The organism is Pseudomonas japonica (genome assembly GCF_900188455.1).
Classification (GTDB): domain Bacteria; phylum Pseudomonadota; class Gammaproteobacteria; order Pseudomonadales; family Pseudomonadaceae; genus Aquipseudomonas; species Aquipseudomonas japonica.
Genome location: NZ_FZOL01000002.1, coordinates 226,411 through 282,892 on the forward strand (window position 1 = coordinate 226,411; position 56,482 = coordinate 282,892).

Consider the following 56,482-nt stretch of genomic DNA (forward strand, 5'->3'; position numbering starts at 1 on the left):
TAGTGCGGAGTCATATCGCTGCCAGATGGCCAGACGCTCGTTGGTAATCCATTGAGCCTCCTGTAATTGCGCCCAGAGGAAAGCCGCCGTGATTTCGCCAGGCAGGAATGACGAACCCACTTCCTGCCACGTGTATTTGTCGACTTCGCCACGGAAGAAACGACTGCGGTCAGTCCCTTTCTCACGGATGATTTCCGCCTGCAACGCGCTTTCCGGTGAATTCACCAGCAAGGCGCCACCTTCACCACAAATCACGTTCTTGGTTTCATGAAAACTGAATGCACCATAGTCACCTATGGCTCCCAGCGCACGTCCCTTGTAACTGGCCATCACCCCCTGTGCCGCATCCTCGACCACCTTCAGGCCGTAACGACCAGCGATCTCCATGAGGCGGTCCATCTCGCAGGCCACACCGGCATAGTGCACAGGTACGATGGCGCGGGTCCTCGGCGTGATGGCTTCTTCCACCAAGGACTCGTCGAGATTGAGCGTATCCGCACGAATATCGACGAATACCGGGACTGCGCCGCGCAGCACGAAGGCATTGGCGGTCGAGACGAACGTGAACGAAGGCAGGATTACTTCATCCCCCGGTTGCAACTCCAGCAACAAGGCGGCCATCTCCAGAGCCGCTGTGCACGAATGCGTCAGCAGCGCCTTGCTGCTGCCCGTGCGCTCCTGCAGCCACTGATGACAACGTTTGGTGAAACCACCGTCCCCCGCCAACCTGTTCTGAAATTTCGCCTCGGCAATGTGGAACAACTCCTTGCCTGTCATGTAGGGACTATTGAAGGGGATAAGGTCAGCCATCGTTACCAGCCTCAGTTAGAGAATGAAGATCCGAGCTGTTCCATGATCTCGCGCATAAGCTGAACGTCATGGTCTCTTCCGTGATTGGGTCTTGCTGATTCGGCAGTCGATTATGGGTTGCATGCTCGCGGGGATGAAGCTCAAGAGCTTGTGCAAACGCACCTTCACCATCGCGGTGATCAGAGAACACACAAGAGGGGAACGGCGACGAGCGAACAGTGGGTCGCTCAATATGCGCTCAAAGGCGCAGACCAGCATGCTGCGGTCGAATCTCACCTGCATCCGTCCCGACCGACGGACAATACCGGCAACCTGCGGCACGGTGATCCAGTTCAGCGACCGCCACGTCCCAACGGGATCGGTAACCCTTCTACTGTTGAAAATCCTGGGTCCGAGCACTCTCTCGGTCAACCTCTTGGAAAACAGGGTGGGCAAGTTGAAGTGAGGCTCGTAGGGGAACAGATAGTTGGCGCATGTGAAACGATAAGTCGCGCCAGCCTTCAGACTATCCGCGACACGCTCCAGCGTAGCGCCGACATCATCCACGTGCTCCATTACGTTGACGGAGAATCCATAGTCGAAAGTGTCTGGCTGATCCAACTGCTCGGCGCGAATGGCACATAACGTTGGCTCGAAGCCCCCCTCGCCCGCACTCTCCAGCACAACCTGGCGCATGCGCTCGAAATGCGAGAAGCCACTTCCAGTAGGCTCCAGCGCCGTAACCTTGAAGCCTTCCCGGGTCAGTTGACTGCTAAGCAACATTGCGCCAGCACCTACTTCAAGGATGGCACTGCCGGCCGGCAGGTGCTCCAGGTCAGGCGCAATCAGACGCCGGCCGAACAAGGCCTCTTCCGCATACGTGTCGAACAGGGTCTGCGCCTCTGCATCGGGCATACGCGCACGCAAGTGCGCGAACCATTGCTGCATGCCTTCGAGGATCGACTCAAGCATCGGAGGACATCCCCAGAAGGATACCGCCCAGAATCAGCAACGCGGCCATAATCTTCGCCCAACCCAGTGCCTCACCAAGGATCATGTGGCTACCCACCAGCACCAGCAGGAAGGTAGTACCGATATAGACCGGAAAGGCGACAGCCAGCGGCATGCGGGCCACGACGAACAACCAGACGAAGGAGGCGATAAGGGCAGCGGCATAGCCCGACATCAGAACCGGATCTTTCAGGAACGCCATCAAGCGATCGATCACTTGATCGGAGGGCGCCGCCGGGGTGGCCTGGGCACGCCATTTCACAATCAGCTGGCTGTAGCTGACCAGTAAGGCGACGGGCAGGATGAGCAAGTAATATTTCATGGATAACTTTCCGCGTGTACGGTTTTCAATGCGCAGAACCGGGGTAATCGGCGATGCGTTGCCACATGGCTTGATCTAGAAGCCCGTGATCCAACGCGACGTCCGGATTGACGAAAACAGGGCGGCCACCCAGTTGGTGAGTACTGCACGGCAAGGCAGGAGAACCGCCATGCAGGAGAATCGCGTTGAGCAGACTCAGGCAGCCAGCGCGGAAAACGATATCCATCACCGAGGCAACAGCGTCGCCCGGTTGCAACGGAATAGCGCCCTGCACCAGGGGGCGACCGGTATCCACGCCGCTATCGACCAGATGGGCCGTCACCCCGGTAAATGGACTGCCCGCCTCGAGGGCTGCGGCGACCGGTGTGGTTCCGATCGTTGCGGCATAGGCCGGCAGCAGGGAATAGTGCAGATTCAGCAGGCGACCTGCGAAAGCCTCGACCACCTCCGGCACGATGATGCGATGCACATTGGTAATGACTACGTCAGGGCCTGCCGCATCCAGCATTCGCGCCAGACTCACCTGCCCGGGCTCGCTGAAATCGATGACCTCGCTGGGAATATGGTGTTCGAGTGCAAAGCGATTGGCCAGGCACTCCCGGTCGGTGATGACCGATACCAACTGTGCCGGTAGTACGCCAAGTCGGATGACCTCGGAGATGAAGCGCAGGTTGCCTCCGCCACCGGAGCAGAGAAAAGCAATCCGTATCATTTTTTATGCCCTTGATAAATCTGGCGAACGATGGAATACGGACGCTGCTTCACTTCGGAAAAGATCTTCGACAGATAGATACCGATGACCCCTACCGAAGATATCAACATCCCGCCGATCAGCCAGATGGACGCCATCAAGGATGTCCAGCCGCTGAGCGTACGGCTGAAGAAGAGCCAGTTCAGTACCAGATACACATTGGCCGCCAGCGCCAGCGCCGAAATGAATGCACCGATATAGAAGATCGCAGTCAATGGCTTGTTGGAAAATGAAGTGATGGAATTGACCAGCAGCGCGATCTTGTGTCGCAACGTATAGGTGGATGCTCCACGGCTGAGCTTATGGACCACGAAAGGTATCTGCTTGAAGCCAGTAATATGCCAGAGGCCGGCCATGAACACTTCGCGCTCCTCATGGCGCACCAGCGCGTCGACATAGCGGCGGGTCATCAGCCGTGCTGTAACGATGTTGGGCGTCAGGGACATATCGGTAAGCGCGTTGAACATGCTCCAGAACCAGCTCCCGCTCCAGCGCTCGAACAGACCGCCCTTGCGGGCCTCCTGGACGCCGTAGACCACATCGGCCTGCCCCTGTGCCAAGGCGTCAGCGAAGGGTGAAAGCCACTCGGGGTCTTCTTCCAGATCGCTGTCGATCAGGAAGACAAGGTCCGCAGTGCTGTGCGCCAGCCCGGTCATCATCGCCTTGTGATGTCCGAAGTTACGCGACAGGTCCACCACCACTACGCGGGGATCAGCGTCCGCCAGTGCCATCGCCAGCGCCAGCGAGTCATCGGGCGACCCATCGTTGACCAGAATGAGTTCATAGTCATCACCGGCATACGCAACCGCCGCCGCACTGGCACGACGGTGGAACTCGGCGAGAAAGGACGCGGACTTGTACAGGGTGGCTACGATGGAAAGTTTCATTTCTGCACGAACTTCATGTAGGTGGCAGCATTAGGGCCGCAGTTGAATAACAGATCGAGCACGCTGACCTCATGCACGAAGTCGCCCCACAACTGGGCGTAGTCGGGATAGCCAGAGTAATCGAAATAGGTCACCTTGATTCCTTCCCTGGCGAACAGCCCTTCTTCGAGGTAGGCGCGCGCCGCACCACCAGTGACATACTCCGTGGCCCCGGCTTGCTTGCACAGGTTGATCAGTCTTTCGGTCTTGTCCCCCTCGAGCACATAGTCGGTCGAACGGCTCAGTCGGGTAGAGATACCCAGATAATTGCAGATAGCCCCCAGAAGGGCTTGATTGATCTCGGACAGGTTGTCGAGACCAGAGGTATAGAGTGGGCGCAACCAGCCCGAGATCTCGTCGAAGAAGGGACTACGGCGATAGTTCGCTTCCAGAGTATTCCAGTGTCGTACTGCCCAGCGCGAATCGCTGACGGTCACATCGCAGATACGCCGATGGATAGCTCCACCCACGGGAACGCTCAACCATTGCAAACCCTGTGGCGTCTTGATCTTGTTGCGATTGCGCCAATCATTCTTGGTGTACTGCATCTCGTCGTAAAAGATGAACTCGTCCACGCACGCAATCATATCCACATAACCTTTCCAGGGAATGTAGTTCGATTGCAGAATCGCAATTGATTTCTCTCTGCCCATTTTTTATCCCGCCCGCGCGCCCAGCATGCCCCACGCAGGGAAATAACAATCCGTGCAATTCCCCGCCTGGGCAATTTTGGTCAGGTTGAACTGGATCAGAAACGCCAGGACAAACAGCCAAACCAGATAGTGACTGGAAAATGCTTCTCGAGTAGCGAAGTTGATCACTGCCCATGCCACCAAGGGCCCTACCAGCAGCGCGTCATATAGATACGGGTGAATCGAAACCGCCTGGGGCCAGAACAACAGCATCAGGAGGTAGACCGAGAACAGTTGCAATATGCCGTGCGTATCGCTCACCTGGTGCGATGCCAGAGCGCTCACAGCCGACTGCCAGCGGCAATAGGCGAACTGGACGCACAGCAGAAGTACAGGAATAGCGATCAGGTAAAAGGGACGATTGAATTGCGGTGCTACAACCGAATCGATGAAGTTCCCGTAGAAACGCATATCTCCATCAAGACCGGAACGGAACAGCCACGTGCTGTTTTCGCTGGAAAACCCCAGTGCTTTGGCCACCAGTACCGGTTGCAGATAAACCACGATTGAAACCGCCATCAGTATCAGGGAGGCCATTATCCTGCGCTTCTCGCCGCGATGAACCAGCAGCGCCATGCCCAGCATGAACACACTGAAGAGCGCCGAGGCCATCGGCATGACCAGGCACAGTGACAAGCTGCTGATCCAGAACGCTTTCCCTTTGGCACTGTCACGCTCCAGCAGAACGCTGGTCAGCATCAGCAAGGGAAAGACGAAGACGAAGCCATTATCGACATTGAATTTCCCCAGCGAAATCCAGAACCCCGGCAAAGTCAGGAAATACAGGAAGGCGGCCAGTACCAGCAGACCGCGACGCCAATCACTGATGGCCAAAAGCGGACGTCGCACCGAAAACCAGATAACGCCCAGCGAAGCCAGCATGGCCAGGGTGGCGCCGGTCATCCGCATGGTCAGCGCTGGCGCCCATTGCTGTAGCTGGAACAGGCCTCTCATGAACCATAGATAAACGGTCGAGTGGTTGGCGTAGGCCTCGTGCTTGGCATAGGCATCGGCGGTCAGGAAAGTCAGGAAACCGTGCTGGGCCAGCGACTCGCTGTGCCAAACAGGGAATGTGAAGTCCCGCAGCCTTTCAGGGGCTGCATCGGCACGCACTGCCATAGCGTGAAAGCCCAGGTGATAGACCAGCGAAAATCCGATAACTACGGTCAAGCAAAACGCAAACGTAAAGACTAGACGCTTCGACATTGGGAAGGGGCCGGCATGCTTCATGGAAAGATGAGGACTGGATTAATAAATTTTCACGATCATACACAGTTATTTCTGCATCGTTAAAGACAACGACTTTCACAGCGGCGAGGAGGCTACGCAGGGGATAGTTGTCGGCGTGCAGATGCGTCGCAAGGTGCCGTCGGTTGGAAATCACTGGAACTTAATGCATCTGACAACGGGCTAATCCATATGAATAGCGAAATCGCAAGACTGTGAGGTCGCCATCGTCTTCCAAACCCGAGCGAGCCCTTCCGTGAGCGACCCTCAAATCCTCCCCGCCGGCCTCCACTACGTCGACGACACCACCCGGGGCCTCTCCCGCCGCAAGCTCCGCGGCAAATTCGCCTACTTCAACACCCTGGGCCAACGCATCCGCGTCCCCGAAGAGATCCAGCGCATCAACGCCCTGGCCATTCCCCCCGCCTACACCGACGTGTGGATCTGCCCCGACCCCAACGGCCATCTCCAGGCCACCGGCCGCGATGCCCGGGGCCGCAAGCAGTACCGCTACCACCCACGCTGGCGCGAGATTCGCGACGAGGACAAGTACGCCAGCCTGCTGGCCTTCGGCAAGGCCCTGCCCAGCCTGCGCGAAACCCTGCAGCAACACCTGGCCCTGACCGAGCACAGTCGCGAAAAGGTTCTCGCCACGGTCATCCACCTGCTCGACGAAACCCTGATCCGCATCGGCAACACCCGCTACGCCGAGCAGAACCGCTCCTACGGCCTGACCACCCTGCGCAACCGTCATGTCGATGTCAGCGGCAGCACCATTCGCTTCCACTTCCGCGGCAAGAGCGGCATCGAGCATGAGGTCAGCGTCAACGACCGGCGACTGGCGCGCATCATCAAGCGCTGCCTGGAATTGCCCGGCCAACAGCTGTTCCAGTACCTGGACGAGAACGGCGAACGCCACAGCGTCACGTCCAGCGATATCAATCGCTATCTGCAGGAACTGACCGGCGCCGAATTCACCGCCAAGCACTACCGCACCTGGGCCGGCAGCGCGCTGGCCCTGACTCTGCTGCGTGAACTGGAATGGCAGCCGGAAACCACGGCGAAAAAACACGTGGTGGCAATCATCAAGGAAGTCGCCCGCGAGCTGCGCAATACGCCGGCCGTGTGCCGCAAGTGCTATATCCACCCGGCATTGATCGAGGCCTTCCACGCCGGAGAACTGGCCGGCCTGCGCATGGCCGCGGCGCGCAAGGGGCTGCGGGAAGAGGAGAGCCTGCTGATGCGCTTTCTCGAAAAACTGGCCCAGGCCTGACTCAAAAGGCCCACCTCGCGGTGAGCCTCCCCGCAACGAAGCGCTAGTTGCTCACACCCAGACGCCCCATCTCGATGCCGTCGAGCACCGCATCCACCAATCCCTTCGCCATTTCCGCCGAATACATCGACGAGAAGAGCATCCCGTTCCGGGGCACCTCTTCGGCGAATTCAGTGAGTTGCTGGAGGGTGTCGTGGATCCCTTTGATCAGCAGGGATGCCTGGACGAGCGCGTCTTCCGCCTCGATTCCCGCGCGGACGGTGAACATGGGATGGTGTCCGGCCTTGCAGTGGCCGAAGGCGACCATGGCCGTTTTGCCAAAGATGGCGGAGGGGGGATCTGGAACGATCTTGTTCATGGTGAATCTCCTTTTATGTCTTTAAGAAGAAGTCACCGCCTGCGACCAAACAGGTTGGTGACGACTGTGCGCAGGTTGGTCGACCGAGACAAAAAGGCAAAACCCGGCAGGCACGAATGCCTCCCACGCACAGCCGCCATAGCACGAACCTACAGACGTAGAACGCCCGTACACGTGGATGAACAGCGATAGCATTTTTGTCAGCCGGGCGACCAAACCCGATCGCCAAACCGCAGCGACCGCGAAAGCCTACCGTCCAACCCCGGATGAGGCAAGGAAACGCTGCCATCGGCATCGTTGAGGTATCGTTACCCATCAACCTGCGAAAAAAGCAGCCGCCCGAGGAGAACCTAATGCCGCAAGCCTCCATGACTCTGGATGCGCTGCTGAACCTGCTGCAGCTTGGCGAAGATCAGGAAGTCGAGTTCAAGTCCGCCAGCGGCGGCCTGCCCAAGTCGTTATGGGAAACGTTTTCGGCCATGGCCAATAGCGAAGGGGGTTGCATTGTCCTGGGCGTCGTAGAGCGCCGAGGCGCCTGCGTCCTGGAACCGCTGCGAGATACCAGTGCTTTGCGCAAGGCATTCTGGGACTTGCACAACAACCCGCAAAAGCTCAGCGCCCCATTGTGTCGAGACAGCGATCTGACCGTCCTGCCCAGCGGGGATGGTGAAGTGCTCATCATCCAGGTCCCCCGCGCAAAGCGGCAGCAACGTCCTGTGTACCTCAATGGCAATCCGCTGGTTGGCAGTTACAAGCGCAACCATGAAGGTGACTATCGGTGCTCTGAAGCCGAGGTCAAACAGATGTTGCGTGACGCCTCGGACGAAGCTCAGGACGCCAGGCTGCTGACTGGCTTCCAGCGCCAGGACCTGGACGATGCCACCTTGGCCGCGTTTCGCAATCGCTTTTCCGCTCGCGACCCAGACCATCCTTTCCTGGCTCAAGATGAAAAAACCTTTCTCGAAAGCCTGGGCGCCTGGCGCCGTGATCGGCAGAGCGGACAAGAGGGCGTGACACTTGCCGGGCTATTGATGTTCGGCAAGGAACGCAGCCTGCTGGATGCACTGCCGCATTATCAACTGGATTATCAGGAACAACTGACCAGCGACCCTGACGTACGCTGGACCTATCGACTGACACCTGACGGCAAATGGATACCTAATCTGTTCAACTTCTACTACGGCGTATTCCCGCGCCTCAGCAAAGAGTTGGACGTGCCCTTCAAGACTGATCGTCTCGGCACTCGTCAAGGCGAAACCCATGTTCATGAGGCATTGCGCGAAGCGCTGGTCAATAGCCTGGTCCACGCCGACCACCAATCCAGCCGCCCCATTACCGTCATTCGCCGATCAGACTCGTTCGTCTTCAGCAACCCCGGCTTGTTACGAGTTCCCCGTGATCAGCTCTACCAAGGAGGCGTGAGCGATCCACGCAACCCCGATCTGTTGAAAATGTTCCAGTTGCTGGGGCTTGGCGAACGTGCCGGATCAGGATTCCAACGCATCGTAAGGGCATGGCGCGAGCAGAACTGGTTGGTTCCACTGGTCTCCGAGCTGATTGGCCTGGAAATGACGGAAATCAATCTGCCGCTGGCAAGCATGATTCCAGAAGACGTCGAACGCGAATTACGGGCATTAGTCGGCGATGCGTATCCCGCGCTGGACGATTTGAGCCGAACCATCCTGATCATCGCGCACAGCTTCGGCGAAGTACGCAATCTCGACCTCCAGCCCCAACGCTCGGAACACCCTCGCGTCATCGGTGAGCATCTGAGCCAGTTGGCAAATGCGGGATGGCTGGTAAAGCAGGGCCATGGCAAAGGCACCCGCTATCGTTGGCCTGGCGAAACACCCGCAGATCTGCTGATGAATGCCGAGCGTTCAAGCCACTCTCCCCTTCCCACCGGGGAAGTCACTGGGGAAGTCACTGGGGAAGTCACCGGGGAAGTCACCGGGGAAGTCACCGGGGAAGTCGCGAGGCTCGTCCGGACTTTGCGCGGCGAGATGAAACGCTCGGATATGCAGGATGCCCTCGGTCTCAAACATGAGGACTACTTTCGGACTGCGTACTTGAAACCTGCTCTGACCAATGGCTTGATCGAAATGACAATACCCGACAGGCCCCGCAGTCGCCTGCAACGCTATCGCCTCACTGCCCAAGGCCGTTCGCTCCAGGAAGCACTCAGCCAGAATGGCTGATCGGAAGACGAATGGGCCGAGCATCCCTTGCCAACGCTCGTGAGCCGAATAAACTCCTTATTCGGCTCACGTAATGAGCCGAATAAGGAGTTTATTCGGCTCGGAGGTAGCGATGGTACCGTTCTGGATCTGGCAACAGCCGCACTGGCCAGCCTTTCACTGGCAGGTGGATCAACTTGCTGACCTTCTGCGTCAATGCATTCATCAACAAGGCCATCTGCTCGGCAAGATGGGCTCGGTCGGCGATGCACAATGCCGCCAGAGCATGCTCGATGCCCTGCTGCAGAACATCGTCACGTCCTCCGCCATCGAAGGCGAGACGCTCAATGCCAACTCGGTGCGCTCCTCTCTGGCCCGCCGGCTGGGTGTGGATGAACCCGACGTGAACCAGACCACCGCACGCAGCGAAGGCCTTGCCGAGCTGATGCTCAACGCCATCGCCCAACCCGACCAACCCCTGACGCTGGAACGTCTGCTGCACTGGCACGAGTTGCTGTTCCCGAATCAGGAGACGACCTTGGCGCACCGTCCCCTGCGTGTCGGCAGCCTGCGCGGCGACGAACCGATGCAGGTGGTTTCAGGCCGCCTGGACCGCCCGGTCGTGCATTTCGAGGCCCCGCCGCGCAAGGGCCTGGAGCAGCAGCTGAACACATTCATCCACTGGTTCAACGACGACTCACGAACGCTTGAGCCGCTGTTGCGCGCCGGCCTCGTCCACCTCTGGTTCGTCACCCTGCACCCCTTCGACGACGGCAACGGCCGCCTGACCCGCGCCCTCACCGATCTGGCTCTGGCCCAGGGCGAGCGCCAGGCGATTCGTTTCTATGCCATGTCGGCGAGCATTCTCGACAACCGCCAGGGCTACTACCGAATCCTCGAACAGGCCCAGAAAGGCACGCTGGATGTGACGCAGTGGCTGGTGTGGTTCCTGCAGACCCTGCTGGCGGCGATGGAACAGTCGCTGGCCACCATCGACCGAGTGCTGGACAAGGCGCGTTTCTGGCAGACGCATCGGCAGACGCCGTTGTCGGCAGAACAGTTGAAGGTGGTGAACCGCTTGCTCGATGGCGGCGCCAAAGGCTTCGAAGACGGGATCAGCGCCGCGCAGTACCAGGTCGTTGCCAAGGTGAGCAAGGCGACGGCAACACGGCATCTGGCGGATATGCTGGCGAAAGGTGTGCTGGAAAAGTTGCCGGGTGGGGGGCGTAGTACACGCTATCGGATCGTGAGCAGCAGTGCAGGTGCGGAGGGTGCCGCCCGAAGTAACGGATTGCCGTCATAAGAAGATCGGGTGCAGGTCGCGGCTGCGGTATTCGTCAGCCCGCACGGGCATCAGAGCGCTGTAACCGGCGATGACTCCAACCTCACCAAAGACCGGAAAAAAAGGGGCCGCATAAGCGGCCCCTCTTTGTACGACATCAGAATCAGAAGATGCTGATCGGGTACTCGACGAAGATACGGACTTCGTTGCCGTCGTCGTTGTAGCCGTTGACGCGGACGTTTTCCGAAGTACGCAGCCAGGAGCCACGCAGTTTCAGGCTCAGGTCCTTGGCAGGGCCTTCCTGAACGACGTATTTGACCTGGTTGAAGATTTCGCGCTCGGTGCCTTCACCCAGACCGTGGGTGTTGATGTTGTCACCACGCACGTAGGCGATGTTGTAGGTCAGGCCCGGTACGCCGAAGGCGCCGAAGTCCAGACCGTAGGCGATCTGCCAGGAACGCTCGTCTTCAGCGTTGAAGTCGGACCAGTAGGAGTTGGCCAGGTAGATGGTCGAACCACCGTCACCCACGCCGCCCTGGTTCTGGTACCAGCCGTACTGGTAGCCGGTGCTGCCGGTGCTGCGCTGGTGCGCCAGGGTCACCGAGTGAGGACCGAAGGCGTAGGTCGCCGCCAGGCTCCAGATGGTGTTGTCGTCGCCGGTCAGGCCTGCCTTCTGTACGTACTTCTTGTCGATGTCCGACTTGTAGCCGTTGAAGTCCAGGGTCAGGGACTGGTCCTTGGCGATGGCGTGGACGTAGTTCAGGCCCAGGTAGTGCTTCTTCAGCACGTCTTCGACATCGGAGGTGTACAGCGAGGCGGTCAGGTTCGGCATGAACTTGTAGCTACCGCCGAAGACGTTGATCGACTTCAGGCCGCTGTCACGCTGCTCGGTGGACTTGCGCGCTTCGCGGGTGTAACGACCGGCGTTCAGCTCCAGGCCTTCGATTTCCTTGGAGTTGATCGAAGTACCGGTGTAGCTCTCTGGCAGCAGACGGGCGTCGTCGTATTGCAGTACTGGCAGCGCAGGCATCTGGTCGCCGTACTTCAGTACGGTGTTGGAGACGCGGAACTTGACCGCTGCGCCACCACGGGAGATGTCGTGCTGGGCATTGCCGCTGTCGCCACGCTTGAAGAAGTCGATGCCGCCACCGGTGTTGTGACCGCTGCCGCCATCCAGACGCACGCCGTACAGGCCGAAAGCGTCAACGCCGACACCGACGGTGCCTTGGGTGAAGCCGGAGCTGAACTTGCCGATGAAGCCTTGGCCCCATTGCATCTGGTCAGGGTTGCCGTGCTTCTTGTCACGGTTCATGTAGGCATTGCGCAGCAGCAGAGTGGCGCTGCTGTCTTCGACGAAGCCCTTGGAGGCGGCCTGGTCGTTGGCCATTGCTTGAGTAGCGGCCATGAGCCCCAGTGCGAGCAGACTGATCCGGGTTTTCAACATCTTGTTTTCCTTATTACGTGATTTGATACGCGCTGTGGCCAAACGCCAGACCACGCCCCCTGCGTGGGTTGACGCTCACGGACTGCAAATGAAAAGCCCGCGTGCGAGCGATCGCAGCGGGCCTTTTATTTTTCGAGTCACGGCCGATGGGCCTACAGGCGTTGGACCGAATCCTAGCCGCGGGTGGAACGGCATGTCAAAAAATCGTGAACATATGGTGGCAAGTTTCATGTTTTTCGTGATTTACCTCATGAATTCCTACGAATACGACCGATTCGGCTGAGTGCGCCAAAAGCCAAAACCCACCCATACAGCGCAAATGCCTGCGATTTGTTCGGGTTTTCCCCGCAAGAATTCAAGAATCATTCTCGACACACTTAGAAACAAATATCCAAAGAGAGTACGACTAAAAGGTTAACGTTTGTAAATGCCAAGCATTATCATTCGCGCGCCTTGCATAACACTCAACACCATCTTCGGATATTCATTCAAATGCCTTCCCCCTGCCGCCTTTTCCCGTTGTCCCTGGGCCTTTCCCTGTTGTTCGGTTCCAGCCTGGCGATGGCCGCCAGCACCACCCTGCCGGAGCTGTCGGTCACCGCCGAAAGCGACAGCGAGCGCGATGATCCGCGGGTCAAGGAGGTCACCACCGCTACCCGTACCTCGACCCCGGTACGCTACGTGCCGCAGGCCGTCGACTCGATCAAGACCGAAAACGTGCTGGACTACGGCACCAACGAGCTGGGCAAGGCCCTGAGCGGCCTGCCCAACGTCAGCAGTGGTGCCGACACCCGTTTCGACAGCGTGCGCATTCGCGGCTTCGACGCCAGCAACGACTTCTATCTGGACGGCATCCGCGATGACAGCCAGTACGTGCGCGACCTGCACAACATCGAGCGGGTCGAGGTCCTCAAGGGCCCGGCGGCGGTGCTCTATGGCCGTGGCAGCCAGGGCGGGATCATCAACCGGGTGAGCAAGGCCCCGGAGGCCGGCCGCCGCTCCAGCATCGAAGCCCAGGGTGGCAGCGAAGACCTGCGCAGCCTGTACGCCGACCTCAGCACCGACCCCAGCGACACCATCAGCCTGCGCCTGAACATGGGCAATCGGGACAACAACAGCTTCCGCGACGGCATCGATGGCAGCCGCCAGCTGTTCGCCCCGTCGATGAGCTGGCAACTGACGCCGGACCTGAACTGGCTGGTGCAGTACGAGTACAGCCGCTTCAACCGCACCCCCGACCGCGGCATTCCCGGCAACCCGCTGACCGGCCGCCCGGTGGACGTCAGCCGCAGCACCACTTACGGCGACACCCACCGCGACTACATCGACGACAAGACCGAGTCGCTGCGCTCGCGCCTGAACTACCAGTTGAACGAGAACTGGCAACTGCGCCACACCCTCGGCCTGATCACCCTGGACAGCACCTTCGACAACACCTACCTGACCGGCTACGTCCCGGCCACCGGCCTGGTGACTCGGCAGCGCTGGCAGCAGGACCTGGAAACCCGCAACCTGTTCAACAACCTCGAAGCCGAAGGCCGCCTCGACACCTACGGTCTGGAACACACCCTGCTGGTCGGCCTGGAACTGGGCGAACAACGGCGCAACTCGCTGTTGCACAGCGGTGGCACCAGCGTGCCGTCGGTGAACGTCTACAACCCCAATCATCGTCTGCAGCACACCGGCCGCATGACCGTGTCCAGCAACAACCACACCGACGTCAGCAGCAGCGGCCTGTACCTGCAGGACCAGATTCGCCTGAACGATCAGTGGCAGCTCCTCGCCGGCGTGCGCTTCGACCGTTTCGAGGTGGAAACCAGCAGCCGCGTCAGCGGCAAGACCGAGAAGCAGGACAGCACCGGCACCAGCCCGCGCCTCGGCGTGGTCTATTCGCCGTGGAAGGAGCACTCCTTCTATGCCTCGTGGAGCAAGACCTTCTCGCCGCCAGGCGGTGGCCTGATCGGCATCACCCCGGGCGCGACCGGCAACACCAACGAGACCGATCCGGAAACCACCCGGCAGAAGGAAATCGGGGTCAAGAGCGACTGGCTGGATGAGCGCCTGAGCACCACCCTGGCGATCTACGAGCTGGAACTGTACAACCGCCGCAACCTCGATCCGCTGGACCGTACCCGGGTGATCCTCACCGGCCTGCAACGCTCGCGCGGCGTCGAGCTGACCGCGACCGGCAAACTGGGTGGCAACTGGTATGTCCGCGGTGGCATCGGCCTGCAGGACGCGACCATCGTCGACGATACCGAAGGCAATGCCGGCAACCGCGTGGCCGACGTGGCCAAGCGCAACGGCAGCGTGTTCCTGACCTGGAAACCGGAGATGGGCTGGTACGCCGAGACCGGCCTGACCTTCGTCGGCCAGCGCTACGCCGACACGAAGAACAGCATCGTCCTGCCGGGCTACGGCACCTGGGATGCCCTGGCCGGCTATCGGACCAAGGACTGGGACCTGCGCGCGGCGCTGAGCAACATCACCGACAAGACCTACTACGCCTCGGGCACCAGTGCCGCGCAGATCCAGTTCGGCGATCCACGCAGCCTGGTGGTGACGGGCACCTACAGCTTCTGACGGCATACCCGCCTGCGCTGTACCTGTAGGAGCGCGGCTTGCCCGCGAAAGGACCGCGCCAGCGGTCCCATTTTCCTATCCCCTGGGTGGGACCGCTACGCGGTCCTTTCGCGGGCAAGCCGCGCTCTTACGCAGGTCATGCACAAACCCAACGAAAAAGGGCGCCACCGTACTCGGTGGCGCCCTTCTTTCATTTCAACCGCTGTCCTTTCAGCCCTGCCAGATCCCCGCCAGAGCATCGAGCTCCGCCTCGGTGATCAGCCCTGCCGGATAACGCTCCGCCAGCAGACGCCGTGGATCGGTCTTCCTGACCCGGATTGGTCCATTGTGTTTCAACCATTGCGCCAACACTCGCAGCGCTTCATGGCTCATGACTGTCGGGTGCGAAGCCAACTCACGTGCAGCATTCATTTCACACGTACTCCCCCAGAAGCGTGAGCTGACAAAATTACTCAGGATTTGTGACAGAACCGTGGGCCACACGGTCTACCCATCCTTTCGCTAACCAACGAGTTAATACAAAAGATGTGCCACGCGGGGGAGCCGGCTGTCGTCCGGGCAAAAAAAGCCCGTCGCGAGACGGGCTGTTTTTTCACTGGCTGATCAACGTTTTACCGCTGCCGGCTGTTGCTGGGTCAGGCAGTGGATGTTGCCGCCACCGAGCAGCAGCTCGCGACCGGGCACCATGACGACCTGATGATTCGGGAACAGGCGCGCGAGGATCGCTCTGGCCTCGGCATCGGCGGGGTCGTCGAAGCTCGGCGCGATGATGCCGCCGTTGACGATCAGGAAGTTCACATAGGAGCCGGCCAGGCGCACCGACGGGTTGCGCTCCTGGCTGCCGGCGACCAGATCGACGCCGTCGCACTCGTCCTGGGTGGCGTACAACGGACCCGGAATCGGCATCTTGTGCACCACGAACGAACGTCCCTTGGCGTCACGCTGGCTTTCCAGCACCGCCAGGGCCGCGCGGCAACGGCTGTAGTTGGGGTCCTTGGAATCATCGGTCCAGGCCAGTAACACTTCGCCCGGGCTGACGTAACAGCAGAAGTTGTCGACGTGGCCATCGGTCTCGTCGTTGTACAGGCCGTCCGGCAGCCAGACGATGGTGTCGACGGCCAGGTTCTCGCGCAGGATCGCTTCGATCTGCTCGCGGTTCAGGTGCGGGTTGCGGTTGGCGTTGAGCAGGCATTCCTCGGTGGTGATCAGGGTGCCTTCGCCATCGACGTGGATCGAGCCGCCTTCGAGGACGAAATCCTCGGTGACGTAGCGTGCGCAGCGCTCCAGGCCGAGGATCTTGCCGGCGACCTGCTCGTCACGGTTCCACGGTGCGTACAGGCCGCCGTTGAAGCCGCCCCAGGCGTTGAAGCCCCAATTGACGCCGCGTACTTCGCCACTGTCATTGATGACGAAGGTCGGACCGGTGTCACGCACCCAGGCATCGTCGTTGCTCAGCTCGACCACGCGGATGTTCGGCTCGTCGGCCAGGCGCGATACGGCGTTCTCGTACTGGGCGGCGGACACCCCGACGGTCACCGGCTGGAAACGGGCGATGGCCCGGGCCACGGCGGTGTGCGCAGCCTGCGCCGGCTTGCCGCCCAGGCGCCAGTTGTCCGGACGCTCTGGCCAGATCATCCAGACCTGGGTCTGTGGCGCCCATTCGGCGGGCATGTGGAAACCATCGGCACGGGGAGTGGTGGTCAGAGTCTTCATGGTCGAACCTTGGTTGTGCCCGGCACAGGGCGGTGGTTGTACAGAATGTGATCGCTATGGCGAACTTTATAGCCGATAAATATCTGCATTAAAAGCGAAGCATCAATTTTTCAGGCAATAAAAAAGCCGGTTAAACCGATAAGAATCGATTTAACCGGCTACAACTCCCGGCGTTACAGGTCTTCCGACAACACTTGGGCGATGCTGTCGACGAAGAAATCGACGCTGGCCCGGGTGGTGCACATCGGCGGCTTGATCTTGAGGATGTTCAGGTAGTCGCCGGTGGGCTGCATGAAGATGCCCAGGTCACGCAGGCGGTTGCACAGGATCATGGTTTCCGCGGTGGCCGGCTCCAGGCTCCGCGAGTCGCGGACCAGCTCCAGGCCAAGGTAGAAGCCCGAGCCATGCACCGCCCCCGCCAGCGGATATTCATCGACCAATTGCTGCAGACGCGCCTTGAAGTAGCCGCCCACCTCGCGGGCGTTCTCCCACAGGCCCTCCTCGGCCATCACATCGAGCACCGCCATGCCGATCCGGCAACTCACCGGACTGCCGCCGGCGGAGGAGAAGAAATAGCCCTCGGCTTCCAGCGCCTCGGCAATCTCGCGACGGGTGATCACCGCGCCCAGGGGATGGCCGTTACCCATGCCCTTGGCCATGGTGATGATGTCCGGCACCACGCCCTGCTCCTCGAAGCCCCAGAAGTGCTCGCCCATGCGCCCGTAGCCGACCTGCACCTCGTCGGCGATGCACACGCCGCCGCGCTCGCGCACACGGCTGTAGACCTGCTCCAGATAGCCGGGTGGCAAGGGGATGCCCCCGGCATTGCCGTACACCGGCTCGCAGATGAAGCCGGCCAGCTGGCGACCGCTGGCGTCCACCTCGGCCAGGGTAGCGTCGACATCACGCACATAGTCGGCGGTGCTGGCGCTGCCGCGGTACTTGCCGCGGTAGGTGTTCGGCGCGGTCACCGGATGCACCCATTGCGGGCGGGTGGTCAGGGCCTGCGGGTTGTCGGCGATGGAGGTGGAAATCGCATCGGTGGCCACCGACCAGCCGTGGTACGCCTCCAGCACGCTGAGCATCTCGCGGCCGCCACTGGCGGCCCAGGCCAGGCGAATCGCCAGGTCGTTGGCCTCGGTGCCGCTGTTGACCAGGAACACCCGGTCCATGCCCTTGGGCGCCAGGGCCAGCAGGCGCTCGGAGAATTCGGCGATGGCCGCGTAGTGGAAACGCGAGTTGGTGTTGAGCAGCGACCACTGCCTGGCCGCCTCGCTGACCATGCGCGGATGACCGTGACCAAGCACCGCGACGTTGTTGAGCATGTCCAGATAGGAACGGCCCTGCAGGTCGATCAGGTAGTTGCGCCAGCCGCGCTCGATCTGCGGTGGCTGCTGGTAATAGTGCTTCTGCGAGCGGGCGAAACTGGCGTCGCGGCGCTCCAGCAGGGCCTGGGCATCGCCAAGCGGCTCGGCGTCGCAGTCGAAGCCGAGCAGCGCCGCCGGCGACGGCGACACCACCTGCCAGGCCGCGGCGCGGGAGGGCACGACAAAGGCGGGCGGGCGCAGGCCCGGCACCCGACACAACTGCACGGTGGCATTGCTGCCGCCATGCCCCAGCACCTGCCCCGCCTCGATCGCCTGGCCGTCGGCCAGGTCGCCGCCATGGCCCCAGAGCCACAGGCCGATCTGCTCGCCCTGCAGGCAGCCACTGTTGGGCCCGTCCACCTGCCAGACCCCGGCGAACGGCGCGCGCAGTTCGCTGCCCGGCACCAGGTGCAGTTCGACCTGCAAGGCGAAGGTTTCCGGCTCCCGCGGGTTATCGATATGGGTGCGCGACAGACGGTACTGGCCGTACAGCGACGACGCCGGCGCGGCATGCTGCAGCAGCAGTTGCTGGTCGATGCCGGGCGCCTCCCAGTTGCCGGCGCTGAAATGCTCGCTGAGCACGCCGAGGTCGACCCGGGTCACAGCCTGGCCGCTCAGGCCCGGCAGCAGCGGGCCGCAACCGGTCAGATCCAGAGGGGCCGGGGTCAGGCCCGCGGCCTGGAGGATCGCCGCTTCCATCAGGGCGAACGGCACGCTGTCGGCAACCTCGAAGATTTCCCACTCATGGGCCAGGTTGTCACGGCTGTACTGATTGTCCGGGTCGATGCTCAGTTGCTGCTCGCTGCTCAGCACCAGCACCGCGGCCCGGGCCACGATCAGCGGCCACAGGGCCTTGAGTTCGGCCTCGCCCAGCGGGTTGATGGCGTGGTAGGCGGACACCGCCGGGAGGATGCGCAGCGGATCGCCTTCGGCATGGTGCAGCAGCGCGGCGCAGGTCACCGACAGGTCGGCGATGCGCCAGGTGTGCAGCAGGTCGCCGAAGTCGATCACGCCCTGCAACTGCCACTGACGCTCGGCGTCACGCTGCCAGACCGCGTTGTCATCGGTGATATCGAGGTGCACCGCCTGCATCGGCAGGTGCTCCCGGAGTGCCGCCAGGGCCTGTTGCGCCTGGGTCGCGGCGGCCTCCACGCGCACCTTGCGCGGGCCGTCGGCGAGCACCGGCAACAGGTGGGCGATCAGCGCCTGGGCATGCCGCGGATCCCACTGCAGGGTGCGGGTCAGCCCCGGATGCGCGAAGTCGGCCAGGGCCTGGTCGACTCGGGCGCACAGCGCGCCCAGTTCGGCGATCAGGCGCGCGTCCATATGCTTGAGGCGGGTCAGGGTCTGGCCGTCGATGTAGTCCAGCACCCGCGCGCGCACCGCCTGGCCGTCGATATCCAGGGACAGCAGTTGCTCGCCGCCGAGGGCCGCGCGCACCGCCGGCACCGCCACCCCGCGTTCGCGCAGATAACCGAGGGCCGCGTGCTGGGCCTCCAGCTCCACGGCCGAATAGGCCCCATGACAGACCTTCAGCACATAGCGGCCCTGTTCGCTGTCGACGCGGAAATTCAGGTCCTGCTGGCTGCCCAGCGCCTGCAAGCCCCCGTCCAGGCCGTAATGCTGGTTGAGCAGGGCGCGCGCCTGCCGTTCGCTGAGGGTCGGACACGGTTGGCTGGCGCGGTGGATCAGGGTGCTGAGGGGCATGGTCGAGGCCTCGGTTTTTTTGCAGTTATATCGCCATCTGCTCTGCCATTACGCAAGGGCAGTGGTTAAAATTCCGCACAATTTTTCCAGGTTTCGTTGAGTAAAACAGGACAAGCCGGGCTATCCAGCGCAATCTGCTTGCACCACTGCGCGCCTGCACACAAGCTATGGTCCTTTTGCTCAATGTCAGTTATGCGAGATAGGCAACCCGACATGCGAATCCTCATCACAGGCGGAGCCGGCTTCATCGGCTCCGCGCTGGTGCGCCACCTGATCGACAACACCGACCACGACGTCCTCAACCTCGACAAGTTGACCTATGCGGGCAACCTGGAGTCGTTGCACCGCATCGCGACCAACACCCGCTACGAATTCGTCCAGGCCGACATCGTCGACCAGGCCACGGTCAGCGCGGTACTCGAGCGCTTCCAGCCCCAGGCGATCATGCACCTCGCGGCGGAGTCCCATGTCGACCGCTCCATCGATGGTCCGTCGGACTTCATCCAGACCAACATCGTCGGGACCTACAGCCTGCTGGAGGCCGCCCGCGGCTACTGGTCGAAACTGCCGGCCGGGGAGCGCGAAGCCTTCCGTTTCCACCACATCTCCACCGATGAGGTGTATGGCGACCTGCACGGCGTCGACGACCTGTTCACCGAGACCACCCCCTACGCGCCGAGTTCGCCGTATTCGGCGAGCAAGGCCGCGTCCGACCACCTGGTCCGTGCCTGGCACCGCACCTACGGCCTGCCGGTGCTGCTGACCAACTGCTCGAACAACTACGGTCCGTTCCACTTCCCGGAAAAACTCATTCCGCTGGTGATCCTCAACGCCCTGGCGGGCAAGCCGCTGCCGGTCTACGGCAACGGCCTGCAGGTGCGCGACTGGCTGTTCGTCGAGGACCACGCCCGCGCCCTGCTCAAGGTGGTGAGCGAGGGTGTGGTCGGCGAGACCTACAACATCGGCGGCCACAACGAGCAGAAGAACATCGACGTGGTGCGCGGCATCTGCGCCCTGCTCGAAGAGCTGGCACCGGGCAAACCGCAAGGCGTGGCCAGCTACGCCGAGCTGATCACCTACGTCCAGGACCGTCCCGGCCACGACCTGCGCTACGCCATCGACGCCAGCAAGATCGAACGCGAACTGGGCTGGGTTCCCGAGGAAACCTTCGAGAGCGGCCTGCGCAAGACGGTCCAGTGGTACCTGGACAACCTGGAGTGGTGCCGCCACGTACAGGACGGCAGCTATCAGGGACAGCGCCTGGGCAACTCCGATTTCAAGGACCTCATTGCATGACCAAAGGTATCGTCCTGGCGGGCGGCTCCGGCACCCGCCTGCACCCCATCACCCTCGGCGTCTCCAAGCAGCTGCTGCCGATCTACGACAAGCCGATGATCTACTACCCGATCTCGGTGCTGATGCTTGCCGGGATCCGCGAGATCCTGCTGATCTCCACCCCCCAGGACCTGCCGCAGTATCGTCAGTTGCTCGGTGACGGCAGCCAGTTCGGCATCGCCATCAGCTACGCCGAACAGCCGAGCCCCGATGGCCTGGCCCAGGCCTTCCTGATCGGCGAGGAGTTCATCGGCGACGACCCGGTATGCCTGGTCCTGGGCGACAACATCTTCCACGGCCAGGGCTTCACCGCGCAGTTGCTGCGGGCCGCCTCGCACAGCCACGGCGCCACGGTGTTCGGCTACTGGGTCAAGGGCCCCGAGCGCTTCGGCGTGGTCGAGTACGACAGTGACGGCCGCGTGCTGTCGATCGAGGAAAAGCCGGCGGTACCGAAATCCAACTACGCGGTCACCGGGCTGTATTTCTACGACAACGATGTGATCGAAATCGCCAGGTCGGTCAAACCGTCGGCCCGTGGCGAGCTGGAAATCACCGACGTCAACAATGCCTACCTCAAGCGTGGCGATCTGCGGGTCGAACGCTTCGGCCGCGGCTTCGCCTGGCTCGACACCGGCACCCACGACAGCCTGCTGGAAGCGTCGCAGTACGTGCAGACCATCGAGCATCGCCAGGGCCTGAAGGTCGCCTGCCTGGAAGAGATCGCCTTCCAGCAGGGCTGGATCGACGAAGCGCAACTCACCGCCCGGGCCGAGGCCCTGAGCAAAACCGGCTACGGTCAGTACCTGCTTGGATTGATGAGCAAATGAAGGTGATTGCCAGCACACTGCCCGAGGTCCTGATTGTCGAGCCACGGGTGTTCGGGGATGCCCGCGGCTTTTTCTACGAAAGCTTCAACGCCCGCGCCTTCGCCGAGCAGACCGGGGTGAACGCACAGTTCGTCCAGGACAACCACTCGCGCTCGCAGAAGGGCGTGCTGCGCGGTCTGCACTACCAGATCGAAAATGCCCAGGGCAAGCTGGTCCGGGTCGTGGCCGGCGAAGTCCTGGATGTCGCCGTCGACCTGCGCCGGAGTTCGCCGAACTTCGGACGCTGGACCAGCGTGCGCCTATCCGCCGAGAACAACCGCCAGCTGTGGATTCCGCCAGGCTTCGCTCACGGCTTCGTGGTCCTCAGCGACTACGCGGAATTCCTCTACAAGACCACCGACTACTACAACCCGGCCGCCGAGCGCTGCGTGCGCTGGGACGACCCGGACCTGGCCATCGACTGGCAGCTCGACGGCCAGCCGCTGCTCTCGGCCAAGGACCAGAACGGCAAACGGCTGAGCGAGGCGGACCTGTTCCCATGAAGATCCTCGTGAGCGGCCGCAACGGCCAGGTCGCCCAGGCCCTGCAAACGGCCCTGGGCGACCTCGGCGAACTGCACCTGCTGGGCCGCGACCAGCTCGACCTGGCCCATCCCGAACGCATCGCCGATCAGGTCCGCGCCCTCGCCCCCGACCTGATCATCAACGCCGCCGCGCACACCGCGGTGGACCAGGCCGAAAGCGAGCCGGAGCTGGCCTTCGCCATCAATGCCCGGGCGCCCGGAGTCTTCGCCGAAGAAGCCGCGCGCCTGGGCGTTCCGCTGATCCATTACTCCACCGACTATGTCTTCGACGGTGAAAAGGCCACGCCCTACCGCGAAGACGATGCGACCAACCCGCTGGGCGTCTATGGCCAGAGCAAGCTGGCCGGCGAACAGGCGATCGCCGCGGTAGGCGGCCAGCACCTGATCCTGCGCACCAGCTGGGTCTACTCGCAGCACGGCCGCAACTTCCTCCTGACCATGCAGCGCCTGCTGCAGGAAAAACCGGAACTGCGCGTGGTCGCCGACCAGATCGGCGCGCCGACCTGGGCCGGCACCATCGCCGCCAGCACCCGCCGCCTGATCGAGCGCTGGCAATCCGGCCAGGCCGGCGCCTGGGGCACCTACCACCTGACCGCGCAGGGCGAAACCTCCTGGTTCGGCTTCGCCCAGGCCATCGGCGAACAGCTCAAGGCGCGCGGCAAGCCCTGCGCCCACCTGCTGCCGATCCCGTCCAGCGAATACCCGACCCCGGCGCGCCGGCCGTTGAACTCGCGCCTCGACTGCAGCCGTCTGCAACGCGAGTGGCAGGTCAGCCAGCCGGACTGGCATCAGGCACTGATCGACTGCCTGAAGTAGCGCATAATGCGCCAGATCCTTCTGGCGCATTTTTCCGCGATGACCATGACCCCCAGCCTTCCCCGCCGCCCCCGCTGGCGCAGTCTCGCCCTGTTGGCCCTGTGCCTGGCGCCACTGCTGTGGCCGCTCAAGCACCTCGCCGAACACTACTACCAGGAAGAACTGGCCAACCAGAACCGCCAGACCCTCGACCTCTACGTCGCCAACCTGCTCGGCACCCTGCACCGCTACGAAGCCCTGCCGCAGATCCTCGGCGACCTGCCGACACTGCGCGCCGTGCTGGCCGACCCGCTGCGCCTGGAACACCAGACCAACGCCAACCGACGCCTCAAGGACATCAGCGCGCAGACCGGCGCCGAAGTCATCTACCTGATGGACGCCAAGGGCAACACCCTGGCCGCTTCCAACTGGGACAAGAAAGACAGCTTCATCGGGCGCAACTTCTCCTTCCGCCCGTATTTCAGCGACGCCATCGCCGGGCGCCTGGGCCGCTTCTTCGGCCAGGGCACCACCTCGGCCAAGCGCGGCTACTTCTTCGGCGCGCCGGTGTGGGACAACGGCACGGTGATCGGCGTGCTGGTGGTCAAGGTCGATCTCGACCATACCGAGACGCTCTGGGGCAAGAGCCCGGAACAACTGCTGCTGACCGACAGCAACGGCGTGGTGGTGCTGACCTCGCGCCAGGACTGGCGTTTCCGCGCCACCCGTCCGCTGAGCGCGGAAGAACGCCAGGCGATCACCGCGATCCAGCCCTACCCGACCCAGGAACCCCGGCCGCTCAACCTCAACCGCCAGGCCTGGCTGGTGCAGACCCGCTCGATCCCGGAGACCGGCTGGGAAGTGAATATCCTCGCCCCGCGGGTGCTGGTGGATCGCTCGGTCAGCACGGTCATGGCGGTGGGCGGCGCCACCCTGCTGGTGGTGATGCTGCTGGTCGGCCTGGTGATGCAGCGGCGTCGCCACTACATGGACCGTATCGACTTCGAAGCCCGCGCCCGTCACGACTCGGAAAAACGCGTGGCCGAGCGCACCGCCGACCTCGAAGGCCTCAACAGCCGCCTGAAAACCGAGGTGCTGGAACGCGAACAGGCCCAGCAGGAAGCCGCCCGCGCCCAGGACGAACTGGTCCAGGCCGGCAAGCTGTCGGTACTCGGCACCATGTCGGCGAGCATCAGCCACGAACTCAACCAGCCCCTGGCGGCGATCCGCAGCTACGCGGAAAACGCCGAGGTGCTGCTCGATCACCAGCGCATCGACGATGTCCGCGGCAACCTCAAGCTGATCAACGAGCTGACCGGGCGCATGGCCTCGATCATCGCCCACCTGCGCGCCTTCGCCCGCCGCGACCGCCACGCCCCGGAGAGCGTGGCCCTGCAGCCGGCACTGGATGACGCCCTGGCGCTGCTGGCCAAGCGACGCCGGGCGATGGCCGTGGAGCTGGTGCGCGACCTGCCGGAGGCCACGCTGTGGGTCCAGGCCGGGGAAACCCGTCTGCGCCAGGTGCTCGGCAACCTGCTGGCCAACGCCCTCGACGCCCTGACCGAAAAGGCCAACCCGCGCAAACTGTGGATAAGTGCCGAGCGCCGCGAGGATTGCGTCTACCTGACGATCCGCGACAACGGCCCCGGCTTCACCAGCCAGGCCCTGGCCCGCGCCCGCGAACCCTTCTTCACCACCAAGACCCGCACCCAGGGCCTTGGCCTGGGCCTGGCGATCTGTGACACGCTGATGCGCGCCCTGGGCGGCGAGCTGCTGCTGGCCAACCACCCGGAAGGCGGCGCACTGCTGACCCTGCAACTGCGCGTGGCCAAGCCCGGCGCCAATCTTCAGACTTCGGAGGACCTCTCGGCATGAGTGCAGAGCCCCTGATCGACAGCCGCACCCAGGTGATCCTGGTCGACGACGACCCGCACCTGCGCCAGGCCCTGAGCCAGACCCTCGACCTCGCCGGCTTGCGCGTGCTGCCGCTGAGCGACGCCCAGGGCCTGGCCCAGCGCATCGAGGCCGACTGGCCCGGGGTGGTGGTCAGCGATATCCGCATGCCCGGCATCGACGGCCTGCAACTGCTGGAACAACTGCACGGCCAGGACCCGGACCTGCCGGTGCTGCTGATCACCGGCCACGGCGACGTGCCGCTGGCGGTGCAGGCGATGCGCGCCGGGGCCTATGACTTCCTGGAAAAACCCTTCGCCAGCGATGCCCTGCTCGACAGCGTGCGCCGCGCCCTGGCCCTGCGCCGCCTGGTGCTGGACAACCGCAGCCTGCGCCTGGCGCTGAGCGATCGCCAGGAACTGAGCGGGCGCCTGGTCGGCCAATCGCCGGCGATCCTGCGTCTGCGCGAACAGATCGGCGCCCTCGCCGCGACCCGCGCCGACGTGCTGATCCTCGGCGAGACCGGTGCCGGCAAGGAAGTCGTGGCGCGTGCCCTGCACGACCTGTCGGGACGCCGCGACGGCCCGTTCGTGGCGATCAACGCCGGCGCCCTGGCCGAGTCGGTGGTGGAAAGCGAGCTGTTCGGTCACGAGCCCGGCGCCTTCACCGGTGCGCAGAAGCGCCGCATCGGCAAGTTCGAATTCGCCAACGGCGGCACGCTGTTCCTCGACGAGATCGAGAGCATGAGCCTGGACGTCCAGGTCAAGCTGCTGCGCATGCTCCAGGAGCGGGTGCTGGAGCGTCTGGGCGGCAACCAGCAGATTCCCCTGGATATCCGTGTGATCGCCGCGACCAAGGAAGACCTGCGCCAGGCCGCCGACCAGGGCCGCTTCCGCGCCGACCTGTATTACCGCCTGAATGTCGCGCCGCTGCGCATTCCACCGCTGCGCGAACGGGGCGACGACATTCTCGTGTTGTTCCAGCACTTCGCCGATGCCGCCAGCGAGCGCCACGGCCTGCCCGCGCACGCCTTGCAGCCGGCGCATCGCGCCATGCTGCTGCGCCACGCCTGGCCGGGCAACGTGCGCGAACTGCAGAACGCCGCGGAACGCTTCGCCCTCGGCCTGGAACTGGCCCTGGACGGCCAGGCGGACAGCCCCAGCGCGGCGCAGGAACTGCCGCCGGCCCACGGCAACCTCAGCGAGCAGGTCGAACACTTCGAGCGCTCGCTGATCGCGGCCGAACTGGCCCGCCCGCACGGCTCCATGCGCAGCCTCGCCGAAGCCCTCGGCATCCCGCGCAAGACCCTGCACGACAAGCTGCGCAAGCACGGCCTGAGCTTCGCCGACAGCAATGCCAGCGCCACCGATGACCTGGAGGAAAGCCGTTGATGAGCAGCGCCAGCCACTACCTGGAAAGCGTTCTGCATCGGGACATCCCGCTGACGCACGAGATGGGCCTGCAGGTGCTCGACTGGCAGGCGCAATGCCTGCGCCTGCGCCTGCCGCTGGAACCCAACGTCAACCACAAGAGCACCATGTTCGGCGGCAGCCTGTACTGCGGCGCGGTCCTGGTTGGCTGGGGCTGGCTGCACCTGCGCCTGCGCGAGGCCGGCATCGACGACGGGCACATCGTCATCCAGGAAGGCGCGATCAGTTATCCACTGCCGGTCACCGGCGCGGCCATCGCGGTGTGCGAGGCGCCGGAGGACAAGGTCTGGAAGCGTTTCGTCAGCACCTACCAGCGCTATGGCCGCGCACGCCTGAGCCTGCATACGCGGATCTTCAACGAAGACGCCGAGGCGCCCGCCGTCGAGTTCGACGGGCAGTACGTCCTACATCGCTGAGGCGAGGGCCAGCAGCTTGCCGCGCCACGGTGCGGCGGCAGGCAGGCCGAGGAAGAACGGATTGAGCAGGGACTCACGCGGCGGATAGACGAACACCTCGCCATCCAGCCCGAGGACTTCGCCGCCCGCCCCTTCCAGCACGCCCTGGGCCGCCGCGGTATCCCACTGCGAGGTCGGCGCCAGGCGCGGATAGCAATCGGCGGCGCCCTCGGCGAGCAGGCAGAACTTCAGCGAACTGCCGATATTGGCCAGTTCCAGTTCACCCAGCGCCTCCCCGAGACCGGCCAGCAGGCGCTCCTGCTGCGGGCTGGAATGACGGCGACTGGCGACCACGGTGAACGACTCATCCGCCGGTGGCGCCAGGCGCACGCGGATCGGCTCGACGCCGCCGTCGGCTTCGGCACGCCAGGCCCCGATATCCTGCCCACCGTAGTAGCAGCGACCGTTGACCGGCATCGCCACCACGCCGAAGACCACCCGGCCCTGCTCGATCAGGGCAATGTTCACGGTGAACTCGTCGGTACCGGCGATGAACTCCTTGGTCCCGTCCAGCGGGTCCACCAGCCACCAGCGCTGCCAGGCCTGGCGCTGTTCCAGGGGGATATCGCAGTCTTCCTCGGACAGCACCGGAATCTCCGGCGCCAGGGCCTTCAGGCCGTCGGCGATGACCCGGTGCGCGGCGAGGTCGGCGGCGGTGACCGGCGAGGCGTCGGCCTTGGCCACCACCTCCACGTCGGCGCGCCAGAACGGCAGGATCGCCGCGCCGGCGCGACGGGCCAGCGCCACCACGTGAGGCATCAGGTCGACGTCGTTCATACCGTGAACACTCCACGCTGGGTCAGCAGGTCGCGCACCAGGTACAGCGCCGCCAGCGCCCGCCCTTCGGAGAACTGCGGGTGCTGGGCCAGGGCCGACAGCTCGCGCAGGCTGACGCGGTCGACGCGCATCGGTTCCGGCTCGTCGCCCGGCAGGTGTTCTTCATACAGGTCGGTGGCCAGCACCACCTGGATCTTCTGGCTCATGTAGCCAGGCGACAGCGACAGCTCGGTGATGTGCTCCAGCTGGTTGGCGCCGAAGCCGGCCTCTTCCTTCAACTCGCGGTTGGCCGCCGCCAGCACGTCCTCGCCCGGTTCGATCAGGCCCTTGGGCAGGGACAGCTCGTATTCGTCGGTACCGCCGCAGTATTCCTCGACCAGCACGGCATGCTCGCTGTCGAGCATCGCCACGATCATCACCGCCCCGTAGCCGTTGCCGCGCCCGACCAGGCGTTCGTAGGTGCGCTCGGTGCCGTTGGAAAAGCGCAACTGCACGGCTTCGACACGGAACAGGCGGCTGCTGGCGACGATTTCGCTGGAGAGGACGGTGGGTTTCTGGCGCATGAGGGGGCGGCTCCTTGGCGGTAACGGGGTACTATACCGCCCACCGCAGCCTGACCGAACGAGAATCTTGCACATGCCTGCCCTTGCCTGGCGCGACATCGATACCGTCCTGCTGGACATGGACGGCACCCTGCTCGACCTGCACTACGACAACCACTTCTGGCTCGAACACCTGCCGCAGCGCTACGCCGAACACCACGGCATCAGCCGGGCCATGGCCGAGCTGGAACTGCAGCCGCTGTTCGAACGCAACGCCGGCTCGCTGAACTGGTACTGCCTGGACTTCTGGAGCGCCGAACTGAAGTTGCCGGTGCGCGAACTGAAGCTGGAAACCGCCAATCTGATCGCCCTGCGCCCGGACGCCGACACCTTTCTCGGCGCCGTGCGCGCCGCCGGCAAGCGGGTGATCCTGATCACCAACGCGCACCGTGATTCGCTGTCGCTGAAACTGGAGCGGGTGGCCCTGGCGCCGTATTTCGAGCGCATGATCAGCTCTCACGACTACGGTTTTCCCAAGGAGAACCAGCAGTTCTGGAGCGCGTTGCAGGCCGATACCGGTTTCGACCCGGCGCGCAGCCTGTTCATCGACGATACCCTGGCGATCCTGCGCAGTGCCCGCGCGTTCGGCGTCGCCCACCTGCTCGCGGTGCGCCAGCCGGACAGCCGCAAACCTGCGCGCGATACCGAAGAATTCGCGGCGCAGGAAGACTACCGGGTGCTTCTCGAAGGACTGGACGCAAGACTCCCGTAGGAGCGTGGCTTGCCCGCGAAGGACCGCGCAGCGGTCCCGGACCTCACTGCTATCTGGGCCCGCTGCGCGGTCCTTCGCGGTGGTTCGTCACACGACAAGCCACGCTCCTACGGAATCCGCAGCGACTGCCCCGGATAGATCTTGTCCGGGTGGCTCAGCATCGGCTTGTTCGCTTCGAAGATCTTGTTGTACAGATTGGCATTGCCATAGACCTCCAACGAGATGGCGCTGAGGGTGTCGCCCTTCTTCACCACCACGAACCGCGCCGCGGCGGCGATCGGGCCGGTCACGACGATCTGGTCGTCCACCGAGGCCACGCCGGCGATATTGCCCAGGGCCAGAAGAATCTTCTCCTTCTCTTCCTGACTGCTCACCTCGCCCGTCACCGTGACCGTGTCGCCATTGACCGTGGTCTGGATGTTGGGGTTGCCCAAGCCCACCTTCGCTACGTGATCCTTGAGCTGATCGGCGGCATTGGCATTGCCCGGCGTCAGCAGATCGATGAGTTTTTCTCCTGCTTCTTTCACGAAACTGAACAGACTCATGTCGCTCTCCCTTTCAAAGGAATCTCGGAGCCCAAAGTCTAGGACAGGTTAGAATGCCCCGCCCGCCCGCCCCGAGACGACGATGGACATCAAACAGCTGAAATTCCTCATCGCCCTGGACGAAACCCGCCACTTCGGCCAGGCCGCCGCGCTGTGCCACGTGACCCAGCCGACCCTGTCGATGCGCCTGCGCAACCTGGAGCGCGAACTGGGGCTGGAGCTGGTCAACCGCGGCCAGCGCTTCGAAGGCTTCACCGCCCAGGGCGAACGGGTGCTGGCCTGGGCCCGCGCGGTCCTCGCCGCCTACGACGGCCTGCAGGCCGAGGCCGCCGCCTGTCGCGGGCACCTGGCCGGAACCCTGCGCCTGGGCATGGTGCCGCTGTCCAGCTTCGATCCGCTGCCGCTGCTGCAACGCCTGCACCGCCAGCACCCGGACCTGGCGTTCGAACTCAGCGCGCTCAGCTCGGAGCAGATCCTCGAACAGCTCACCAGCAACCGCCTCGACCTCGGCCTGTCCTACCTCGAACGCCTCGATCAGGAGCGCTTCGAAGCCCTGCCCCTGGGCGAATCGCGCATGGGCCTGCTGTACGACCCGGCGCACTTTCAGTTCGCCGACGCCCCGCTGCACTGGCAAGCCCTCGCCGAACTGCCGCTGGGCCTGCTCACCGCCGGCATGCACTTTCGCCAGTCGGTGGACCACAACTTCCACAGCCGCGGCCTGGTCCCGCGCCTGCTGCTGCAGACCGATGCCGTCCATCAGTTGGTCCAGGCGGTACATGGCGGCCTGTGCTGCGCGGTGATGCCGCTGGGCAACGGACTCGAAGCGGTCACCGGCGGGCTGCGCCTGCACCCCATCGAACAGGCCACCACCCTGGCCCCGCTGGGCCTGATCATGCGCCGTACCGCGCCACGTTCGGCACTGGCCGAAGCCTGCCTGGCCGAATACCGGAAACTGCGCGACGAAGCATGATCGACGGGGTCTATCAAGACATCGGTACAAGCGATTAGACGATACCCGAGCACAGGCCTAGGCTAAGGACTGATCAGCCCCTCGGGTACCCATGAATGAGCAGCAAACCACCGGTTTGCGCGGCTTCCACGACCCTGGAAGCCCCTGCCGCCAGCGTGCGATACGAATACAGCCAGCTAGAAGATTGCTCCCCCGCCAGCGCCGACCTCGCCGAGGAAGTGGCCCTGGCCATCGCCTACAACGGCATCAGCCAGGCGGTGATGCTGGTCAGTCCCACCGACCTCGACGACTTCGTGGTCGGCTTCAGCATTGGCAGCGGCATCGTCGACAGCGCCGACGACATCTATGACATCAAGCTGGCCGGCAGCGGTTCGGCCCTGCACGCCCAGGTGGAAATCGCCAGCCGCGCGTTCTGGAACCTCAAGACCCAGCGTCGCCAACTGGCCGGCACCAGCGGTTGCGGGCTGTGCGGCGTCGAAGCCGTGGAGCAGGCCCTGCCCGACCTGAAGGCGCTGCCCGGCGCACCGCTGCCTCCCGCCGAATGGCTGGTGGGCCTGCGCCAGCGCATCAGCGCCTTCCAGCCCCTCGGCCAGCATTGCGGCGCGGTCCACGCGGCCCTGTTCATGGACGCGACCGGCGAACTGTTGCTCGGCCGTGAAGACATCGGCCGGCACAACGCCCTCGACAAGCTGATCGGCGCCCTGATCCGCCAGCGCATCGACACCCATGGCGGCCTGGCCATCGTCACCAGCCGCTGCAGCCTGGAACTGATCCAGAAAGTCCTGCGCGCCGGCATCCAGACCCTGGTCAGCCTGTCGTCGCCCACCGGTCTGGCCCTGCAGTGGGCCCGGCGGCACAACCTGAACCTCATCCACCTGCCGCAACACAGTGCGCCACGGGTCTACAGCCCGGCGCGGGAGAAGCGATCGTGAGCCTGCATCATCAAGCCGACCAGAAACCCGTTCCGCGCTACAAGCCCTACCACGGCGCCGCCGGCGGCTGGGGCGCGCTGCGCAGCGTCGCGCAGGCCTGGATCGGCAGCGACAATGCCCTGAAGAACATCCGCGCCCTGCTCAAGACCAACCAGAACGGCGGCTTCGACTGCCCCGGCTGCGCCTGGGGCGACTCGCCGGAACACGGCATGGTCAAGTTCTGCGAGAACGGCGCCAAGGCGGTGAACTGGGAAGCGACCAAGCGCCGTGTCGACCCGGCCTTCTTCGCCCGTCACAGCGTCACCTCGCTGCTTGGCCAGAGCGACTACTGGCTCGAATACCAGGGCCGCCTGACCGAACCGATGGTCTACGACCCGGCCAGCGACCGCTACAAGCCGATCGGCTGGGACGAGGCCTTCGCCGTCATCGCCCGTCACCTCAAGGGCCTGTCCAGCCCCGACCAGGCCGAGTTCTACACCTCGGGCCGGGCCAGCAACGAGGCGGCCTATCTGTACCAGCTGTTCGTCCGCGCCTACGGCACCAACAACTTCCCGGACTGCTCGAACATGTGCCACGAGGCCAGCGGCGTGGCCCTCGGGCAGAGCGTCGGGGTCGGCAAGGGCACGGTGACCTTCGATGACTTCGAGCACGCCGACGCCCTGTTCGTCTGGGGCCAGAACCCCGGCACCAACCACCCGCGCATGCTCGAACCGCTGCGCGAGGCGGTGAAGCGCGGTGCCCAGGTGGTGTGCATCAACCCGCTGAAGGAGCGCGGCCTGGAACGCTTCCAGCACCCGCAGCACCCGATCGAGATGCTGACCAACGGCGACCGTCCGACCAACACTGCGTTCTTCCGTCCGGCCCTCGGGGGCGACATGGCGATGATGCGCGGCATGGCCAAGTTCCTCCTGCAGTGGGAACGCGAGGCCCAGGCCAACGGCAGCGAGCCGGTGTTCGACCACGCCTTCATCGCCGAACACACCGCCACCGTCGACGAGTACCTGGCGGTGGTCGATGCCACCCCGTGGGCGCAGATCGAAGCGCAATCCGGCCTGCCCCGCGGCGAGATCGAACTGGCCGCGCGGATGTACGTGAAGGCGAAGAAAGTCATCATGTGCTGGGCCATGGGCATCACCCAGCACCGCCATTCGGTGCCGACCATCCAGGAAATCGCCAACCTCATGCTGCTGCGCGGCAACCTCGGCCAGCCGGGTGCCGGCCTGTGCCCGGTGCGCGGCCACAGCAACGTGCAGGGCGACCGCACCATGGGCATCAACGAGCGTCCGCCGGTGGCGCTGCTCGACTCGCTGGAGCGGCATTTCGGTTTCCCGGTGCCGCGTCATAACGGCCACAACACCGTCGAGGCGATCCACGCCATGCTCGAAGGCAGGGCCAGGGTGTTCATCGGCCTGGGCGGCAACTTCGCCCAGGCGACTCCGGATACCGACCGCACCGCGCAGGCCCTGCGCAACTGCGAACTGACCGTGCACATCAGCACCAAGCTCAACCGCAGCCACCTGATCCACGGCAAGGAGGCGCTGATCCTGCCGTGCCTGGGCCGCACCGACATCGACCAGCAGGGCGAAGGCCCGCAGGCGGTGACCGTGGAAGACTCGTTCAGCATGGTCCACGCCTCCAACGGCCAGCTGAAACCGCTGTCGCGGCACATGCGCTCGGAGCCGGCGGTGATCGCCGGGATCGCCGCGGCGACCCTGGGCAAGCATCCGGTGGACTGGAATTGGCTGATCGCCGACTACGGGCGGATCCGCGACCTGATCATGCACACCATTCCGGGCTTCGAGCAGTTCAATGAACGGCTGCAGCATCCGGGGGGCTTCTACCTGGGCAACAACGCCGGCAAGCGCATCTGGAAAACCGCCAGCGGCAAGGCCAACTTCAAGGCCAACCGCCTGCCGGACGACCTGCTCCACGAAAGCGTGCGCGCCAGCGGCCAGTTGCCGGACCTGATCATGCAGTCGATGCGCTCGCACGATCAGTACAACACCACCATCTACGGCCTGGATGACCGTTACCGCGGGGTGAAGGGGCAGCGTAACGTGCTGTTCGCCAACGAGGCCGACATCATCCGCCTGGGCTTCAACCCGGGCGACAAGGCCGACCTCGTCTCGCTGTGGGGGGATGGTCTGGAGCGGCGGGTGAAGGGCTTTACCCTGCTGGCCTTCGATATCCCGGCGGGGCAGGCGGCGGCCTACTATCCGGAGGTGAACCCGCTGGTGCCGCTGGAGAGTGTCGGCGATGGCAGCCATACGCCGACGTCGAAGTTCGTGGCGATCCAGTTGAAGCCGGCCAGCGCTGAAGCCCGGATCATCTAAAGCCGTGCGCGAACCAACCGTACATAGGAGCTGCCCGCGAAGAACCTGTAGGAGCTGGCTTGCCTGCGAAGGACCGCAAAGCGGTCCCCGATAGCGGTGAGGTCCGGGACCGCTGCGCGGTCCTTCGCGGGCAAGCCACGCTCCTACAGAGGAACGCGCATCCCCTTTAAAACGGCACATCCCCCAGAATCGTCGCCCGATGCATCACCCGCCGCTGCGGCCGGTAGTCATCCACCGCGTAATGCTGGGTCACCCGGTTATCCCAGAACGCCACATCGTTCTCCTGCCAGCGCCAGCGAATGGTGAATTCCGGCCGGGTCGCATGGGCGAACAGCAACTTCAAAATCGCCTCGCTCTCCAGCTCGCTCAACTCATTGATCCGCGTCGTGAACCCATCACTGACGAACAACGACTTGCGCCCACTCACCGGGTGCGTGCGAATCACCGGATGGGAAATCGGCGGGTTGGCCTTGCGCGCCGCTTCCCAACGCGCCAGGTCCTCCGGGGTGCTGCCGAAGCGCGCCAGGGGGAAGGACTTGGTGAAGTCATGGGTCGCGGTGAGCCCATCCAGCAACTGCCGCAACGGTGCCGACAAGGCCTCATAGGCCGCGATGCCGCTGGCCCACAGGGTGTCGCCGCCATACGCGGGAAGCTGCTTGGCTGCCAGCACCGCGCCCAGCGCCGGGGTCGGCAGGAAGGTCACGTCGGTGTGCCAGATGGCGTTGTCGCGCACGTCGGTGACGGCGGTATCCAGCACCAGCACCTGCGGGGTTTCCGGCACGTTCGGGTAGATCGGATGGATATGCAGGTCGCCGAAGCGCGCGGCGAAATCGGCCTGCTGCCGCGGGGTGATCGCCTGCTCGCGGAAGAACAGCACCTGGTGCGCGAGCAGGGCCTGCTCGATGGCATCGCGGGTATCGGCGTCGAGCGCGCGGCTCAGGTCCACGCCACTGATATGGGCACCGAGCGCGGGGCTCAGCGGGGTAATGATCAGGCTCATGTCTGTCTCACTCGTGAATTCGTTTCAGTGGCTCTGGCCGTGCCACGGCACCAGCTTGCGCTGCAGGGCGCGCAGGCCCATTTCCAGGGCGAAGGCGATCAGGGCGATGACCAGGATGCCCAGCACCACCACATCGGTGACCAGGAACTGCGCCGCCGACTGGACCATGAAGCCGAGGCCGCTGGTGGCGGCGATCAGCTCGGCGGCGACCAGGGTCGACCAGCCCACGCCGAGGCCGATACGCACGCCGGTGAGGATGTCCGGCAAGGCGCTGGGCAGGATCACATGGCGAATCAGCTGCACCCTGCTCGCCCCCAGCGACTGCGCGGCGCGCAGCTTGGCCGGGTCGACGGTGCGCACGCCGGTGGCGGTGGCAATGGCGATCGGGGCGAAGATCGCCAGGTAGATCAGCAGCACCTTGGACAGCTCGCCGATGCCGCACCAGATCACGATCAGCGGCAGGTAGGCCAGCGGCGGGATCGGCCGGTAGAACTCGATCAGCGGATCGAGAATGCCGCGGGCGATGCGGTTGTGGCCGATGGCGATGCCGATCGGGATCGCGGTGAGAATCGCCGCACCCAGGGCCAGGCCGATACGGCCGAGACTGGCTGCGAGATGCTGCCACAGGGTCGACTCCATGTAGCCCTCGGTCAGCAGCAGCCAGGCCTTGCCCAGCACCGCCTCCGGAGAGGGCAGGAACAGCGGCTCGATCCACTCCGCCGCGGTCACCAGCCACCACAGGGCGAGCAGGCCGCCGAGGGTCAGGCCGCTGATCCAGCGGGTGCTCAAGGTGCGTCGGGCGCGAGGCGCGGCGACGGTCGGTTTGGCCGTTACCGGCAGTTCGAGGCTGCTCATGCGGACTCCCTGCGTTGCGAAAAGACCCGCGCCAGCACGTGCTCGCGGGTTTCGATGAAACGGGGATCGGACTTGATCGAACGCGCCGACTCGCCGGCCGCGTAGCGCTGGCCGAAGTCCAGCTGCAGGCGCTCCACCACCCGCCCGGGATTGGGCGCGAGGAGGACCAGATCGGTGGCGAGGAACACCGCTTCCTCGATGTCATGGGTGATCAGGAACACCGGCTTGGCGGTGCGCTGCCAGACCTGCAGCAGCAGCTCCTGCATCTGTTCGCGGGTGAAGGCATCGAGGGCGCCGAACGGCTCGTCCATCAGCAGCACCCGCGGATCGGCGGCCAGCGCCCGGGCCAGGCCGACGCGCTGTTTCTGCCCGCCGGAAAGTTGCCAGACACGCCGTTCGGCGAAATCGACGAGGTCCACCAGGGCGAGCATTTCCCGCGCCTTGCGCTCGCGCTGGGCCCGCGGCACGCCGGCCAGTTCGAGGCCGAAGGCGACGTTGGCCAGCACGTCCTGCCAGGGCAGCAGGGCATCGTCCTGGAACACCACGCCGCGCTCGGCGCCCGGCCCTTGCACCGGCACCCCGTCGAGGGTGATGCGCCCGGCGCTGGGGCTGACGAAGCCGGCGATCAGGTTGAGCAGCGACGTCTTGCCGCTGCCGGAAGGGCCGAGGGCCACCAGCAATTGCTGCGGGCCCAGGCTCAGTGAGATGTCGGCGAGCACCGGGGTGGCGGCGCCGGGGTACTGTGCGCTGATGCGCTCCAGCTGTAACAGGGCCATGACGACTCCGGGGGGCTCAGTTGGTGATGAACTTGGCGCTGACGTACGGCGAGTAGTCCGGCAGCACCGCCTCGACCTTGCCCTGCTCCTTGAGGAACTTCGCGGTCTCGGTGATCGCCTGGGTGGTCGGCGCGCCAAGGGCGGCGACCTGGTCGGCGGCCAGCGGGAACACGTTGCCCTGCAGCAGGCCGGGGATGTCGCCGGTCTTGGCGCCGGACAGCTTGGCCAGCTTGTCGACGTTGGCCTTGTCCGCCAGCCAGGCTTGCGGGTCCTTGCGGTAGTCGGCGTAGGCGTCGAGGGTCACCTTGGCGAAGGCCTTGACCACCTCCGGGTGCTTGGCGGCGAAGTCCTTGCGCACGATCCAGGCGTCGAAGGTCGGCGCGCCTTTCTGCGCCAGCTCGCCGGAGGTGATCAGCACCTTGCCGTTTTCCTTGGCCACGCCCAGGGCCGGGTCCCAGACGTAGGTGGCGTCGATGTCGCCACGCTTCCAGGCGGCGGTGATCGCCGGTGGCGCGAGGTTGAGGATCTGCACCTTGGCCGGGTCGATGTTCCACTGCTTCAGCGCGGCCAGCAGGCTGTAGTGGCCGGTGGAGACGAAGGGCACGGCGACTTTCTTGCCGATCAGGTCCTGCGGCGAAGCGATGCCGGCGCCGTCGCGGGCGACCAGGGCTTCGGCGGCGCCGATCTGGGTGGCGATGAGGAAGGTTTCCACCGGCAGCTTGCGGCTGGCGGCGGCGGCCAGCGGGCTGGAGCCGAGGTAGCCGATCTGCACGTCGCCGGAGGCGACGGCGGTGATCACATCGGCGCCGTTGTCGAATTTGCGCCAGTCGATGCTGGCCTTGCTGGCCTGCTCGTAGCGGCCATCGACCTGGGCCACCTTGGCCGGGTCGACGGTGGTCTGGTAGGCCACGGTGAGGTCGGCGGCCTGCACGAACATGGCGGCACCGGCCAGGGCCAGAGCGGAAAACAGGCGCAACGGGGCGAAGAAGGTCATGGGTGGACTCCTGGCGGGCGGGTTCGGTAGTGAGTGGTTGAAAGACTAATTGATCTAATAAATCAAAAATAAATAACTTTTTCGAATTAGGTTAGGTCCACAAATTTTGCGGCCGCTTTGGCGATGCCGCGTCAACCGCTGTAGGAGCGTGGCTTGCCCGCGAAAGGACCGCGCAGCGGTCCAAAAATGGTGTTGCCAGAGCGAGTTTAGGACCGCTGCGCGGTCCTTTCGCGGGCAAGCCACGCTCCTACGAGTTCTCATCAGACCCCGAACCCGCTGTTGATTCTGTGTTGCCCAGCCAACAACCCGATTTCTATCCATATTCCTAATCGTTAGTTCAAATAATTTTTATACACGATTACGGTATATGAACCGGACCACCGGACCCCATTGCACCACCGCCATCCAACAATGAGGTCAGGTATGTCCACTCTCGCCACCACCACCGTCCACAGCGATCTGGACACTGCGCCACTGCTGCTTCCCGCCAAGGTCCTGCGCAACGATGCCGAAGCCATCGCCGCCGCCCACGAACTGGCCGCCAGCGCCCGCCTGCAGGCCGGCAAGCGCGACCAGCAACGCAAGCTGCCGTGGGCCGAAGTCGAGCAGTTCACCCGCAGCGGCCTGGGCAGCATCAGCATTCCCCGCGAATACGGCGGCCCCGAGGTGTCCTTCGTCACCCTCGCCGAGGTCTTTCGCATCATCAGCGCCGCCGACCCGGCGCTGGGCCAGATTCCGCAAAACCAGTTCGGCCTCCTGCAGATGCTCCGCGGCGCCGCCAGCGAGCGGCAGAAACAGGTGCTGTTCAAGTCCGTGCTGGACGGCTGGCGCATCGGCAATGCCGGGCCCGAGCGCGGCACGAAGAACACCCTGGAACTCAAGGCGCGCATCGTCCGCGAGGGCGACACCCATGTCATCAGCGGCCAGAAGTTCTACTCCACCGGCGCGCTGTTCGCCCATTGGGTCGCGGCCAAGGCGCTGAACGAGGAAGGCCGCCAGGTCATGGCCTTCATTCGCCGCGCCAGCCCGGGGCTGCGCATCGTCGACGACTGGTCCGGCTTCGGCCAGCGCACCACCGCCAGCGGCACCGTGCTGCTCAATGAAGTGCCGGTGGACGCCGAGCTGGTGGTGGAGAACTGGCGCCTCGGCGAAACCCCGAACATTCAAGGTTCGGTGTCGCAGTTGATCCAGGCCGCCATCGATGCCGGAATCGCCGAAAACGCCATCGCCGACGCCATCGCCTTCATCCGCGAACGCGCCCGGCCCTGGGTCGATGCCGGCGTCGAGAAAGCCGGTGACGATCCCTACGTGATCGCCGATATCGGTCGCCTGCAACTCGAACTGCACGCCGCCCAGGCCCTGCTGGTCAGGGCCGGCAAGGTGCTCGACGAAGTCAACGCCGCGCCGGTGGATGCCGCCTCCGCCGCCCGCGCCTCGATCGCCGTGGCCGAAGCCAAGGTGCTGACCACGGAAATTTCCCTGCTTGCCAGCGAGAAGCTGCTGGAGCTGTCCGGCAGCCGCGCGACCCTCGCCGAATTCAACCTCGACCGCCACTGGCGCAACGCCCGGGTGCACACCCTGCACGACCCGGTGCGCTGGAAGTACCACGCGGTGGGCGCGTACCACCTCAACGGCACCCTGCCCGCCCGGCATTCCTGGATTTGACCAGACCACTGGAGCCCGTCTCATGAGTCATGTTTCCCTTCCGCACTACAACGTGCCGGTGATCGCCGACGACGCCCAGGCCCTGGCCGTCGCCGAACGGATCGCCGGGCAACTGCAGCAGGACAGCATCCTGCGCGACCGCGAACGGCGCCTGCCGCATGCCGAACTGGAGCTGTTCTCGCGCTCCGGGCTGTGGGGCATCAGCGTGCCGAAAGCCTATGGCGGCGCCGGCGTGTCCAACGTCACCCTGGCCAGGGTGATCGCCCGTATCGCCCGGGCCGACAGCTCCCTGGGGCAGATTCCGCAGAACCATTTCTATGCCCTCGAAGTGCTGCGGGTGAACGGCACCGAGGCGCAGAAACAGCGCCTGTATGCCGAGGTCCTGGCCGGTGTGCGCTTCGGCAATGCCCTCGCCGAGCTGGGCACCAGGACCGCCAACGAGCGCACCACCGCCCTGACCCGCGACGGCGACGGTCTGCGCATCAACGGCCGCAAGTTCTACGCCACCGGCGCCCTCTACGCCCAGCGCATCCCGACCTCGGTGGTGGATGAAAACGGCGTGCAGCAACTGGCCTTCGTGCCTGCCGACAGCCATGGCCTGAAGGTCATCGACGACTGGAGCGGCTTCGGCCAGCGCACCACCGGCAGCGGCTCGGTGCTGTTCGACAACGTGCGGGTCACGGACGACGACGTGGTGCCGTTCCAGAGCGCCTTCGAACGGCCGACGCCGGTCGGCCCGCTGGCCCAGATCCTCCACGCCGCCATCGACACCGGCATCGCCCGCGCCGCCTACGAGGATGCCCTGCACTTCGTGCGCACCCGCACCCGGCCATGGATCGACGCCGGCAACGACAAGGCCAGCGAAGACCCGCTGACCCTGAAATCCTTCGGCCACCTGGCGATCCGTCTGCACGCCTGCGAAGCCTTGCTGGAGCGCGCCGGCGAATTCCTCGACCGCGCCCAGGCCGACGCCAACGCCGACACCGTGGCCGCCGCCTCCATCGCCGTGGCCGAAGCCCGTGCGATCAGCACCGAGATTTCCCTGGCCGCCGGCAGCACCCTGTTCGAACTGGCCGGCAGCCAGGCCACCCTCGCCGAGCACGGCCTCGACCGTCACTGGCGCAACGCCCGCACCCACACCCTGCACGACCCGGTGCGCTGGAAGTACCACGCCATCGGCAACTACTACCTGAACGAGCAGAACCCTCCATTGCGGGGGACCATCTGATGGCGAAGAAGAAGATCCTCCTCAACGCCTTCAACATGAATTGCGTCGGGCATATCAACCATGGCCTGTGGACCCATCCACGGGACACGTCGAGCCAGTACAAGACCCTGGAATACTGGACCGACCTGGCGAAACTGCTGGAGCGCGGGCTGTTCGACGGCCTGTTCCTGGCCGATATCGTCGGCGTCTACGACGTCTACCAGCAGTCGGTGGACGTGCCGCTGAAGGAGTCGATCCAGCTGCCGGTGAACGACCCGCTGCTGCTCGTCTCGGCGATGGCCGCGGTAACGCAACATCTGGGTTTCGGCCTTACCGCCAACCTCACCTACGAGCCGCCGTACCTGTTCGCCCGACGCCTTTCCACCCTCGACCACCTGAGCCGTGGCCGGGTCGGCTGGAACATCGTCACCGGCTACCTGGACAGCGCGGCCAAGGCCATGGGTCTCGACGAACAACCCGAGCACGACCGCCGCTACGACCAGGCCGACGAGTACCTGGAAGTGCTCTACAAGCTGTGGGAAGGCAGCTGGGAAAACGACGCGGTGATCGAGGATCGCCAGCAACGCATCTATGCGCGGCCGGACAAGGTGCACAAGGTTCGCCATCACGGCGAGTTCTACAAGGTCGAGGGCTACCACCTCTGCGAGCCGTCGCCGCAGCGTACCCCGGTGCTGTTCCAGGCCGGGGCCTCGGAACGCGGCCTGGGCTTCGCCGGGCAGCATGCCGAATGCGTGTTCATCAGTGGCCAGACCAAGGCCGCGACCCGCGCCCAGGTCGACAAGGTGCGCGCCGCCGCCGTGGCGGCCGGCCGTGATCCGGAGGCGATCAAGGTGTTCATGGGCATCACGGTGATCGTCGCCGCCAGCGAAGAAGAAGCCCGGGCCAAGCATGCCGAATACCTGCGCCACGCCAGCGCCGAAGCCGGGGTGGCGCACTTCTCCAGCTCCACCGGCATCGATTTTTCCGCCTACGCGCTGGACGAGCCGATCCAGTACGTGAAGAGCAATGCCATCCAGTCGGCCACCAAGCATTTGCAGAACAACGACTGGACCCGTCGCCGCCTGCTGGAGCAGCACGCCCTTGGCGGGCGTTACATCACCCTGATCGGTGCGCCACAGCAGATCGCCGACGAGCTGGAAAGCTGGATCGCCGAGACCGGCCTGGACGGTTTCAACCTGGCCCGCACCGTGACCCCGGAAAGCTACGAAGACTTCATCGACCTGGTCATCCCCGAGCTGCAGCGACGCGGCTCGTACAAGACCGCCTACGACCACGGCAGCCTGCGCCAGAAGCTGTTCCCCGCCGGCACCGCCCACCTGCCCGCCGACCATCCCGGCGCCAGTTATCGCCACTCAACGCAAGACACCCAACCGACCGGAGCGCTCCAGCATGCTTAAGACCCTCTTTGCCCGCCCCGTGGCGGCCCTTGCCCTGACCCTCGGCCTGGCGGGCGCCAGCCATGCCACCGAGGCGCTGAAAGTCGGCACCACCGCCGCCTTCGCCGCGCCGCTGGAAGCCGCCGTTTCCGAAGCGAAGAAACAGGGCCTGCAGGTCGAACTGATCGAGTTCAGCGACTGGATCGCACCCAACGTCAGCCTGAATGCCGGCGACATCGATGTGAACTTCTTCCAGCACATCCCCTTCCTGGAAAACGCCAAGGCCGCCGGCGGCTTCGACCTGGTGCCCTACGCGCCGGGGATCATCAACAACGTCGGGCTGTATTCGAAAAAGTACAAATCCCTGGACGAACTGCCCAAGGGCGCCACCGTGGCCATCGCCAACGACCCGATCAACAGCGGTCGCGGCCTGCAGCTGCTGGCCAAGGCCGGACTGATCACGCTCAAGCCGGGGGTCGGCTACAAGGCCACCGAGGAGGATATCGTCGCCAATCCGAAGGGGATCAGGATCCTCCAGGTCGAGGCCGTGCAACTGGTGCGCGCCTACGACGACGCCGACCTGGTGCAGGGTTATCCCCACTACATCCGCCTGGCCAAGACCTTCGATGCCGAGTCGGCACTGCTGTTCGACGGCATCGACCACAAGGAATACGTGATCCAGTTCGTCATCAAACCGAAGAGCAAGGACGATCCGCGCCTGGCGAAGTTCATCGATATCTACCAGCACTCGCCGGTGGTCCGCGCCGCCCTCGACAAGACCTACGGCAAGCTCTACCAGCCGGGCTGGGAGAGTTGAGATGAGTACCGCCAACGCCCGCGTGGCGCTGGATGCGCCACCTGTTGCCGAGTTGCGAACGACCCGGCAACGGGCCCTGCATCCCGAGCTGAACAACGCCCATGTGCGCTTCGTCGGCCTGCACAAGACCTACCCGGGGCAGGACACCCCGGCCCTGGCCGATATCGACCTGAACATCCAGCCCGGCGAGATCTTCGGCATCATCGGTCGCAGCGGCGCCGGCAAGTCGTCGCTGATCCGCACCATCAACCGCCTGGAACAACCCAGCGGCGGGCGGGTGCTGATCGACCAGGTGGATATCGCCGAGTACGACGAGGACAAACTGGTCGGCCTGCGCCGGCGCATCGGCATGATCTTCCAGCACTTCAACCTGATGTCGGCCAAGACCGTGTGGCAGAACGTCGAGCTGCCGCTGAAGGTGGCCGGGGTGGCGAAGGCCGAGCGGCGGCGCAAGGTGGAGGCACTGCTGGAGCTGGTGGGGTTGCAGGAGAAGCACCACGTCTATCCGGCGCAGTTGTCCGGCGGGCAGAAACAGCGTGTCGGCATCGCCCGGGCGCTGGTGCATGACCCGGCGATCCTGCTCTGCGACGAAGCCACCTCGGCGCTCGACCCGGAAACCACGGCGTCGATTCTCGACCTGCTGCGCGATATCAACCGGCGCCTGGGGCTGACCATCATCCTGATCACCCACGAGATGGCGGTGATCCGCGATATCTGCCACCGCGTGGTGGTGCTGGAGCGTGGACGCATCGTCGAGCAGGGCGAGGTCTGGCGGGTGTTCGGCAATCCTCGGCATGAGGTGAGCAAGACCCTGCTGGCACCGTTGCAGCCGGCGCTGCCGCCAGCGCTGCTGGCGCGTCTGTTGCCGAGCGCGGCGGATGCACGGTCGGCGCTGGTGCTGCGCTTGCGCATCAGCGGGGAGGATAGCGAGGCGCCGGACCTGGCGGCGCTGTTCGCCGCGCTGGGTGGTCGGGTCAGCCTGTTGCAGGGCGGCATCGAGACGATCCAGGAGCGGGCGCTGGGGCAACTGGTGATTTCCGTGGCCGGCTCGCCCCATTCGCATGATGAAATCGTCCAGCGCGCCCGGCACTGGGCGGCGCAGGTGGAGGTGCTTGGCCATGTGGTTTGATCGTTTGTTGCAGGGGGTGATCGACACCCTGCTGATGGTCGGCGTGTCGTCGCTGATCGCCTTGCTGGTGGGGATTCCGCTGGCGGTGATCCTGGTCACCAGCGGCAAGGGCGGGATCTTCGAAGCGCCTGGCGTGAACCGGGTGCTGGGGGCGTTCGTCAATCTGTTCCGTTCGATTCCGTTCCTGATCCTGATGGTGGCGCTGATTCCGTTTACCCGCCTGATCGTGGGGACCACCTATGGCGTGTGGGCGGCGGTGGTGCCGCTGACCATCGCGGCGACGCCGTTCTTCGCGCGGATTGCCGAGGTGAGCCTGCGCGAGGTGGATCATGGCTTGATCGAAGCGGCGCAGGCGATGGGGTGCCGGCGTTGGCATATCGTCTGGCATGTGTTGCTGGCGGAGGCGCTGCCGGGGATCGTCGGCGGGTTCACCATCACCCTGGTGACCATGATCAACTCGTCGGCCATGGCGGGGGCGATTGGCGCGGGTGGGTTGGGGGATATTGCCTATCGGTATGGGTATCAGCGTTTCGACAGCCAGATCATGCTGACGGTGATCGTCATGCTGGTGGTGCTGGTGGCGTTGATCCAGGTGAGTGGGGACCGGTTGGCTCGGCGGTTGAACAAGCGATAGGCCTGTCGAAACCCACCCCCGTAGGAGCGTGGCTTGCCCGCGAAGGACCGCGCTAGCGGTCCCTGATCACGGTGAGGTCCCTGATCACGGTGAGGTCCCTGATCACGGTGAGGTCCGGGACCGCGTTGCGGTCCTTCGCGGGCAAGCCTCGCTCCTACGAGTTCTCTGGCTCCCGAATCCGGTACCACGCCACATACAACGCCGGCAAAAACAGCAACGTCAGCAAGGTCGCGACAACGATCCCGCCGATCATCGCGTAGGCCATCGGCCCCCAGAACACCTCGCGGGCAATCGGGATCATGCCCAGGCTCGCCGCCGCCGCCGTCAGCAGGATCGGCCGGCGCCGGTGGTTGGTCGCCTCCACCACCGCATCCCACGGCGCATAACCCTGCGCTTCGTACTCGTCGATCTGGGTCACCAGAATCACCGAGTTGCGGATGATGATGCCGATCAGCGCCAGAATCCCGAGGATCGCCACGAAGCCCATCGGCGTGCCCGTCGGCACCAGGGCGATGACCACGCCGATCAGCCCCAGCGGCGCCACGCTGGCCACCAGGAACAGCTTCTGCACGCTGTGCAGCTGGATCATCAGGAACGTCGCCATGAGGAACAGCATCAACGGAATCACCTTGGCGATCGGCCCCTGGGCCTTGGCGCTCTCCTCCACCGTACCGCCGGTCGCCACTTCGTAGCCGATCGGCAACTTGCTGGCGAACGCGTCGATCTGCGGCTGCAGTTGCTTGACCAGGTTCGTGGGCTGGATCTCGTCGCGCACCGACGCCTTGATGGTGATGGTCGGCTTGCGGTCACGCCGCCACACCAGCGGCTGCTCCAGCTCGTAACGCACCGTGGCGAAGGCCAGCAACGGGATCGAGGTCCCGCTGGGGGTGACGATCTGCAGGTTCTGCAAGGTCTGCGGCGATCCCCGCTCGCTGTCCTCGGCCCGCGCCACCACGTTGATCAGGTAGATGTTGTCGTTCACCTCGGTCACCGGCGCGCCACTGACGATGGCCTGCATCACATTGGCCACATCCTCCGACGACAGCCCGAGCTGACGCGCCTTGTCCTGGGCGATCTCGATCCGCAGGACCTTGCCCGGCTCGTTCCAGTCGTAAATCATCTCGCCGATATGCGGGTTGCTGTCGAGCAGAGTGGCCAGGTCGATGGCATGCTTGCGCACCAGGTCGATGTCCTTGCCACTGACCCGGTACTGGATCGGCCGCCCGACCGGCGGGCCCATCTCCAGCGACTGCACGTTGCTGCCGATACCGACGAAGTCATCCCGCAGACGCTTCTCCAGCCGCGCCTTGAGCACTTCCCGCGATTCGAAGTCCTTGCTCACCACCACCAGCTGGGCGTAGTAGGGGTTCTGCAACTGCTGGTCCAGCGGCAGGTAGAAACGCACCGCGCCCTGGCCGATATAGGTGCTCCAGTGGACGATGTCCGGGTCGTCCTTGAAGGTCGCCTCGAAACGGTCGACCACCTTGCGCGTCTCTTCGATCGACGCGTTCTGCGGCAGGTTGAGGTCCACCAGCAGCTCGGGGCGGTCAGACGCCGGGAAGAACTGGTTCTGCACGAAGCGCATGCAGAAGATCGCCAGGGCGAACAGCAGCACGGTGCCGACGATGGTCAGCCAGCGATGGCGCATGCACCACACCAGGCCGCCATGGAACGCCTTGCCGATCCGTCCCGGTTCGGCCTCATGCTTCTTGATCTGGGCGCTGAGCAGGTGCACGCCCAGCACCGGGGCGAACAGCACCGCGACGATCCACGACACCAGCAACGCCACGGCGATCACCGCGAACAGGGTGAAGGTGTACTCCCCCGCCGAACTGGCATTGAGGCCGATGGGCACGAAGCCGGCCACGGTCACCAGGGTCCCGGTGAGCATCGGGAAGGCCGTCGAGGTGTAGGCGAACGTCGCCGCCTGCTCCTTGGTCTCGCCCATTTCCAGGCGGGTGACCATCACCTCCACGGTGATCATCGCATCGTCCACCAGCAGGCCCAGGGCGATGATCAGCGCACCGAGGGAAATCCGCTGCATGGTGATGCCGCTGTACTCCATGAACACGAAGACCATCGCCAGCACCAGCGGGATCGAGCAGGCCACCACCAGCCCGGCGCGCATGCCAAGGCTGACGAAGCTCACCACCAGCACGATCACCACCGCTTCGAACAGCGCACTGGTGAACCCGCCAACGGCCTGCTTCACCACCACCGCCTGGTCGGACACCGTGTACACGCCGATACCCACCGGCAGGTCGGTGATGATCTGGTCCATCCGCTCGCGCAGCAGTTGCCCGAACACCTGCATGTTGCCGCCGGACTTCATGCCGATCGCCAGGCCGATGGCGTTCTGGCCGTTGTAGCGGAACTGCACCGTGGGCGGGTCGGCATAGCCGCGGCGGATCTCGGCGATATCGGCGAGGCGATAGAAGCGGTCTTCCAGGCGCAGGTTGACTTCGGCCAGGTCCTTTTCCGAGGCGAACTGGCCGCTGGTACGCACGGAAATCCGCTCCGGCCCCGCCTCGATCACCCCCGCCGGGGTCACCGCGTTCTGCGCCTGCAGGGCCTGCACCACCTGGCGCTGGTCGATGCCCAGCGAGGCCAGCTTGCGCGTGGAGAAGTTCAGGTACAGCACCTCGTCCTGGGCACCGATGATCTCGACCTTGCCCAGGTTCGGCACCTCGCGGATTTCCGCGCGCACCTGCTCCACGTAGTCGCGCAGCTCGCGCATGCTCAGGCCGTCGGCGGTGAAGGCGTAGATCGAGCCGAACACATCACCGAACTCGTCGTTGAAACCGGGCCCCTGGATGCCCTTGGGAAACTCGCCGCGAATGTCCTCGACCTTCTTGCGCACCTGGTACCAGATCTGCGGGATGTCCGCGGCCTTGGTGGTGTCGCGCAGGTTGACATAGACCGTGGACTCGCCGGGCCGGGTGTAGCTCTTCACGTAGTCGAGGGAGTCCAGCTCCTCCAGTTTCTTCTCGATGCGGTCGGTGACCTGCAACAGGGTTTCTTCCTGGGTCGCGCCCGGCCAGCGGGTCTGGATCACCATGGTCTTGATGGTGAAGGCCGGGTCTTCCTCACGCCCGAGGTTGAGGTAGGAGAACACCCCCATGAGCAGGGCGACGAACATCAGGTACCAGACGAACGACTGGTGGCGCAGGGCCCATTCGGAGAGGTTGAAGCTTCCTTTCATCGAGTTTCGCCCTCATCGACCATGACCTTCTGCCCCGGCGTGAGGCTGTTCACGCCAGCGGTGACCACCCGTTCGCCGGGCTGCACCCCCGACGCCAGCACCACCACATCCGGCCCTCGTTGCAGCACCTGCACATCCCGCGGGTTGACCACTTTCTGCTGGGTATCGACGATCCACACCCGGGTCTTGCCCTCCACCTCCTGCAACGCACTGGGAGGAATCTCGCTGCGCGGCGTCACCGCGGAGCTCAGGGCGACGCTGATCGAGGTGCCGAGGCGAAAGCCCACCGGGGTGTCCATCAGGGTCAGGCGGGTGCGCCGGGTGCGCGTGCTGGCGTCGGCCTGGGGCTCGACCTCGCGGACCACGGCGCGGGTCCTGATGCTGTTGTCCAGTTGCGCCATCACGGTGAATTCCACGCCCTGGGTCAGGGCATCGGCGAGGGAGGTCGGCAGGTCGATCACCGCCTCCTTGACGTCCGGCCGCGCCAGGGTCACCACCGCCTGGCCAGCCGTCACGGTCTGCCCGGCCTCGGCCTTCCAGTCGGTGACCACCGCTCCATGGTCGGTGTGCAATTCGGCATAGCCGAGCTGGTCCCGGGCCTGCTGCAGCGCGGCCTTGGCCTGTTCGAGGGTGGCGCCGGTGGTCTTCAGGTCGGTCTGGGCGATATCCAGTTGCGCCTGGGCGCCGACGCCACGGTCGTACAGCTGTTGCTGGCGGCGGGCATTGGCCTGGGCGTTGATCCACTGCGCCTCGACCCTCGCCAGGTCGCCCTCGGCGGCGCGCAACTGGTTGCGCTGGTCGGTGGGGTCGAGGCTGGCGAGGATATCCCCCGGCTTCACCGTGGCGCCCACATCCACCCAGCGCCGGGCGATACGTCCGCCGACACGAAAGCCCAGGGTGCTTTCGTAGCGGGCCTGGATGGTCCCGGCGAAGCGCCCGAGGTCGAGGGCGTCGCGGGTCTGCACCTGCATCGACAGCACCGGGCGGATCACCTCCGGCGCCGGTTTTTCCCCGCCGCAGGCGACCAGCAACAGGCACCCCGCCAACACCCCGGCCCCCTTCATGGCTTCGCTCCCGCGTTATCGACGATTTCCACCTGCATGCCGGGGTGCATCAACTGGCCGCCGAGCACCACCACCGACTGGCCGCTGTGCAGCCCTTCGCTGACCACCACCTTGCCCGTCAGGTAACGCGTGACCGTGACCGGCTGCAGGCTGACCACGTTGCCCTCGCCCACCACCCAGACCGCCGGCTCGCGCAGCGCCTTGGTCAGCGCCGACCACGGCAGCTCGATCCCCGGCTTGCCCTGGGGCTCGCCGCTGGCGCTGACCGCCGAGCCCAGTTGCATGCCGTCCGGAACCTTGTCGAGGGCGATCTTGATCTGCACCGTGCCACTCTGCGCCGACACCGTCGGGGTGATTTCCCGGACATGGCCAACAGCCTGGACCTTCGGGTCGTCGAGCAGGCTGACGGTGATCGCCTTGGCCTTGTCCGGCGTCAGCAACAGTGCTTCATAGACGTTGAACACCGCATCGCGGTCGCCATCGCGGGCCAGGCCGAAGATCGGCATCGTGGCCTGGACCACCTGGCCGACTTCGGCCTGGCGCTCGGTGATGACCCCGGCGGCATCGGCCACCAGTTCGGTGTAGCTGAGTTGTTCCCTGGCGTTGGCCAACTGCGCCTCGGCCGCCTTCAGCGCGCTCTGGCTGCTGCGCAGCGCGGCCTGGGCCGAGTCGTATTCGCTCTGGCTGGTGTAGCCCTTGGGCAGCAGCTTCTGCTGGCGGACGAAGGCCGCCGCGCTCTGCGTCACCCGCGCCCGTGCCGCCAGCACCTCGGCGTTGGCCGAGTCGACGTTGGTCTGCAGGTCCTTGGGATCGAGGCGCGCCAGCACCTGGTTGGCCTTTACGTGATCGCCCACGTCCACGCTGCGCGACACGATCTTGCCGCCCACGCGAAACGACAGGTCGCTGTGCACCCGGGCCTGCACATCGCCCGTGAGGGTCACCCGCGCGGCGAAGTCCACTGCCTCGACCTTCTGCACCGCCACCCGCGGCCGTTGCGGCTCCTGCGCCGGCTTCTCGCGACAACCCGCAAGCACCAGCGCCAGGCCCAGGCACACGAATGAACAAGAACGCGACAGCTTCATGCGGGCTCCTTTGCATGCGCCGGTTGCACAGGGGAATGTGATTTATGCGTTTGTTAGCGTAGATCAGGGTTTGGATACTGCCCACGCCATGACGAGAACTCTCTTACAACGGAGTCGATATAAATCGATGCTGCCCGCAGGTCGTTGGTTCACTTCGGTTTTCTCTCCGGGGCGCTTTGCGATGACTATAGCGAGCGCCGTCGGAGCGCCTGCCCCGACTTCCTCTCCGACGCATCTATCCCGCCAGAGACGACGGTTGCCACCAGGTTGAATGCGCCGCCAACGGCACCACTGGTACCGGGGGTTTTCATCCACAGAACAGCCGATCGCCAATGCGCCGAGGTATTCGAGAGCGTTCCGGCCTCCACCTCCCGTGCAGTTCCCACATATCGGTGGGCATGAGCCACGGTGAGATCCGTGTTGTTGTGACTGCCCAGGTTGCGGTTGGTCAAGATCAGTGCCTTGGTGAACGATGAAGGATTCTGGGTGGCTGCAAGGCCGTTCTCGATGATGGCTCGGCTTGCCGGCAGTTGGTTCACGCCCGGGCCTCGGGTCAGGGCCTTGCGCGACAGCTTCATGAATTCGTCGACCTTCGATACCAGGCCACCGATTACACCGATTCCCAGCAACACCCCGCCCAGAATGATCAGGCCCGTGAGCAGCCCCTTCTCCATAGCTGAACCTTCCTGCGGCACTGCTTCCCGGCGAGCCGAGAAATGCCCACCCGGATCGCGCCGGTTCACCGGATCGCCCAGGCAGTAACCATAGGCATTCAACCCGCCCCGGCCGAACGGACTCCAGCTGTCCGGGCTGTTGAAGCGCATCAGCACCGGGTTGTAGGCGCGGTAGCCATTGCCGAGCAGATAGTGTCCGGTCAAGGCATCCGGAAGCTCGCCGTTGAAGCCAGGCACCGCCACGGGCAAGACCGGATGGCGATGTCCGTAGGCACTGTAGACAATGGCCTGGTGCCCGGCCCGCAGCACCGATTGCGGGTGATCACAGGCCAGCAGTCGCGTGGTGTTCATCTTCGCTACCTGTCCATGACAAGACGGACCCGTGTCAGCATACAAGCCGCCGACCGAAGCGATAACTGACAGAACTGACAGTACCGATCAGCGATACTGAGCCCTTTTCCTCCCGCGGAAGCCCGTAATGCTCACCACCCTGGCCGTCGCCAACTACCGCTCGATCAACCGCCTGGTGCTGCCGTTGGGGCGCCTGAACCTGATCACCGGGCCCAACGGCAGCGGTAAGTCCAACCTGTACAAGGCCCTGCGCCTGCTGGCGGAAACCGCCCATGGCGGGGTGGTCAATGCCCTGGCCGCCGAGGGCGGGCTGGAGTCGACGTTCTGGGCCGGGCCGGAACGCATCACCCGGCGCATGAGCCAGGGCGAGGTGGACATCGAGGGTGGCCCGCGGCAGAAGGTAAAGCGCCTGTGGCTGGGTTTCGCCAGCGAGGATTTCGGCTACGCCATCGGCCTCGGCCTGCCGACACCGTCGTCCGTGACGCGCTTCGCCCTCGACCCTGAGATCAAGCGCGAGAGCCTCTGGGCCGGGCCGCTGTGTCGCCCCGCCAGCCTGCTGGTGGACCGTCGCGCTGCGCTGATCAAGGCGCGCGAAGGCCGCCAATGGGAGGTGCTGGCGCAGCATGCGTCCTGTGCCGACAGCCTGTTCGACCAGGTCGGCAACCTGCGCTCGTCGCCCGAGGTACTGGTATTGCGCGAGCAGATCCGTGGCTGGCGTTTCTACGACCACCTGCGCACCGATGCCCAGGCGCCCGTGCGCTACCCGCGCCTGGGCACACGCACGCCGGTGCTGCACCACGATGGCCGCGACCTGGCGGCGGCGTTGCAGACCATCCTCGAAGTGGGCGATGCACAGGCGCTGCACGACACCATCGCCGATGCCTTCCCCGGCTCGCGCCTGGACATCGATGCGGTGCCGGGCGGGTTGTTCAGCGTGCAGTTGCACCAGGAAGGCCTGCTGCGCCCGCTGTCGGCGGCGGAACTGTCGGACGGCACCCTGCGCTATCTGCTGCTGGTGGCGGCGCTGCTGACCCCGCGCCCACCGACCATGATGGTCCTCAACGAACCGGAAACCAGCCTGCACCCGGACCTGATCCCGGCCCTGGCGCGTTTGATCATCAAGGCGTCGCAGCACTGCCAGATGTGGGTGGTGTCCCACTCGCGGGCGTTGATGGAGGCGCTTGAGGGCGATGCGACGTGCAACTCCATTGTGCTGGAGAAACATCTGGGACAGACCCGGGTGGTGGGTCAGGGGATGCTCGATGAGCCAGCGTGGAACTGGCCGGAATGAGAGGGAGATCATCGGAACAGGCAGGGCAAGCGCTGTTTCAAGGCCGTTTGCGGATCTTCTTGTACTCTTTGGTCAGAAATCTATCCACCGCGCTGACGGTTTCCGCGGCCAACTGTTGACGCACAGGACTTGGGCTCTTCCGCGTATCGGGACTGGAGGCGATTGCGGTAACCCGCGATGATCCGGTCCTCGACAACACCCCCTTGCCGGCCCCGACAGGCGCATCCTTCAATGGAGCCGGCACCTCGGGAGCAGCGTTATTGCCGCTGCCGGACGAGACGCCAGCACCTTCGGGCCGCGTTCTTGCCCGCAGTGCCGCGCTCGTAAGGGGCACCTCGCTCGAATCGAGACGCTCCCCCGTGGAACCCAGGGTATCCAGACTCGATGACGAGCCCTGCAACCCTTGGTAGCTGGGCGGGCGCTGTGCCGGTCGTTTCCGGGCCCGGCGCAGGAGTGTCCCCACCCGCGCCAGAAGGCGGAAGAAAGGGGCATGCCCGTCCGGATCCGTCAGGTTGACCGGATCGCCCAGGCAATACCCGTAGGCGTTCAAGCCTCCTCTCCGAAAGGGACTCTCGCTATCCGGGCTGTTGAAGCGCATCACCATCGGGTTGTAGGCGCGGTAGCCGTGTCCGAGAAGGTAATGCCCGGTCGGCGATTCGGGCCATTCGCCGTTGAAACCAGGCAAGCCACGGCGAAGCAGGCGATCGCGGTACCCATAGGGCATGTAGGCGAAGCTCCGACACCCTGCTCGCAACACCGACTGTCGAGGATCGCAGGCCAGCAGCACGGTCTCGTTCATGCTCGGAGTCCCTTTGGATGCACATTGCCGTCAGCATACAAACACGCTGGCGAAGACATAACTGACAGAACTGATAGGGTCACGCTCGACGAGCCGGCCTGAATCCTGAGCGGACCGCTCAGCTGGAACCCATGCCACGGCGGAACTCCCTGAGCCGAGTTGCCATGTCGACGACGGCCGAAGGATCGTCGTGCTTGTCCCAGGGCATGGTCGGGCCATGTTGGGAATCTATCTTGCCGAGGGTCTGCTCAGGCAGACCAAAGGGGGTCGGACCGCGCGGTGTCGTTTCGGCGGGACTGATCGACCTCATGCTCCGCTGCCGGTCGAGAAAAATCGCCACTTCCATCGCCGAATATTTTCGCTGCGGCTTTACCTTGCGTCTGCGCAGCAAACCTCGGAACACCCCAGGCAACCTCGCACGGGACGAACTGGCGTCACCTGAGCCACGCGTCGCAGCACCCCGCTGGCTCGGCGCTGGCGACCGCGCCGGAAGCATACGCCTGCCGCCCTCGCCCCCCTCAGAGGCACGCCGGCGCAGGACACGGCCAAAGAACTTCCTCAGTCCAGCAAGAAAGCCGGACAAGGGAGCATGCCCGTCGGGATCGAGCAGATTGACCGGATCGCCCAGGCAAAAAGCGTAGGCATTCAACCCACCCCGTCCGAACGGGCTCCAACTGTCCGGGCTGTGGAAACGCATCAGCACCGGGTTGTAGACGCGATAGCCGTTGCCCAGCAGGTAATGGCCGGTCCGCCACTCCGGCAGTTCGCCGTTGAAGGCAGGCAGTTCGGCGCGAAAGAGGCTGGCGTGATGCCCGTGCGGGGTATAGACGACGGCGTCGCTTCCCGCCCGCAGTACCGACTGCTGCTGATCGCATGCCAGCAGCAGGGTCCATATCATGTCGGGCACCTCTCCATTGGAAAATCGTTCCGCCATCAGTCTGCAAATCCGGGTAGCAGGTCAGAGGGGGCTGGACGGATTGGTATCGACCTCGTCTGCGTTCAGCGCTTTGTTTCTTCTCCGAATCATATCTCTGACTGCATCAGGCAAATGAGCATGCGTTTTACTCCCACTTCCTCCCAACGGTGTTAACCGCTTCACCAGTTTCACCTGTGACGCGCTAAAGACCGGCACTGTCCTCGGTGCTCCCTTCGGAGATTGCACATGACTCGACGGATTACTGAGTCCCACAGGCCCTTTTACAGGTCCAGGGGGCAAGCTGGTATTTGGCTCTGACGCCATGACTCCTGACACCGCGGGCCCTGCCGGCAGATTTTCGCTATGTGCCGACGAAGTGGAGTCTCGCTTATCCAGGAGCGCTTTCTGCCGAGCCGGCCTGCCCTTGCTCCCGGTAATACGGCGGGCGGAACGACCGAGAAACTTCCTGAGTTGCGTGAACAGCCGCAGGAGGGGCACATGCCCATCGGGGTCGGTCCGATTGACCGGATCGCCCAGGCAATACCCATACGCATTCAACCCACCCCGCCCGAACGGGCTCAGGCTGTCCGGGCTGTTGAAGCGCATCAACACCGGGTTGTAGGCCCGATAGCCATTGCCCAGCAGGTACCACCCAGTCTCCGGCTCGCGCCACTGGCCGTTGAAACCGCTGCCGGGCAGGTCGGGGCATTCGGAGCGATGGCCGTAAGGACCATGGGCAATGCTCTGGCGCTGACGATCCACAAGGACTGCCAGGGGCGTTTGCTGGAGGTTGCAGCTCAGCAGAGCAGAGTGGTTATCCATCATGGGTAGCACCTGAATCGAATGGCGAGAGCGGCGGTGGGGCGGTCAATTCCCGGTGCCTTTTAAATGCTTGTTTGCCATGCCACGTCGCTAATGGGTTTGACAGCGTTCTGCGCGGCGTGCCGTCACTGCGAGGTGAAAGAGACATGTCACGGAGTGCCAAGACGGTGCGCGAGAATGGAGACGGATTGGAAGACCGCGGCAACACTGGCAACGGACCCAGCATCGTGACATCGGCCTGTGATGCAGGCCTGGTCGGCACGGGTCGGTGGCCGGGCGTTTCGCTTGGCGTAGCCTGGACACCCGCTGCAGTGTGCAGAGACTGCAGAGTGGAAGCGCCCAGTGCCCCGTCATCATTCGTACTCATCGCCTGCGCGCTTCCAGTCGACAAGGCAGTCATGCTCGTCGAGGGCGAGCTTCCAGACGCCAAGCTGGTTGTGCTCGTCAAGGGCGAGTTCCCCTCGCTCGGCAAGCGCTTGTGCTTGATGCCACGCCGCAGCGAGGAGCGATTCAACACTCGGCTGATCTGCCTCAGGAAAGCGAACACCGGCGCATGCCCATCGGGATCGAGCCGATTGACCGGATCCCCCAGGCAATACCCATACGCATTCAACCCACCCCGCCCGAACGGGCTCAGGCTGTCCGCACTGTTGAAGCGCATCAGCACCGGGTTGTAGGCCCGATACCCATTGCCCAGCAGGTACCACCCAGTCTCCGGCTCGCGCCACTGGCCATTGAAACCGCTGCCGGGCAGGCCGTGGGGTTCGCGACGATGGCCGTAGGGGCCATGAACAATGTCCTGCAGATGCCCGCCCGCCACAGCCCGCAATGGGCTCTGATGAAGGGTACAGGCCAGCAGGGCGAGGCGGTCGTTCGACATGGACGGGAACCCGGATCAACTGAAACGCGATTGCCACAGGTTACCCCTCCTGCCCGTGGCGCCTAGCTGGCAGAACTGTCAGGTGCCGCCCTTGACGATGGCGCGAGCGGGCCTGATGCCCCCGGGAGAGGCCGGACGGAGGCACGGCAAAGCAGGATCGGGACACTGATCGGCACGACCGGCAAACGCTGCGACGATGGCGAACAGATCGACCCGCTCCGACAGTCTTGAGCAAGGCACTACCAGTCGGGAAAAGCGTCCTTGATGCCCCTGACGAAATCCCTGTCTGTTGGGTCCGCGTTGGCCGCCAGCCACTCCAGATCCTTCTTTTTTATTGGTACTCGTAGTTCAGCCTCTTTTCTGTAGTAAGGGGTCGACGGTAGTCTCTCGCGCAGCATTTTCCTGGCTTCCCCCTTGTTGCCATAGCGGCTGTAAAGCGCCTTGAAATCCGTGACGTTCCTGGCGTCGATGGCAGCCGCGATTTTCGGGAAATCAGCACCCTGCCTCTCTTTGGTCCAAGCAGCACGTCCTTGGACCATCGTGGAGGTCCGATGAGGTGCAGAGGAGGTCGAGGGCACCTGCTGCTGCGAGACCCTCGGGGCGAAACTGATCACGGTTTCACGCCGCACGTCCAAAGGCGGTGACTGCGGACGTCTGGGGGAGAGTCCCTTGAGTTTGTCCTTCAGTCCGGCCCCAACGCCGGCGATGGCACCTACCGCAGCCACGCCAAGGATGATGGAAATCCATGACCACGGCGAAGCCTCCGCCGAACCGCCCTCTGCCGCCCCCACCGGCGCTCTTGCCGCCATCCCCCCCAGTGCCTCCAGCCCCAACGCTCCGAACCAGGCCATGTGTGCCGTGGGATCGCGATGATTGATCGGGTCGCCGAGGCAATACACGTAGGGGTTGAGGCCGCCACCGCCGAACGGACTCCAGCTGTCCGGCTGGTGGAAGCGCATCAGTACCGGGTTGTAGGCACGGTAGCCATTGCCCAGCAGGTACCACCCAGTCTCCGGCTCGCGCCACTGGCCGTTGAAGCCGCTGCCAGCAAGGCCGGGGTGTTCAGGACGATGGCCATAGGGGCCATGGGCAAGCGCCTGGCACTGCCCATCCGCA

Annotated in this window: 49 protein-coding genes and 1 pseudogene (2 of these 50 running past the window's edge); 22 read left to right on the top strand and 28 right to left on the bottom strand. The window is 64.4% G+C overall.

All coding sequences use genetic code 11. The features are described from left to right. The 7 genes from rffA to CHB99_RS03325 all read right to left on the bottom strand — a co-directional run. Positions 1-810: the 5' portion of a dTDP-4-amino-4,6-dideoxygalactose transaminase gene (gene rffA, locus CHB99_RS03295; protein ID WP_042120575.1), read on the bottom strand. Its footprint begins 327 nt before the window's first position; 810 of the gene's 1,137 nt are visible here — the first part of the coding sequence; its start codon is at positions 808-810; its stop codon lies beyond the left edge, outside the window. Positions 811-876: 66 nt separating this feature from the next. After that, on the bottom strand, positions 877-1,761 hold the full coding sequence (locus CHB99_RS03300; RefSeq protein WP_089266411.1) for a class I SAM-dependent methyltransferase: 885 nt from the start codon (positions 1,759-1,761) through the stop codon (positions 877-879). Next, a complete protein-coding gene (locus CHB99_RS03305; RefSeq protein WP_042120576.1) occupies positions 1,754-2,122 on the bottom strand; it encodes a hypothetical protein in 369 nt (122 codons plus the stop codon). The genes CHB99_RS03300 and CHB99_RS03305 overlap by 8 nt, the downstream gene beginning before the upstream one ends. Positions 2,123-2,147: 25 nt before the next feature. Next, positions 2,148-2,834 (bottom strand): phosphoribosylglycinamide formyltransferase, encoded by a 687-nt coding sequence (gene purN / locus CHB99_RS03310; RefSeq protein WP_084702426.1) that lies wholly within the window; start codon positions 2,832-2,834, stop codon positions 2,148-2,150. Further along, positions 2,831-3,760 (bottom strand): glycosyltransferase family 2 protein, encoded by a 930-nt coding sequence (locus CHB99_RS03315; RefSeq protein ID WP_042120579.1) that lies wholly within the window; start codon positions 3,758-3,760, stop codon positions 2,831-2,833. The genes purN and CHB99_RS03315 overlap by 4 nt, the downstream gene beginning before the upstream one ends. Next, positions 3,757-4,452, bottom strand: a complete 696-nt coding sequence (locus CHB99_RS03320) for a WbqC family protein (protein ID WP_042120581.1) — start codon at positions 4,450-4,452, stop codon at positions 3,757-3,759. The genes CHB99_RS03315 and CHB99_RS03320 overlap by 4 nt, the downstream gene beginning before the upstream one ends. A 3-nt stretch (positions 4,453-4,455) precedes the next feature. Continuing rightward, on the bottom strand, positions 4,456-5,661 hold the full coding sequence (locus CHB99_RS03325; protein WP_141137237.1) for a hypothetical protein: 1,206 nt from the start codon (positions 5,659-5,661) through the stop codon (positions 4,456-4,458). Between the two features lie 313 nt (positions 5,662-5,974). Between CHB99_RS03325 and CHB99_RS03330 the strand changes: the two genes are divergently transcribed. Continuing rightward, positions 5,975-6,991 carry a DNA topoisomerase IB gene (locus CHB99_RS03330; RefSeq protein ID WP_089266413.1) on the top strand — a complete coding sequence of 339 codons (1,017 nt, stop codon included), beginning with the start codon at positions 5,975-5,977 and terminating at the stop codon, positions 6,989-6,991. 43 nt (positions 6,992-7,034) lie between these two features. Here CHB99_RS03330 and CHB99_RS03335 read toward each other — a convergent pair whose 3' ends face one another. Continuing rightward, entirely contained in the window at positions 7,035-7,349 is a 315-nt protein-coding gene (locus CHB99_RS03335; RefSeq protein WP_042120586.1) for a DUF3077 domain-containing protein, read from the bottom strand. 353 nt (positions 7,350-7,702) lie between these two features. On the opposite strand from CHB99_RS03335, the gene CHB99_RS03340 reads away from it, so the two are divergent. After that, positions 7,703-9,547: an RNA/DNA-binding domain-containing protein gene (locus tag CHB99_RS03340; protein WP_052419343.1), complete on the top strand. Its 1,845-nt coding sequence runs from the start codon at positions 7,703-7,705 to the stop codon at positions 9,545-9,547. A 112-nt stretch (positions 9,548-9,659) separates the two neighbouring features. Beyond that, the gene (locus CHB99_RS03345; RefSeq protein WP_042120588.1) at positions 9,660-10,829 is read left to right on the top strand and encodes a Fic family protein; all 1,170 of its coding nucleotides are present in this window, start codon (positions 9,660-9,662) and stop codon (positions 10,827-10,829) included. 142 nt (positions 10,830-10,971) lie between these two features. Here the strand turns inward: CHB99_RS03345 and CHB99_RS03350 are convergent, their stop codons facing one another. After that, the gene (locus CHB99_RS03350) at positions 10,972-12,252 is read right to left on the bottom strand and encodes an OprD family porin (protein ID WP_042120589.1); all 1,281 of its coding nucleotides are present in this window, start codon (positions 12,250-12,252) and stop codon (positions 10,972-10,974) included. Between the two features lie 492 nt (positions 12,253-12,744). Here CHB99_RS03350 and CHB99_RS03355 point away from each other — a divergent pair, with 492 nt between their 5' ends. After that, the gene (locus tag CHB99_RS03355; protein ID WP_042120590.1) at positions 12,745-14,835 is read left to right on the top strand and encodes a TonB-dependent receptor; all 2,091 of its coding nucleotides are present in this window, start codon (positions 12,745-12,747) and stop codon (positions 14,833-14,835) included. Between the two features lie 210 nt (positions 14,836-15,045). Here CHB99_RS03355 and CHB99_RS03360 read toward each other — a convergent pair whose 3' ends face one another. From CHB99_RS03360 to CHB99_RS03370, 3 genes are all read right to left on the bottom strand, one after another. Beyond that, complete coding sequence (locus tag CHB99_RS03360) at positions 15,046-15,246, bottom strand: hypothetical protein (protein ID WP_042120592.1); 201 nt, start codon at positions 15,244-15,246, stop codon at positions 15,046-15,048. Between the two features lie 192 nt (positions 15,247-15,438). After that, on the bottom strand, positions 15,439-16,548 hold the full coding sequence (gene aguA / locus CHB99_RS03365) for an agmatine deiminase (RefSeq protein WP_042120595.1): 1,110 nt from the start codon (positions 16,546-16,548) through the stop codon (positions 15,439-15,441). Between the two features lie 173 nt (positions 16,549-16,721). Continuing rightward, positions 16,722-19,622, bottom strand: a complete 2,901-nt coding sequence (locus CHB99_RS03370; RefSeq protein ID WP_042120596.1) for an aminotransferase — start codon at positions 19,620-19,622, stop codon at positions 16,722-16,724. A gap of 213 nt (positions 19,623-19,835) precedes the next feature. On the opposite strand from CHB99_RS03370, the gene rfbB reads away from it, so the two are divergent. The 7 genes from rfbB to CHB99_RS03405 are packed head-to-tail and all read left to right on the top strand — an operon-like array spanning position 19,836 to position 26,901. After that, positions 19,836-20,918 carry a dTDP-glucose 4,6-dehydratase gene (gene rfbB / locus CHB99_RS03375; protein ID WP_042120598.1) on the top strand — a complete coding sequence of 361 codons (1,083 nt, stop codon included), beginning with the start codon at positions 19,836-19,838 and terminating at the stop codon, positions 20,916-20,918. Next, positions 20,915-21,784 carry a glucose-1-phosphate thymidylyltransferase RfbA gene (rfbA, locus tag CHB99_RS03380; protein WP_042120600.1) on the top strand — a complete coding sequence of 290 codons (870 nt, stop codon included), beginning with the start codon at positions 20,915-20,917 and terminating at the stop codon, positions 21,782-21,784. The genes rfbB and rfbA overlap by 4 nt, the downstream gene beginning before the upstream one ends. Further along, positions 21,781-22,326 carry a dTDP-4-dehydrorhamnose 3,5-epimerase gene (gene rfbC, locus CHB99_RS03385; RefSeq protein WP_042120602.1) on the top strand — a complete coding sequence of 182 codons (546 nt, stop codon included), beginning with the start codon at positions 21,781-21,783 and terminating at the stop codon, positions 22,324-22,326. The genes rfbA and rfbC overlap by 4 nt, the downstream gene beginning before the upstream one ends. Then, a complete protein-coding gene (gene rfbD, locus CHB99_RS03390; protein WP_042120603.1) occupies positions 22,323-23,183 on the top strand; it encodes a dTDP-4-dehydrorhamnose reductase in 861 nt (286 codons plus the stop codon). Before rfbC ends, rfbD begins: the two co-directional genes overlap by 4 nt. A 39-nt stretch (positions 23,184-23,222) precedes the next feature. Further along, entirely contained in the window at positions 23,223-25,037 is a 1,815-nt protein-coding gene (locus tag CHB99_RS03395; RefSeq protein WP_042120673.1) for a sensor histidine kinase, read from the top strand. Further along, positions 25,034-26,446: a sigma-54-dependent transcriptional regulator gene (locus CHB99_RS03400; protein ID WP_042120604.1), complete on the top strand. Its 1,413-nt coding sequence runs from the start codon at positions 25,034-25,036 to the stop codon at positions 26,444-26,446. Before CHB99_RS03395 ends, CHB99_RS03400 begins: the two co-directional genes overlap by 4 nt. Continuing rightward, positions 26,446-26,901 carry a YiiD C-terminal domain-containing protein gene (locus tag CHB99_RS03405; RefSeq protein ID WP_042120606.1) on the top strand — a complete coding sequence of 152 codons (456 nt, stop codon included), beginning with the start codon at positions 26,446-26,448 and terminating at the stop codon, positions 26,899-26,901. The genes CHB99_RS03400 and CHB99_RS03405 overlap by 1 nt, the downstream gene beginning before the upstream one ends. Here CHB99_RS03405 and cysQ read toward each other — a convergent pair. Further along, complete coding sequence (gene cysQ / locus CHB99_RS03410) at positions 26,890-27,717, bottom strand: 3'(2'),5'-bisphosphate nucleotidase CysQ (protein WP_042120608.1); 828 nt, start codon at positions 27,715-27,717, stop codon at positions 26,890-26,892. The genes CHB99_RS03405 and cysQ overlap by 12 nt on opposite strands. Next, entirely contained in the window at positions 27,714-28,280 is a 567-nt protein-coding gene (nudE, locus tag CHB99_RS03415) for an ADP compounds hydrolase NudE (protein ID WP_042120610.1), read from the bottom strand. The genes cysQ and nudE overlap by 4 nt, the downstream gene beginning before the upstream one ends. A gap of 73 nt (positions 28,281-28,353) precedes the next feature. Between nudE and yrfG the strand changes: the two genes are divergently transcribed. Beyond that, complete coding sequence (yrfG, locus tag CHB99_RS03420) at positions 28,354-29,031, top strand: GMP/IMP nucleotidase (RefSeq protein WP_042120611.1); 678 nt, start codon at positions 28,354-28,356, stop codon at positions 29,029-29,031. A 107-nt stretch (positions 29,032-29,138) separates the two neighbouring features. Here yrfG and lysM read toward each other — a convergent pair whose 3' ends face one another. Continuing rightward, the gene (lysM, locus tag CHB99_RS03425) at positions 29,139-29,576 is read right to left on the bottom strand and encodes a peptidoglycan-binding protein LysM (protein ID WP_042120612.1); all 438 of its coding nucleotides are present in this window, start codon (positions 29,574-29,576) and stop codon (positions 29,139-29,141) included. An 82-nt stretch (positions 29,577-29,658) separates the two neighbouring features. Between lysM and CHB99_RS03430 the strand changes: the two genes are divergently transcribed. The 3 genes from CHB99_RS03430 to CHB99_RS03440 all read left to right on the top strand — a co-directional run bounded on the left by CHB99_RS03430 (position 29,659) and on the right by CHB99_RS03440 (position 33,811). Continuing rightward, the gene (locus CHB99_RS03430; RefSeq protein WP_042120613.1) at positions 29,659-30,546 is read left to right on the top strand and encodes a LysR family transcriptional regulator; all 888 of its coding nucleotides are present in this window, start codon (positions 29,659-29,661) and stop codon (positions 30,544-30,546) included. A 95-nt stretch (positions 30,547-30,641) separates the two neighbouring features. Continuing rightward, positions 30,642-31,478: a formate dehydrogenase accessory sulfurtransferase FdhD gene (gene fdhD / locus CHB99_RS03435; RefSeq protein WP_042120614.1), complete on the top strand. Its 837-nt coding sequence runs from the start codon at positions 30,642-30,644 to the stop codon at positions 31,476-31,478. Next, entirely contained in the window at positions 31,475-33,811 is a 2,337-nt protein-coding gene (locus CHB99_RS03440) for an FdhF/YdeP family oxidoreductase (RefSeq protein ID WP_042120616.1), read from the top strand. The genes fdhD and CHB99_RS03440 overlap by 4 nt, the downstream gene beginning before the upstream one ends. A 166-nt stretch (positions 33,812-33,977) precedes the next feature. Here CHB99_RS03440 and tauD read toward each other — a convergent pair whose 3' ends face one another. The 4 genes from tauD to tauA are packed head-to-tail and all read right to left on the bottom strand — an operon-like array spanning position 33,978 to position 37,436. Then, entirely contained in the window at positions 33,978-34,811 is an 834-nt protein-coding gene (tauD, locus tag CHB99_RS03445; RefSeq protein ID WP_042120617.1) for a taurine dioxygenase, read from the bottom strand. 24 nt (positions 34,812-34,835) lie between these two features. After that, the gene (tauC, locus tag CHB99_RS03450) at positions 34,836-35,666 is read right to left on the bottom strand and encodes a taurine ABC transporter permease TauC (protein ID WP_042120618.1); all 831 of its coding nucleotides are present in this window, start codon (positions 35,664-35,666) and stop codon (positions 34,836-34,838) included. Then, positions 35,663-36,442 carry a taurine ABC transporter ATP-binding subunit gene (gene tauB / locus CHB99_RS03455; protein ID WP_042120619.1) on the bottom strand — a complete coding sequence of 260 codons (780 nt, stop codon included), beginning with the start codon at positions 36,440-36,442 and terminating at the stop codon, positions 35,663-35,665. The genes tauC and tauB overlap by 4 nt, the downstream gene beginning before the upstream one ends. Positions 36,443-36,458: 16 nt before the next feature. Then, positions 36,459-37,436, bottom strand: a complete 978-nt coding sequence (tauA, locus tag CHB99_RS03460; protein ID WP_042120621.1) for a taurine ABC transporter substrate-binding protein — start codon at positions 37,434-37,436, stop codon at positions 36,459-36,461. 423 nt (positions 37,437-37,859) lie between these two features. Between tauA and CHB99_RS03465 the strand changes: the two genes are divergently transcribed. Genes CHB99_RS03465 through CHB99_RS03490 form a run of 6 tightly spaced genes read left to right on the top strand, consistent with a single transcriptional unit; the run spans position 37,860 to position 44,285 of the window. Continuing rightward, positions 37,860-39,101 (top strand): SfnB family sulfur acquisition oxidoreductase, encoded by a 1,242-nt coding sequence (locus tag CHB99_RS03465; protein WP_042120622.1) that lies wholly within the window; start codon positions 37,860-37,862, stop codon positions 39,099-39,101. 22 nt (positions 39,102-39,123) lie between these two features. Next, entirely contained in the window at positions 39,124-40,329 is a 1,206-nt protein-coding gene (locus CHB99_RS03470) for an SfnB family sulfur acquisition oxidoreductase (protein WP_042120623.1), read from the top strand. After that, the gene (locus tag CHB99_RS03475) at positions 40,329-41,726 is read left to right on the top strand and encodes an LLM class flavin-dependent oxidoreductase (protein WP_042120625.1); all 1,398 of its coding nucleotides are present in this window, start codon (positions 40,329-40,331) and stop codon (positions 41,724-41,726) included. The genes CHB99_RS03470 and CHB99_RS03475 overlap by 1 nt, the downstream gene beginning before the upstream one ends. Continuing rightward, complete coding sequence (locus CHB99_RS03480) at positions 41,719-42,522, top strand: MetQ/NlpA family ABC transporter substrate-binding protein (RefSeq protein WP_042120626.1); 804 nt, start codon at positions 41,719-41,721, stop codon at positions 42,520-42,522. Before CHB99_RS03475 ends, CHB99_RS03480 begins: the two co-directional genes overlap by 8 nt. 1 nt (position 42,523) lies before the next feature. Beyond that, the gene (locus CHB99_RS03485; protein WP_084702428.1) at positions 42,524-43,651 is read left to right on the top strand and encodes a methionine ABC transporter ATP-binding protein; all 1,128 of its coding nucleotides are present in this window, start codon (positions 42,524-42,526) and stop codon (positions 43,649-43,651) included. Continuing rightward, positions 43,641-44,285: a methionine ABC transporter permease gene (locus CHB99_RS03490; protein WP_042120628.1), complete on the top strand. Its 645-nt coding sequence runs from the start codon at positions 43,641-43,643 to the stop codon at positions 44,283-44,285. Before CHB99_RS03485 ends, CHB99_RS03490 begins: the two co-directional genes overlap by 11 nt. 154 nt (positions 44,286-44,439) lie before the next feature. On the opposite strand, the gene CHB99_RS03495 is transcribed toward CHB99_RS03490, so the two are convergent. The 4 genes from CHB99_RS03495 to CHB99_RS03510 all read right to left on the bottom strand — a co-directional run bounded on the left by CHB99_RS03495 (position 44,440) and on the right by CHB99_RS03510 (position 50,658). Continuing rightward, complete coding sequence (locus CHB99_RS03495) at positions 44,440-47,487, bottom strand: efflux RND transporter permease subunit (RefSeq protein ID WP_042120629.1); 3,048 nt, start codon at positions 47,485-47,487, stop codon at positions 44,440-44,442. Further along, positions 47,484-48,551 carry an efflux RND transporter periplasmic adaptor subunit gene (locus CHB99_RS03500; protein ID WP_042120631.1) on the bottom strand — a complete coding sequence of 356 codons (1,068 nt, stop codon included), beginning with the start codon at positions 48,549-48,551 and terminating at the stop codon, positions 47,484-47,486. The genes CHB99_RS03495 and CHB99_RS03500 overlap by 4 nt, the downstream gene beginning before the upstream one ends. Beyond that, complete coding sequence (locus CHB99_RS03505) at positions 48,548-49,633, bottom strand: efflux RND transporter periplasmic adaptor subunit (protein WP_042120633.1); 1,086 nt, start codon at positions 49,631-49,633, stop codon at positions 48,548-48,550. The genes CHB99_RS03500 and CHB99_RS03505 overlap by 4 nt, the downstream gene beginning before the upstream one ends. Before the next feature lie 185 nt (positions 49,634-49,818). Further along, positions 49,819-50,658 carry an RHS repeat-associated core domain-containing protein gene (locus tag CHB99_RS03510; protein ID WP_052419344.1) on the bottom strand — a complete coding sequence of 280 codons (840 nt, stop codon included), beginning with the start codon at positions 50,656-50,658 and terminating at the stop codon, positions 49,819-49,821. Between the two features lie 127 nt (positions 50,659-50,785). Here CHB99_RS03510 and CHB99_RS03515 point away from each other — a divergent pair, with 127 nt between their 5' ends. After that, positions 50,786-51,949, top strand: a complete 1,164-nt coding sequence (locus tag CHB99_RS03515; RefSeq protein ID WP_042120635.1) for an AAA family ATPase — start codon at positions 50,786-50,788, stop codon at positions 51,947-51,949. A 37-nt stretch (positions 51,950-51,986) separates the two neighbouring features. Here the strand turns inward: CHB99_RS03515 and CHB99_RS30480 are convergent, their stop codons facing one another. The 5 genes and pseudogenes from CHB99_RS30480 to CHB99_RS03540 all read right to left on the bottom strand — a co-directional run. After that, positions 51,987-52,748 (bottom strand): RHS repeat-associated core domain-containing protein, encoded by a 762-nt coding sequence (locus CHB99_RS30480; RefSeq protein WP_052419345.1) that lies wholly within the window; start codon positions 52,746-52,748, stop codon positions 51,987-51,989. A 118-nt stretch (positions 52,749-52,866) separates the two neighbouring features. Then, the gene (locus CHB99_RS03525; RefSeq protein ID WP_052419346.1) at positions 52,867-53,646 is read right to left on the bottom strand and encodes an RHS repeat-associated core domain-containing protein; all 780 of its coding nucleotides are present in this window, start codon (positions 53,644-53,646) and stop codon (positions 52,867-52,869) included. Positions 53,647-54,144: 498 nt separating this feature from the next. Beyond that, positions 54,145-54,468 (bottom strand): annotated as a pseudogene (locus CHB99_RS30020) (RHS repeat-associated core domain-containing protein); the annotation flags it as partial. 10 nt (positions 54,469-54,478) lie between these two features. Then, complete coding sequence (locus CHB99_RS30485) at positions 54,479-55,366, bottom strand: RHS repeat-associated core domain-containing protein (RefSeq protein ID WP_084702434.1); 888 nt, start codon at positions 55,364-55,366, stop codon at positions 54,479-54,481. 239 nt (positions 55,367-55,605) lie between these two features. Then, positions 55,606-56,482, bottom strand: partial view of an RHS repeat-associated core domain-containing protein gene (locus CHB99_RS03540; protein ID WP_052419348.1) — the 3' portion only. The gene runs 62 nt beyond the window's last position; 877 of the gene's 939 nt are visible here — the last part of the coding sequence; its start codon lies beyond the right edge, outside the window — the gene reads right to left on this strand; its stop codon occupies positions 55,606-55,608.

What these genes read in the sequence shown, in the direction of transcription:
- CHB99_RS03300 (WP_089266411.1), bottom strand. Translation starts at nt 1,761, where the DNA reads ATGCTTGAGTCGATCCTCGAAGGCATGCAGCAATGGTTCGCGCACTTG.
- CHB99_RS03305 (WP_042120576.1), bottom strand. Translation starts at nt 2,122, where the DNA reads ATGAAATATTACTTGCTCATCCTGCCCGTCGCCTTACTGGTCAGCTAC.
- purN (WP_084702426.1), bottom strand. Translation starts at nt 2,834, where the DNA reads ATGATACGGATTGCTTTTCTCTGCTCCGGTGGCGGAGGCAACCTGCGC.
- CHB99_RS03315 (WP_042120579.1), bottom strand. Translation starts at nt 3,760, where the DNA reads ATGAAACTTTCCATCGTAGCCACCCTGTACAAGTCCGCGTCCTTTCTC.
- CHB99_RS03320 (WP_042120581.1), bottom strand. Translation starts at nt 4,452, where the DNA reads ATGGGCAGAGAGAAATCAATTGCGATTCTGCAATCGAACTACATTCCC.
- CHB99_RS03335 (WP_042120586.1), bottom strand. Translation starts at nt 7,349, where the DNA reads ATGAACAAGATCGTTCCAGATCCCCCCTCCGCCATCTTTGGCAAAACG.
- CHB99_RS03340 (WP_052419343.1), top strand. Translation starts at nt 7,703, where the DNA reads ATGCCGCAAGCCTCCATGACTCTGGATGCGCTGCTGAACCTGCTGCAG.
- CHB99_RS03345 (WP_042120588.1), top strand. Translation starts at nt 9,660, where the DNA reads ATGGTACCGTTCTGGATCTGGCAACAGCCGCACTGGCCAGCCTTTCAC.
- CHB99_RS03350 (WP_042120589.1), bottom strand. Translation starts at nt 12,252, where the DNA reads ATGTTGAAAACCCGGATCAGTCTGCTCGCACTGGGGCTCATGGCCGCT.
- CHB99_RS03355 (WP_042120590.1), top strand. Translation starts at nt 12,745, where the DNA reads ATGCCTTCCCCCTGCCGCCTTTTCCCGTTGTCCCTGGGCCTTTCCCTG.
- CHB99_RS03360 (WP_042120592.1), bottom strand. Translation starts at nt 15,246, where the DNA reads ATGAATGCTGCACGTGAGTTGGCTTCGCACCCGACAGTCATGAGCCAT.
- aguA (WP_042120595.1), bottom strand. Translation starts at nt 16,548, where the DNA reads ATGAAGACTCTGACCACCACTCCCCGTGCCGATGGTTTCCACATGCCC.
- CHB99_RS03370 (WP_042120596.1), bottom strand. Translation starts at nt 19,622, where the DNA reads ATGCCCCTCAGCACCCTGATCCACCGCGCCAGCCAACCGTGTCCGACC.
- rfbB (WP_042120598.1), top strand. Translation starts at nt 19,836, where the DNA reads ATGCGAATCCTCATCACAGGCGGAGCCGGCTTCATCGGCTCCGCGCTG.
- rfbA (WP_042120600.1), top strand. Translation starts at nt 20,915, where the DNA reads ATGACCAAAGGTATCGTCCTGGCGGGCGGCTCCGGCACCCGCCTGCAC.
- rfbC (WP_042120602.1), top strand. Translation starts at nt 21,781, where the DNA reads ATGAAGGTGATTGCCAGCACACTGCCCGAGGTCCTGATTGTCGAGCCA.
- rfbD (WP_042120603.1), top strand. Translation starts at nt 22,323, where the DNA reads ATGAAGATCCTCGTGAGCGGCCGCAACGGCCAGGTCGCCCAGGCCCTG.
- CHB99_RS03395 (WP_042120673.1), top strand. Translation starts at nt 23,223, where the DNA reads ATGACCATGACCCCCAGCCTTCCCCGCCGCCCCCGCTGGCGCAGTCTC.
- CHB99_RS03400 (WP_042120604.1), top strand. Translation starts at nt 25,034, where the DNA reads ATGAGTGCAGAGCCCCTGATCGACAGCCGCACCCAGGTGATCCTGGTC.
- CHB99_RS03405 (WP_042120606.1), top strand. Translation starts at nt 26,446, where the DNA reads ATGAGCAGCGCCAGCCACTACCTGGAAAGCGTTCTGCATCGGGACATC.
- cysQ (WP_042120608.1), bottom strand. Translation starts at nt 27,717, where the DNA reads ATGAACGACGTCGACCTGATGCCTCACGTGGTGGCGCTGGCCCGTCGC.
- nudE (WP_042120610.1), bottom strand. Translation starts at nt 28,280, where the DNA reads ATGCGCCAGAAACCCACCGTCCTCTCCAGCGAAATCGTCGCCAGCAGC.
- yrfG (WP_042120611.1), top strand. Translation starts at nt 28,354, where the DNA reads ATGCCTGCCCTTGCCTGGCGCGACATCGATACCGTCCTGCTGGACATG.
- lysM (WP_042120612.1), bottom strand. Translation starts at nt 29,576, where the DNA reads ATGAGTCTGTTCAGTTTCGTGAAAGAAGCAGGAGAAAAACTCATCGAT.
- CHB99_RS03430 (WP_042120613.1), top strand. Translation starts at nt 29,659, where the DNA reads ATGGACATCAAACAGCTGAAATTCCTCATCGCCCTGGACGAAACCCGC.
- fdhD (WP_042120614.1), top strand. Translation starts at nt 30,642, where the DNA reads ATGAGCAGCAAACCACCGGTTTGCGCGGCTTCCACGACCCTGGAAGCC.
- tauD (WP_042120617.1), bottom strand. Translation starts at nt 34,811, where the DNA reads ATGAGCCTGATCATTACCCCGCTGAGCCCCGCGCTCGGTGCCCATATC.
- tauC (WP_042120618.1), bottom strand. Translation starts at nt 35,666, where the DNA reads ATGAGCAGCCTCGAACTGCCGGTAACGGCCAAACCGACCGTCGCCGCG.
- tauB (WP_042120619.1), bottom strand. Translation starts at nt 36,442, where the DNA reads ATGGCCCTGTTACAGCTGGAGCGCATCAGCGCACAGTACCCCGGCGCC.
- tauA (WP_042120621.1), bottom strand. Translation starts at nt 37,436, where the DNA reads ATGACCTTCTTCGCCCCGTTGCGCCTGTTTTCCGCTCTGGCCCTGGCC.
- CHB99_RS03465 (WP_042120622.1), top strand. Translation starts at nt 37,860, where the DNA reads ATGTCCACTCTCGCCACCACCACCGTCCACAGCGATCTGGACACTGCG.
- CHB99_RS03470 (WP_042120623.1), top strand. Translation starts at nt 39,124, where the DNA reads ATGAGTCATGTTTCCCTTCCGCACTACAACGTGCCGGTGATCGCCGAC.
- CHB99_RS03475 (WP_042120625.1), top strand. Translation starts at nt 40,329, where the DNA reads ATGGCGAAGAAGAAGATCCTCCTCAACGCCTTCAACATGAATTGCGTC.
- CHB99_RS03480 (WP_042120626.1), top strand. Translation starts at nt 41,719, where the DNA reads ATGCTTAAGACCCTCTTTGCCCGCCCCGTGGCGGCCCTTGCCCTGACC.
- CHB99_RS03485 (WP_084702428.1), top strand. Translation starts at nt 42,524, where the DNA reads ATGAGTACCGCCAACGCCCGCGTGGCGCTGGATGCGCCACCTGTTGCC.
- CHB99_RS03490 (WP_042120628.1), top strand. Translation starts at nt 43,641, where the DNA reads ATGTGGTTTGATCGTTTGTTGCAGGGGGTGATCGACACCCTGCTGATG.
- CHB99_RS03495 (WP_042120629.1), bottom strand. Translation starts at nt 47,487, where the DNA reads ATGAAAGGAAGCTTCAACCTCTCCGAATGGGCCCTGCGCCACCAGTCG.
- CHB99_RS03500 (WP_042120631.1), bottom strand. Translation starts at nt 48,551, where the DNA reads ATGAAGGGGGCCGGGGTGTTGGCGGGGTGCCTGTTGCTGGTCGCCTGC.
- CHB99_RS03505 (WP_042120633.1), bottom strand. Translation starts at nt 49,633, where the DNA reads ATGAAGCTGTCGCGTTCTTGTTCATTCGTGTGCCTGGGCCTGGCGCTG.
- CHB99_RS03510 (WP_052419344.1), bottom strand. Translation starts at nt 50,658, where the DNA reads ATGAACACCACGCGACTGCTGGCCTGTGATCACCCGCAATCGGTGCTG.
- CHB99_RS03515 (WP_042120635.1), top strand. Translation starts at nt 50,786, where the DNA reads ATGCTCACCACCCTGGCCGTCGCCAACTACCGCTCGATCAACCGCCTG.
- CHB99_RS30480 (WP_052419345.1), bottom strand. Translation starts at nt 52,748, where the DNA reads ATGAACGAGACCGTGCTGCTGGCCTGCGATCCTCGACAGTCGGTGTTG.
- CHB99_RS03525 (WP_052419346.1), bottom strand. Translation starts at nt 53,646, where the DNA reads ATGATATGGACCCTGCTGCTGGCATGCGATCAGCAGCAGTCGGTACTG.
- CHB99_RS30485 (WP_084702434.1), bottom strand. Translation starts at nt 55,366, where the DNA reads ATGTCGAACGACCGCCTCGCCCTGCTGGCCTGTACCCTTCATCAGAGC.